Origin of the sequence: Streptomyces tanashiensis (genome assembly GCF_014648895.1) — a bacterium.
GTDB classification, from domain to species: domain Bacteria; phylum Actinomycetota; class Actinomycetes; order Streptomycetales; family Streptomycetaceae; genus Streptomyces; species Streptomyces tanashiensis.
In genome coordinates this window covers 398351-453441 of the sequence record NZ_BMRZ01000004.1, presented here as the reverse complement: position 1 = coordinate 453441, position 55091 = coordinate 398351, and the positions used below count along the sequence as shown (strand labels likewise).

Here is a 55091-nt window from a genome sequence, read left to right as displayed (position 1 = left end):
GTCGTACGGACCGCGGGCCACGTGCTGGGGGCCGAGGTGCTGGGCAGCGTCGAGTACGCCACGAGCGTGCTCGGCTGCCGGCTGGTCGTCGTCCTCGGCCACGACTCGTGCGGCGCCGTCGCGGCGGCCCGGGCCGCGGTGGAGAACGGTCTGCCCGCGGCCGGATTCGTCCGGGACGTGGTGGAGCGTGTGACGCCGAGCGTCCTGGCGGCCCGCGCCGCCGGCCTCACGGAGGACAGCGACATCATCGACGAGCACATAAGGCACACGGCGCAGTTGCTCATGGACCGTTCCCGCGTCCTGTCGGAGCAGGTGGAGACGGGCGAGGTGGCGGTCGTGGGGCTGGCCTACCAGCTCGCCGAGGGAAGCGCCCGGATGGTGACGTCGCACGGCGTCGAGAGCATGGAGGGAGCGACCCGATGAGCCCGCGCTTCGACTGCTCGGACCCGTCGGCCCGCGCGGCCGGCATCGACGCGGCGGTCACCGCTCTCGGGCAGGGCCGTCTCGTCGTGCTCCCGACGGACACCGTGTACGGGGTCGGCGCCGACGCCTTCGATCCGCGGGCCGTCGCCGGTCTCCTGGCCGCGAAGGGACGGGGCCGGCACAAGCCCTCCCCCGTGCTCGTCGGCTCGAAGGAGGCCCTCGACGACCTGGTCGCGGACCTGCCGGGGATCGCCGAGGACCTGATCGGGGCGTTCTGGCCGGGCGGTCTGACGCTGGTGCTGCGCCACCGGCCCTCGCTCGACTGGGACCTGGGCGAGACCGGCGGGACGGTGGCCGTGCGGATGCCCGACCACCCCCTCGCGCTCGACCTGCTGGCGGCGGCCGGCCCGATGGCCGTCTCCAGTGCGAACCTCACCGACCGGCCCTCGCCGGAGGACTGTGACGCGGCCTTCGGGATGCTGGGTGACTCCGTGGCGGTGTACCTCGACGGCGGCCGGACCGCCGGACCGGTGTCGTCGTCGATCGTCGACCTCACCGGCGACGCCCCGGTCCTCGTACGGGAGGGTGTCCTGTCCGCGGCGGAGCTGGCGGCGGTCGCACCCGGTCTGACCGTGCGCTGACCGCCACGCACCCGCCTTTCGGGGAGCGCCGCGCCTCCGGCCCGCCGGTCCTTCCGTCCGCCCGTCAGGGACGGACCCGCCTCCGGCCGCCGCGCAGCTCCAGGCGATCGCCGGGGAACCGCTCGCGGAAGCCGCGGTCGTGGGAGACCACGACCACGGCTCCCGGGTAGGCAGCGAGCGCCGTCTCCAGGTCCTCGACCAGGTCGAGCGCGATGTGGTTGGTCGGCTCGTCGAGGACGAGGAGGTCCGCGGGCCGGATCACCAGGCGGGCGATCTGCAGCCGCCGACGCTGCCCCGCGGACAGCTCCGCGACCGGCACCCGCAGGTCCTCCTCGCGGAACAGGCCCAGCGCCCGGAGCTCCTCGGCGTACTCCTCCGGCGGCCCGGGCCGGCCGGCGGCGAAGGCGGCGAGCAGGGGGAGCCGGGTGGAGCGCTCGGGCAGCTCCTGTGCGAGGTAGCCGATCCGCGCGGGCCGCCGCACCGTGCCGGCGTCCGGTTCGAGGTCGCCCGCCAGGACGCGCAGCAGGGTCGTCTTGCCCGCCCCGTTCTCTCCCGTGACCAGCAGACGCTGCCCGGGCGCGACGGCCAGCGGCCCGTCGAGTCGCAGCCGCTCGCCGACCTGGACGCCGTGGAGCTCGGCGAGGGGGCCGTCGTCGCGGGGCCCCTCCTCGGCCGTCGGCAGCGCCACGCGGAACCGCAGCGGTTCCGGCGGGGCCTTCACCGGGTTGCGCCGCAGATGGGACAGCCGCTCCCGGACCGCCCGCACCTGCCCTCCGAGCTTCGCCTCGTGGGAGCGGCGGTGCTTGCCGAAGCCCTGCCCCGGGTCCTTGCCGGTGCTCGCCAGCCGTCGCCCGGCGGCGTCGAGCAGTTCCTCGGCGCGGGCCGTCTCCTGGAGCCAGGCCGCGTGATCCTGCTCGGCGCGGCGGTGGGCGGCGGCCTTCGCGGTGCGGTGGCCGGCCCAGCCGTCGCCGTACCGGCGCACCGTCCGCTCGTCCCGGTCCACCTCGAGGATCGTGGTGGCGACGTGCTCCAGGAAGCCGCGGTCGTGGGTGACGGCGACGACGGTCCCGCGATGGGCGCGGAGCCGCTCCCCGAGCCAGTGCACGGCCGCCGCGTCGAGGTGGTTGGTCGGCTCGTCGAGGAGCAGCAGCTCGGGGTCGGCGGCCAGTACTCCGGCGAGCGCGAGCCGCGACCGCTCGCCGCCGGAGAGCGAGCCGAGCGCGCGGTCGCGGGTGATCCCGGCGAGCCCGAGGCCGTGGAAGGCGGCGTCGACGCGGGCGTCGGCCTCGTATCCGCCGCGTTCCTCGTAGGCGAGGAGCAGCTCGCCGTACGCGGTGAGTTCGTCCGGCGACGCCTGGCCGAGGTTCTGCTCGGCCGCGCGGAGCCGGCGTTCCATGTCCCGGATCTCGGCGAGGGCGAGGTCGACGGCGTCCCGCACCGTGCGGTCCGCGGCGAGGTCGAGGGTCTGGCCGAGGTGGCCGACGCCGCCGGGGAAGTCGACGGTGACCTCCCCGGCGTCGGGGGTCTCGGCCGCGGCGAGCAGCCGTACGAGGGTGGATTTGCCGGAGCCGTTCTCGCCGATGACGGCGGCCTTCTCGCCGGGGCGGACGGTGAAGGAGACCTGGTCGAGGACGGTCCGGAGGCCGTAGGACTTGGTGACGACCTTGACGGCGAGCTGTGCGCGTTCACGCATGGCGGCACTTTCCTGGGTGTGGGGTGTCGAGGGGCATCGGAAACGGCGACGACGGCCGTGCCCGGACTCAGAGGAAGTGGTGGAAGCGCATGCCTCCACGGTACAAGACGATACGTATCGTCTGCACCCGAATTTCGTACGGCGGCCGGTCCTCGTGGCGCGCACCTTCCCGGTGAGCGGGAATCGGGGCCTGCGCCGCGGCGGTCCTCCCTGACAGGCTCCGGTCCGCTGTGGTTCCACCGCCCGCGCCCCGCCCGGGGGGACGGGGCAGCAGGGAGGACGTGACAGATCATGAGGGGCGCGCAGACCATCGCCAGGCTCGCGGACTGGGCCGCGGAGCGGTACGGGGATGAGGAGGCCCTCGTCTTCGGCGAGGAGCGCTGGACGTTCGCGGAGCTGCGTGACCGGGTCGACCGGGTGGCGCGCGCGGTGATCGCGCAGGGGGTGCGCCCGGGCGACCCGGTCGCCGTGTGGGCGCCCAACAGCGCGCGCTGGGTGGTGGCCGCCCTCGGCGCCGTCGCGGCCGGCGGAGTGCTGGTCCCGGTGAACACCCGTTACAAGGCGGCCGAGGCCGCCGACATCCTGCGCCGCTCCCGTACCCGGCTGCTCTTCACCGAGCACGACTTCCTGGGGACGGACTACCGTGCGCTGCTCGCGGCCTCCGGGGAGGAACTCCCGCTCCTGGAGCGGACGGTGACCCTGCACTCCGCGGACTGGCCGCGCTTCCTGTCGAGTGCCGACCGGGTGACAAGGGAGGACCGGCTGGCCCGCTCCGCCGCCGTGCGCCCCGCCGACACCGCCGACATCCTCTTCACCTCCGGCACCACGGGCCGCCCCAAGGGCGTGCCCACCACCCACGGACAGAACCTGCGCGTGTACGACGCCTGGGCCCGTACGGTCACCCTCCGGCGCGGCGACCGCCACCTCCTCGTCAACCCTTTCTTCCACACCTTCGGGTACAAGGCCGGCATCCTCGCCTGCCTGCTGCACGGCGCCACGATCGTCCCGGAGCGGGTCTTCGACGCGGAGGCCGTCCTCGGCCGGATGGCGGACGAGCGCATCTCCGTGCTGACCGGCGCGCCGACGGTCTTCACCTCGCTCATCCGCCATCCCGACCGCGCGGCGTACGACCTGACGGCGATGCGGATGGCGGTCACGGGCGCGGCGAACATCCCCACCACGCTCATCGAGGAGATCAGGACGTCCCTCGGCGCGCGGAGCGTCAACACCGCGTACGGTCTCACCGAGTCCACGGGCGTGGTCGCGATCTGTCCGCCGCACGAGTCCCCGGAGACCCTGGCCCGCACCTCGGGAACCGCCCTGGAGGGCACCGAGCTGCGCATCGACGCCCCGCCCGGGGAGCCGGGCGAGATCCTCACCCGCGGCTACCACGTGATGCACGGCTACCTCGACGACCCCGAGGCCACCGCCCGGGCCGTCGACGCGGACGGCTGGCTGCACACCGGGGACGTCGGGGTGCTCGACGAGCGCGGCTTCCTGCGGATCACCGACCGGCTCAAGGACATGTTCGTGGTGGGCGGGTTCAACGTGTATCCGGCGGAGGTGGAGCAGGTGCTGCGCGGCCACCCGGCCGTCCTGGACGCGGCGGTCGTCGGCGCGCCGGACGCCCGGCTGGGGGAGGTCGGCGTCGCGTACTGCGTTCCGGTGGCCGGGGCTCCGCTCGACGCGGCCGAGCTGACCTCGTACACGCGTGAGCGGCTGGCCAACTTCAAGGTCCCGCGCGCCTTCCACGCCCTCCCGGCCCTCCCCCACAACGCGGCGGGCAAGGTCGACAAGAAGGCGCTGCGCCGGTCGGCGGGGACCACCACCACCCGATGAGGAGAGTACGAACGTGAACGACAGCACCACCGAGTACGTCGACGTCGTCGTCGTCGGAGCGGGTGTCACGGGGCTGTACGCCGTGCACAAGCTGCGCGGTCTCGGCCACAGTGTGCGCGGCTTCGAGCGCGGGGACGACGTGGGCGGCGTCTGGTACTGGAACCGCTACCCCGGCGCCCGCTGCGACGTGGAGTCCGTGGACTACTCCTACTCCTTCGACGAGGAGCTCCAGCAGGAGTGGGACTGGAGCGAGAAGTACGCCACGCAGCCCGAGATCGTCCGCTATCTGCACCACGTCGCCGACCGCTTCGACCTGCGCCGCAGCTACACCTTCGCGACCTCGGTGACCTCGGCCGAGCTCGACGAGGAGACGCTGCGCTGGACGGTCCGCACGGACGCCGGCGAGGTGGTGTCGGCCCGGTTCTGCGTGTTCGCCACCGGCTGCCTCTCCAGCGCCCACGTGCCGGACATCCCGGGGGCCGGGGAGTTCGCCGGCGCCACGTACCACACCGGCTCCTGGCCGCACGAGGGCGTCGACTTCGGCGGCCTGCGCGTCGGCGTGATCGGCACCGGCTCCTCCGGCATCCAGGCGGTCCCGCTGATCGCCGAGCAGGCGGCGCACCTCACCGTCTTCCAGCGCAGCGCCAACTTCAGCATCCCCGCGGGCAACAAGCCCCTGGACGACGAGACGCGCCGCCGGCAGAAGGCCGGCTACGCCGAGCGGCGGCGGCTCTCGCGCCTCAGCGGCGGCGGCTCGCCGCACGCGGCGCACCCGTCGGCGACGTTCGCCGTGTCCCCCGACGAGCGGCGGGCCGCGTTCGAGGAGCGCTGGGAGCTCGGCGGCGTCCTGTACTCGAAGACCTTCCCCGACCAGCTCACCGACCGCGCGGCGAACGACGAGGCGCGCGCGTTCTGGGAGGAGAAGGTCCGCGCGCTCGTCGAGGACCCGGCCGTCGCGGACCTGCTGGTGCCCACGGACCATCCGATCGGCACCAAGCGGATCGTCACCGACTCGCACTACTACGAGACGTTCAACCGCGCGGACGTGCGCCTCCTGAGCCTGCGGGAGAACGCGATCGAACGGATCGACGCCACCGGGATCGTGCTGGCCGACGGCACCCGGGTGGAGCTGGACGCGATCGTGTTCGCCACCGGTTTCGACGCCATGACCGGCGCGATCGACCGGGTCGACGTCCGCGGGCGGGGCGGCCGGCGTCTGAAGGACGCCTGGAGCGGGGGTCCGCGCACCTATCTGGGCCTGGGCGTCGACGGCTTCCCGAACCTGTTCAGCCTCACGGGCGCCGGCAGCCCGTCCGTCATGGCCAACGTCGTGCTCTGCGCCGAGCAGCACGGCGACTGGCTCGGCGACTGCCTGCGCCACCTGGACGAGCACGGCTACCGCGCGATCGAGGCGAGCGAGGAGGCCGTCGACCAGTGGGTGGCGCAGTGCCGCGACCGGGCCGCCGCCACGCTGTTCCCGGAGGCCGACTCCTGGTACCTGGGGGCCAACATCCCCGGGAAGCCACGGGTGTTCATGCCGTTCATCGGCGGCTTCGGCGTGTACGGGGAGATCATCGCGGACGTGGCGGCCTCGGGATACAAGGGGTTTGCCCTGATACGGGCAGATAAGGGCTGATGCGGGGCCGATACGGCCTGATGCGGGGCCGATCCGGGCCGACGCGTGAAAAGCGCCCCGCCCCCACCTCGTCGGGTGGGGGCGGGGCGCACGCGCGCGGGCACGCGGTCAGCGCCTGAGGGCCTCGCGGAGAGCGGCGAAGGCGGTCTCACGGGCCTCGGCCGCCGCGGGCAGGGCGCCCGCCATGGAGAGGAATCCGTGGAACATCCCGGGGTGGTGGCGGGCCTCCACGGGGACGCCCGCGGCGGCCAGGGCCTCCGCGTACGCCAGGCCGTCGTCCCGCAGGGGGTCGAAGCCGGCGGTGACCAGCTGGGCCGGCGGGAGTCCGGACAGGTCGGCCCCCGCCAGCGGGGCCGCGTAGGGGCTGGTGCGGTCCGCCGGGGAGGCCAGGTAGCCGTCCCAGTACCAGCGCAGGTGGTCGGCGGTGAGGAAGTAGCCCTGGGCGTTCTCCCGGTGCGACGGGCGGGAGCGGGTGGGGTCGAGCATCGGGTAGTAGAGCGCCTGGCAGGTGATCCCGGGTCCGCCCCGGTCGCGGGAGAGCAGGGTGAGGACCGTGGCGAGGTTGGCGCCCGCGCTGTCCCCCGCGACGGCGATCCGGCGGCCCGGGAAGGCCGCCGCCGCCCACAGCAGGGCCGTGTAGGCGTCCTCGGGAGCGGCGGGGAAGGGGTGCTCGGGGGCACGGCGGTAGTCGACGGAGACGACGATCGCCTCCGTGGCGAGGGCGAGGGAGCGGCAGAAGGGGTCGTGGCTGTCGAGGTCGCAGAGGACGAAGCCGCCCCCGTGACAGAACACGATCACGGGGGCGGTCTCGTGGAGACCCGGGTCGTAGACGCGGACGGGCACGCCGTCGGCGTCCTCGTCCGCGACGCGGGCTACGGGGGGCGGGGGGACGGCCGGCCGGGGGCGGGCGGCGAAGAAGGCGCGTACCTCGGTGATGTCCGTCATCTCCGTGGCCAGCGGGGGAAAGCCGGCGGTGGCGAGGTCGATGACCGCCTGGACCTCGGGGGCGGGTCGGTTCACGTGTCCGTTCCCTTCGGGGTGAGGAGGGGCATGCGGCCCGCCGACGCGCCGCCGTCCACGGCGAGTTCGGCGCCGGAGAGGTAGGAGGATTCGTCGGAGGCGAGGAAGGCGACGAGCCGGGCGACCTCCTCGGGTTCCCCCACGCGTCCCAGCGGTGTGCCGGGATGCTCCTTGGTGCCCAGATGGGCGGTCATCGCCGTGGCGATGGCCCCGGGATGGACGGAGTTGACCCGGATGCCGTCCGCTCCGAGTTCGAGCGCGGCCGTCCGGGTCAGACCGCGCAGCCCCCATTTCGCGGCCCCGTACGCGCCGTGCCCCCAGATGCCCTGGAGGCCGGCCTGCGAGGAGATGTTGACGATGGAACCGCCGCCGGTCTCCCTCATCGCGCCGGCGACGGCGCGGACGCCGAGGAACGGGCCGACGAGGTTGACGCGGAGGATGGCGTCCAGGCGGGCCGGGTCCTCCTCCGTGATGGGCGAGGTGGAGTAGATCGCGGCGTTGTTGACGAGGACGTCGAGCCTGCCGAAGGCGTCCAAGGCGGCGGCCACGGCTGCCGCCCAGGACTCCTCGTCGGTCACGTCGTGGCGTACGAACCGGGCGGCGGCGCCGAGGGAGGCGGCCGTCTCCTCCCCCTCCGCCTCCAGGACGTCGGTGAGGACGACCTTCGCGCCGAGCGCGGCGAACAGGCGGGCCTCGGCCTCGCCCATGCCGCGGGCCGCGCCGGTGACCAGCGCGACCTTTCCTGTCAGATCGACGGGCATCAGCGGTTCTCCTCGATCGCTCGGAGGGTCGGGCCGGTCGTCCAGCCGCCGTCGACGGCGAGCTCGGCGCCGGTGACGTACGAGGCGGCGTCCGAGAGCAGGAAGGCGACCGCCCGCGCGATCTCCCGGGGCTCGCCGACCCGGCCCATCGGTGTGTGCGGGTACTTGCCCTCGCCCCGCTCGATGCCCACATGGGCGGTCATCGGGGTGTGGATCATGCCGGGGTGTACGGAGTTGACGCGGATCCGGTCGGCTCCGAGCTCCACCGCGCCGAGCTTGGTGAGCCCGCGCACACCCCACTTGGCCGCGCCGTAGCCGGCGGTCCTCGCCAGGCCCATGAGGCCGGCCGCGGAGGAGATGTTGACGATGGAGCCGCCGCCGTTCCGCCTCATCGCCGGGATCACGGCCCGCATGCCGAGGAAGACCCCGGTGAGGTCGATGTCGAGGACCCGGCGGAACGCCTCGGCGGTCTGCTCCTCCAGGCGGTGGGAACCGCCGGAGATGCCCGCGTTGTTGACGAGGCCGTCCACCCGGCCGAAGGCGTCGACCGTGAAGTCGACGACCGCGCGCCATGCGTCCTCGGAGGTGACGTCGTGGCGGACGAACCGGGCGTGACCGCCGAGCCGTTCGGCCGCCGCTCGCCCCTCCTCCTCCCGTACGTCGGTGAGCACGACCCGCGCGCCGGACTCGACGGCCTCGCGGCCGGCCTCCGCGCCGATCCCCCGCGCCCCGCCGGTGATGATGACCGTCCTGCCCCGCAGATCCGTCATCGGGCCGCTCACCGCGCCTCGCTGGAGCGCGTACGGGCGATGTCGTCGACCGCGAGCCAGCTGAAGGTCATGGCGGGGCCGATGGTCGCGCCGGGGCCCGGGTAGGTCTCCCCCATGACGGCGGAGGAGACGTTGCCGGAGGCGTACAGGCCGTCGATGGCGCTGCCGTCCTCGCGCAGCACGCGGGCCGTGGCGTCGGTGACGAGACCGCCCTTGGTGCCGATGTCGCCCGGGTGGACGGGGACCGCGTAGTACGGGCCCTTCTCCAGCGGCGCCAGGTTGGGCCGGGGCAGCGTCGGGTCGCCGTAGTAGCGGTCGTAGACGCTCTCGCCGCGGTGGAAGTCCTCGTCGCGGCCGGCGCGGGCGAAGCCGTTGAAGCGGTCGACGGTGGCGCGCAGCCGCTCGGGGGCGGCGTCGATGCGCGCGGCCAGCTCCTCGACGGTCGCGGCCCTCTTCACGAAGCCGCTCTCCAGCCACGGCTTGGGGAACGCCTGGCCAGGGAAGAGGCCCATGAAGATGTAGCGGGCCTTGGCGGTGGCGTCGAGGATCAGCCAGGACGGCACGGTGCTCGCCCCGGGCCGGTCGTTCGCGTACATGGCGTCGACGAACTCGTGGTACGGGGCGGCTTCGTTGGCGTAGCGCTCCCCCGCCTGGTTCACGATCACCATGCCGGGGATGCCGCGGTCGGCGACGAGGAAGAACGGCTTCCCGTCCGGGGGCACGACCGAGGGCGCGCCCCAGACCCGGTCCATCAGGTCGGTCGCGGCGCCGAGGGCCACGGCCGGTTCCAGGGCGTCGCCGGTCTGTCCTTCGGCCGCGGAGCTCCACTCGGTGGAGGTGGGCGCCGGCAGGTGCTTCTCGCGGAGCCGCTGGTCGTGGGAGAAGCCTCCGGAGGCGAGCACGACACCGCCGTTCGCCCGGATCGTGAGCATCCGGCCGTCCCTGGTGACGCGGACGCCGGTGACCCTGCCGCCCTCCTCGACGAGTCCGGTCAGCGGGGCGGAGAGCCACAGTTCGCCGCCGAGGGTGTCGAGGGAGTGCCGCATGCGGGCGATCAGCGCCTCGCCGAGGGAGAGCGGCTCCTGGCCGGAGAGCCGGGCCTTGACCGCCTGGGCGCCGACCTTGACGGCGGTGCGGCGGCCGGCCCAGGTGCGTCCGACCATGTTCAGCTGCCGGAAGTCCTTGGAGGTGATGGTGAGGCCGTACGTGGGGAGCCCGGCGCGGCGCATGGTGGCGCGCTGCTCGGGGCCGAGCTTCCTGAAGTCGAAGACCTGCGGTTCGACGGAGCGGCCCTGCGGGTACCCGCCGAGCCGCTCGGGGTAGTAGTCGGAGTAGCCGGGGGTGTAGACGAACCGCACGTCGGTGCGGTCGTGGAGCTCGCGCACCATCCGCGGCCCGTGGGCGACGTAGGCGTCCTTGCGTGCGGCGGGGACCCGGTCGCCGACGGTGGCGTCCAGGTAGGCGCGGGCCTTCTCGGGGGTGTCGCCGAGACCGGCCTCGTCCAGGTGGAAGTTGTCCGGGACCCAGATCGCGCCGCCGGACAGGGCGGTCGAGCCGCCGTAGTACTCGGTCTTCTCCACCACCAGGGCGGTCAGGCCGCGCAGCCGGGCGGTGATGGCCGCGGCCATGCCGGCGGCGCCGGAGCCGACGACCACCACGTCGTACGTGTGGTCCCACGTGTCGTTCATCGCGTTCTCCCTGGTCGTGACGGGACCCGTCCGGCGGACGGGCCCCGGGTGGGTCGGCGGCCGGGGCGGGCCGTCCCCCGCCCCGGCCGCCGGGTCATCGCGCGGTGATCCGCGCGTCGGTGAGGACCGGCGCGTCCGCGCGGTCCGCGGCCGTGGCCGTCAGCCGGTGGCCGTCGGGGGTGTCCCAGACGCGCAACCGCAGGGTCTCGCCGGGGAGGAAGACCCCGGCGAAGCGGGTGCGGCAGGAGGCGACCGCGCTCGCGTCGCCGCCGAGCAGTCGGTCGGTGACGGCCTTGACCGCCATCCCGAAGGAGCAGAGCCCGTGCAGGATGGGCCGGTCGTGGCCCGCCGTGCGGGCGGTGGCCGGGTCGGCGTGCAGCGGGTTCCAGTCCCCGGTGAGCCGGTAGAGCAGGGCCTGCTGACGGAGCGTCGGGATCTCCATCACCAGATCGGGTTCCCGGTCGGGCGCGGGGAGGCGCTCGGAGGGACCGCGGTCGCCGCCGAAGCCGCCCTCCCCGTGGACGAAGATCTGGTTGCGCTGGGTGATCAGCGGCTCTCCGTCCTCGCCGAGGAGGGTGGACTCCTGGACGATGACGGCGGCCCTGCCCTTGTCGTGCACGGCCGCGGCCCGGGTGACCGCGGTCGCGCGGGCGGCGACGGGCAGCGGGCGGTGCACGGTGATCTCCTGGCCGCCGTGCAGCACGTCCGCCAGGTCGATGTCGACGCCCGGCAGGTCGAAGACCTGGAAGCCGACGCCGCCGGTGCCGCCCGCGACGACTCCGAAGGTGGGCAGGACCTGGAGGCCCCGCTCGTGTCCTTCGTACACGTAGCGCAGTTCGCGCGGATCGGTCTCGGGGACGCCCGCGCCGAGCGCCAGGTGATAGAGCCGTACGTCGCGCTCGTCCCAGGCGACCTCGGTGCGCACCGGCGGCGCGGAGAGCGCCTTCTCCACGTCGAGGGGCATCAGAACGCGCCCACGGCGTAGCGGCTGCGGAAGAACAGCAGCGGCCGGCCGTCCTCGCCCGCGTCGAGCGCCACCACCTGCGCGGTGACCAGATGGTGGTCGCCGGCCTCGTACACGGCGTCGAGCTCGCACTCCACGTGGGCGAGGGCTCCGTCGACGCGCACGGTGCCGCGCTCGCCGACGCTCCAGGGCACCCCGGCGAACTTGTCGGGGCCGCTGCGGCCCAGCGCGGCGCAGGTGGCCCGCTGGTCCTCGGCGAGGATGTTGACGCAGAAGCGGCCCGACCGCTCGATCCTCGGCCAGCTGGTGGAGTTCTTGCCGACGGCCAGCATGACCAGCGGAGGGTCGAGGGAGAGCGAGGCGAAGGACTGGCAGGCGAAGCCGACCGGCTCCGCGCTGTCGGCGTCGAGCGTCGCCACCACCGTGATGCCGCTGGCGAAGCGCCCGAGCACGTCCCGGAACTCGGAGGGCGGGATCAGCCGTTCCACTGGTGGCCCCAGAAGCTGTCGGCGGTGATCTCCTTCGCGACCCAGGTGGCGGGGTCGACGACGAGGCCGTCCCAGCCGTACTCGACCTGGAAACCGCCGGGGGCCTGGGCGTAGAAGGACACCATGCGGTCGTTGGTGTGGCGGCCGAGGCTGGACGCGATGGGGATGCCCGCGGCGTGCATGCGGTCGAGGCCCCGGCCCACGTCGTCGAGGGTCTCCAGCTCCACCATGAAGTGCACGATGCCGGGGGGCAGGGCGCCGGGGTAGAGGCCGAGGCTGTGGTGGCGGCGGTTGGGGCTGAGGAAGTGCATCCAGTGGAAGTCCCGCTGCTCGGTGGCGGTCGGGACGGCCTGCGGGGGCAGCTTCATGGAGTCGCGCAGCTGGAAGCCGAGCAGGTTCTCGTAGAAGTCGAGGGCGGCCTCGATGTCCGGCACGGGGAGGACGACGTGGCCGAGGCCCAGGTCGCCGGTGACGAAGCGGTTGCCGTACGGGGTGCCGAGCGCGGTGTGGTCCTGCGCCTGGCCCCAGTAGATCTCCAGGGGGTTGCCGCCCGGGTCCGTGACGTGGATCAGGCCCTGGACGCGGCGCTCGGCGAGCTCGGCGGGGTCGGCGGTCTTGACGGCGACGCCGGCCTCCTCCAGCTCCTCGGCGGCGCGGGCGAGCGCGGCGGCGTTCGCCACCTCCCAGCCGGCCGCGAGGAGCCGGTCGCTCTCTCCGGCCTGGATGACGAGGCGGTGGGCGCGGTCGTCGAGGCGGAGGCAGAGGGTGTCCTCGGTGGTGCCGGTCGCCTCCACCATGCCGAGGACGTCGAGGGCGTAGCGGCGCCACTCGTCCAGGGTGGTGGTCTCCAGGCGGAGGTAGCCGAGAGCACGGATGTCCATGGTGTGCACCTCTTCGGTGGAAGGTACGGATGGTTCGGAAGGTTCAGTGGGAGAAGAAGTCGACGGCGAGGCGGTTGAACTCGTCGGCCTGCTCGGTCTGGGCCCAGTGGCCGCAGTGCGGGAAGACGTGCAGACGCGCGTCGGGGATGGTCTTGAGGGCGACCAGCGCGCCGTCGAGGGGGTTGACGCGGTCCTCGCGGCCCCAGGTCAGCAGCACCGGCTGGGTGATCCGGTGCGCCTCGCGCCAGAGCATCGTGTCCTCGGCCCAGGCGGGGTTCGCGAAGGAGGCGCCCATCCGGGCGCTGCCGAGCCGGGTGTCGGGGTCGGTGGCCGAGGCGAAGCGTTCCTCCACGAGTGCGTCGGTGACGATCGACTGGTCGAAGGCCATGACGCCGAGGAAGGCGCGCATCTGCTCCCTGGTGGGCTCGGGCGAGGCGTTGAACTCGAAGAGCCGCTTGATGCCCTCGGTCGGGTCGGGGGCGAAGAGGTTGACGGAGACCCCGCCGGGTCCCATCAGGAGGAGCTTGCCGACCTTGTCCGGGTGGTTCAGGGCGATGCGGACGGCCGTGCCGCCGCCGAGGGAGTTGCCGATGAAGTGCGCCCGCTCGATGCCGAGTTCGTCCATGAGGGCGGCGACGGCGCCGGCGCTGAAGCTGAAGTAGTCCTTGTCGAGCACCGGCTTGTCGGAGCGGCCGAAGCAGGGCTGGTCGACGAGGAGCGTGCGGAAGTGCGCGGCGAACACGGGGAGGTTGCGGCCGAAGTTGCTCCAGGCGGAGGCTCCGGGGCCGCCGCCGTGGAGCATGATCACGACGGGGGCGTCCGCCCGGTCCGCGGGTGCGGCCTCGTGGTAGTGGAGGGTGAGCCCGGCCGCCTCGGCGGTGCGGGAGGTCGACGCGTGGGTGAGCTCTGCCATCGTCTCCGCCTCTCAGGCCATGGTGTCTTGGATGTCGATGCCGAGCGCGCTCTGCCCGTACATGACCAGGGCCCGCTCGGGGTCGTTGGCGGCGTGGCCGCGGCCGGTGTGGGCGTCGCGCCAGGCGCGCTGGACGAGGCCGGGGCCGGTCCGCATGGCGCTGCCGCCGGAGTTCTCCATCAGGAGGTCGACGGCCGCGACCGAGCGTTCCGTCGCGAGCACCTGGTCGCGACGGGTGCGGGTGCGCAGCTCCATCGGGATCTCCTCGCCGCGCTCGGCGAGGGCGTACATCTCGGCCATGTTGCGGGTCAGCTGGAGCCAGCTCGCGTCGATGTCGCTCGCGGCGCGGGCGATCCGGACCTGTGCGAAGGGGTCCTCCGCGACCTTCTGCCCGTACGAGACGCGGAACCGCTGCCGCGTGGCCTCGGCGTACGACGCGAAGGCGCCCTCGGCGATGCCGACGATCGGGGTGGAGATGGTGGTGGTGAACACGCCCGCGTAGGGCAGCCGGTAGAGCGGCTCGGGGTTGATCTCGTGGCCGGGCACCTTCAGGGCGGTGACCGGGCCGAAGCTCAGCGCGCGGTGCTCGGGGACGAGGACGTCCTCGACGACGACGTCGTTGCTGCCGGTGCCGCGCAGGCCGACGGTGTCCCACACGTCGTCGATCCGGTACTCGGACCTGGGGACGAGGAAGGTGCGCATGTCGACCGGGTTGCCCTCGCCGTCGGTGACGAGGCAGCCGAGGAGCGCCCAGCGGGCGTGGTCGCAGCCGGAGGAGAAGTGCCACCGGCCGGAGAGCCGGAAGCCGCCGTCGACGGCGGTGGCCTTGCCGGTGGGCGCGTACGAGGAGGCGATGCGGGTCTTGGGGTCCTGGCCCCACACCTCCTGCTGGGCTCGGGGGTCGAAGAGGGCGACGTGCCAGGGGTGGACGCCGACCACGGAGGCGACCCAGCCGGTCGATCCGCAGGCCTTGGCGATCTCCTTGACGGCCGTGTAGAAGGCCACCGGTTCGGCCGCGCGGCCGCCGAAGGCCTTCGGCTGGAGCAGCTGGAAGAAGCCGGTGTCCTCCAGTTCCTTGACGGAGGTGTCGGGCACGCGGCGCAGCGTCTCGGCCTCGGCCGCGCGGTCGCGCAGGGCGGGGGCGAGGTCACGGATCGCTGCCAGGACGTCATCGGCCATGGGGCATCCCCTTTCGGGTCGTGGTGGGGGAATGCCAGGACCGTACGGCGTGCCGTACGGCAGCGAAATGCGCTGCTCCCACTGAGCGGGAACCCGCCCGCGGGAGGGTCCGCGCGGTCAGAGCATGGGGTCGTGGACGTCCATGCCGAGGGCGTCCTGGGCGTAGAGCACCAGCGCCCGGTCCACGTCGTTGGCGGCCTGGCCGTGGCCGGTGTGCAGGTCGCGCCAGGCGCGCTGGAGGACGTCGTCGCCGACGCGCAGCGGTCCCCGGCCGGCGTTCTCCATGAGGAGGTCCACGGCGGTGATGGCGCGTTCGGTGGCGAGCGCCTGGTCCCGGCGGGTGCGGGCGCGCAGTTCCATGGGGATCGGGGCGCCGCCGCGGGCGAGCGCGTACAGGTCGGTCATGTTGCGGTGGAGCTGGAGCCGGGCGGCGTCGATCTCGCCGGCGGCGCGGGCGATGCGTACCTGGGCGAAGGGGTCCTCGGCGGTCCGCCGGCCGTGCGGGCCCTTCAGGCGCTCGCGGGCGGCGGTGATCTGGTCCTCGTGGGCGCCTTCGGCGATGCCGACCATCGCGGTGGAGACGGCGGTGGTGAAGACGGCGGCGTACGGCAGCCGGTACAGCGGGTCCGGGTGGATGTCCTGCCCGGGGCAGCGCAGCGCGGTCACGGGGCCGTAGCCGAGGGTCCGGTGGGCGGGGACGAAGGCGTCCTCGACGAGGATGTCGTTGCTGCCGCTGCCGCGCAGGCCGACGGTGTCCCACACGTCGTCGACGCGGTAGTCGGCGCGCGGCACCAGGAAGGTCAGCATGTCGACGGGGCGGCCGTCACGGTCGTCGACGACGCCGCCGAGCAGTGCCCAGTGGGCGTGGTCGCAGCCGGCGGAGAAGTGCCACCGGCCGGAGAGCCGGTAGCCGCCTTCGACGGGCACGACCTTCCCGGTGGGGGCGTGGGAGGAGCAGATCCGGGTGGGTCCGTCCGCGCCCCAGACCTCCTCCTGGGCCCGCGGCTCGAACTGGGCCACGTACCAGGGGTGGACACCGAGGACCGACGCCGCCCAGCCGGTCGAGCCGCATGCCTTGGCGATCTCGTGCACGGCGGCGTAGAAGACGGCCGGGTCGGCGGCGAGTCCGCCGTACGCGCGGGGCCGGAGCAGCCGGAAGAAGCCGGCGGCCTCCAGTTCCCCGACGGAGGCGTCGGGCACCCGGCGCTGCCTCTCCGCCTCGGCCGCGCGCTCGCGCAGGGCGGGGGCGAGGGCGCGGACCGCCGTGAGAACGTCGTCGTCGCGCATGGGGCGCCCCTCTCGGATTCCGGTCTCGTCCGCCGTGACGACAGGGAACCTACGCGTTACTGTTCCGAGACGGAACTCCCTCTTCCCAGCGCCTGTCATCCTCTGGCAATCTCCACGCAATACCGGAGATTACGGACCCGGCCAGGGGTCGATCGGCTGTGCTGTCCGTGTGGGAGGTGCCGATGACGACCAGTGCTGTCGAGGCTGTCGAGGCCGGGATGCCGCCTCTGTCCCTGCTGGAGAAGGCGGCGAAGGTGCTGAGCGCCTTCGAGAGCGCCGGGCCACGGCTCACCCTCACCGAGGTCGTGCAGCGCTCGGGCATCCGCCGGTCCTCCGCGCACCGCATTCTCGATCAGCTGGTCCAGCTGCGCTGGCTGGAGCGCGAGGGCCGCGACTACCGGCTGGGCATGGGCATGCTGGAGCTCGGCGCCATGGCCTCGCACCACAACCGGCTCCGCCGGGCGGCACTGCCCCATCTGCACGCGCTGCACGAGTCCACCGGCCATCTGGTGCACCTCACCGTGCTCGACGGCTCCGAGGTGGTCTATCTGGAGCGGATCGGCGGCTCGGACGACTCCGTCGTGCCCTCGCGCATGGGCGGGCGGCAGCCGGCGTACTGCACCGCCTCGGGCAAGGCGATCCTCGCCTTCGGCGACGGCACGGCGGTGGACCAGGTCATACGGGACGGGCTGCGGCCGCGCACCCCGCGCACCCTCACCCGCCCCGAGTCCTTCCGCCGCGAGCTGGCGATGACGCGCGAGCGCGGCGTGGCCTTCGACCACGAGGAGGGGTACCGCGGGGTCTTCTGCGTGGCCGCTCCGCTGCGCGGCGCGGGCCGGGCCATCGCCGCGATCTCGGTGAGCGGCCACGGCGTCCACCGGGAGATGGAGCGGCTCGCGCCGGCCGTGCGCGGCTGCGCGCGGTCGGTGTGGCAGTCGATGTTCGGGCCGGGGCGGCAGCCGGAGAAGCGGGCTCAGCCCGTCGGCGCGGGGGCCGCCGGGGGAATTCCGCAGCCCTCGATGGACAACATGATGGCCTGGCTGCGTTTCAGCGACTGGATGTGAACCGCGCCCGCAGGGCGGCGAGCCCGGTGGCGTAGGTGCCGTCCCCGAAGACCGCCTCCACCTGGGCGACGACGTCGTCGGCGCTCCGGTAGGCGGCGGACCACGTGACCTCGGCACCGTCGGGGTGCGGCCGTACGGCGAGGGTCGCGACGTAGTCGTGGACCGGGAGCACGACGGGGTCGAGGAGGGTGTAGCGGTACGAGCGGGCCTGCTCGTCGCGGTCGAGCAGACGCTCCCGGGCGACGGCCACGCCGTCGACCGCGAAGACCCGGACGGTGCCGGGGGCGGCGGGGTCACCGCCGTCCTCCGGCGTGGACGGCGGCACGTGGGGGTGCCAGTCGGCGAGAGCGCCGAAGTCTCCGACGACCGCCCACACGGCGTCGGGGGCGGCCGGGACGACGGCGGAGCGTTCGAGCGTACGGGGGTTCACGGGCGTCTCCTCGTGACGAGTGCGGGTACGGGTACGGGTACGGGTACGGGTATGCCTCCAGGGGCACCCGTGCGGGTGCCCCTGGAGGCCGGATCCGGTGCGCTCACCAGGTGCGGTCGCCGCGCAGGACCGCGTCGGCGCCCCCGTCGGCGAAGACGACCTGCCCGGTCACGAGGGCGTTCTCGGGCGAGGCCAGCCAGGCGATCAGCGGGGCGATCTGTTCGGGGCGGGCATGGCCGTGCAGGGGCATCGGCACACTCCGCTCGACGAGTCCCCGCATCTCCGGGTCGTCGAGCAGCGGCTGCGTCAGGGGTGTGACGACCACACCCGGCGCCACGGCGTTCAGCGGGACGCCCGCGCCCGCCCACGCGTCGGTGGGGGCGGCGCGGCGGACCCAGCGGGAGACCGACGCCTTGGACGAGGAGTAGACGAGGTGCCCCTCGCCGCGGTCGACGGCCGCGCGTGCGGCGGCCACCGCCGCGTCCTCGTCCCCGGCGAGGGCGGCGTCCACGATCGCGGGGTCGGTCGGGTGGACGGAGTCGACGGATCCGACGACCACGGCCCGCGGGTCGGTGCCGGCCGCGAGCAGCGGGCGCAGACCGTCGAGCGTGGCCACGGCACCGAAGTGGTTGACCCGGACGGTGACGGGGTCGAAGTGGGCGACGCCCGCGCAGGAGACGACGGCGTCGAGACGGCCGCCGGTCAGCTCGCGGGCCCGGGCGACGAGTTCGGCCCGGCCCCCGGCCGTGGACAGGTCGGCCCGGATGTCGCCCTCGTCGCGGTCGGCGCCGATGACGGTGTGGCCCCGCTTCCGCAGGAGGGCCGCGGTGGCCGCGCCGATGCCGGAGGCCGCTCCGGTGACGAGACAGGTTCGGGACATGACGGTCTCCTCCTCAGGAGTAGGTGATCTCGACCCGGTCGGTGAGCGGGAGGGCCTGGCAGGCCAGGACGTACCCCTCGGCGATGTCCTGGTCGTCCAGGACGTCGTTGCGGAGCATCGTGACCTCGCCCGCCACGACCCGGCAGGTGCAGGCGCTGCAGGCGCCCTCCCGGCAGGAGTACGGGGCGTCCACCCCGGCGGCCAGGAGCACGTCGAGCAGCGGGGCGGCCGACGGCCAGGCGACCGTGTGGGTCTCGCCGTCGAGCTCGACCTCGGCCGTGCCGCCGCCCCCGGCCGCCGCGCCCCGGGGCACCGCCGGAGCGTCGAAGACGTCCGCGCCGAGCGAGAAGAACCGCTCCCGGTGGATGCGGTCGCCGGGCGCGCCGAGCGTGCGAAGGGCCTGCTCGACGGCGTCCATGAGCGGCTGCGGGCCGCAGACGAAGGCCTCCCGGCCGGCGTACGGCGCGAGCGCGGCGGCCAGCCGGTCCACCGAGGGCAGGCCCTGGAGCGACTCCAGCCAGTGGACCACCAGCAGCCGGTGCGGATGGTCCTGGGCCAGCGCCCTCAGCTCGTCGCGGAAGACGACCGAGGACTCGTCGCGGTTGGCGTACAGCAGGGCCACCCGGCCCCGGCCCCCGGCCAGGGCCGACTTGGCGATCGACAGGACGGGGGTGATGCCGCTGCCTCCGGCGACGAGCAGCAGGTCGCCGTCGAGGGAGTCCGGGGTGAAGGTGCCGGCCGGCGGCAGCACCTCCAGCTCGTCCCCGGCCGCGAGGCGGTCGCAGACCCAGTTGGAGCCGTACCCGCCGGCGACCCGTTTGACGGTGATCTTCAGGGGCTCGCCGGTGTGGGGCGAGCTGGCGAGGGAGTAGCACCGGGCGGCGGGTCTCCCGTCCGCGCCGGGCAGTTTCAGGGTGAGGAACTGCCCGGGGCGGTACGTGAAGCGGTCGGCGCTCTCCGGGGGCGCCTGGAGCACCAGGGAGTGCGCGTCGGCCGTCTCGGCGATGACCTCGACGACGCGCAGCCGGTGGGTGCGGGACCCGGTCGTGGGCTCAGGCATCGACGGCCTCCCGCGTACCGCTGCCCGGGACTCCGGGCTCCAGGGCGCTCACGGTCAGGCTCCCGTCCTCGACCGCGCGGTCGATGCTCGCCCGCAGTGCCCCGCAGGTCCGCACCCGGGCGGTGGTCCCGCCCGGCCCCACCCGGTCGCGGAACTCCGCGCAGACGACAGCCGCGTCGGCCGTCCACTGCACGGAGGTGTGGGCGACGCTGAACTTCTCGCACAGGACCTGGTTGCCGCAGGCCGCGCACTCCACCGCTCGCATGTCAGGCTCCGGTTCCGGTCTCCGCCGCGCGGCGCGCCAGGTTCTCCTCGACCTCTGCGCGCCATGCCGTGTTGGCGCGCTGGGTGTCGATCTCGAACTCGAAGCGGCGGGTCATCTCGTCCTTGACGTCGGCGACGTCGACGTAGAACTGCTCGTACCAGCGGCGCAGCTGGTAGACCGGGCCGTCCTCCTCGGTGAGCAGGGGGTTGTCGATCCGGGTCTTGTTCTGCCAGATCTCCACGTCCTGCTCGAAGCCGACGGTGGCTCCCTCGGCGGTGAGCCGTGCGGCCTCGGCGGCCTGCTCGTCCGTCATCCCGGGCAGCCGCCGCACGATCGCCCCGTACTGGAGCAGGAAGCTGTCGGCGTCGATCGGGTAGTGGCAGTTGATCAGGACGATCTCCATCTCCGCGCCGCCGCCGACGTCGCTGTAGAGGTGGTCGATCATGTACGAGGGGCCGAAGTAGGAGGCGTCGGAGCGCAGGCGGCCGGAGCTGAGGGTGCCCAGTTCCATGTCTCCGCGGGGGCTGCTCTCCATGTACTGGGTGGCGACGTGGCCGTCGAAGACGTTCTTGAAGTACTCGGGGAACGCGTAGTGGACGTAGTAGAAGTGCGCCATGTCGACGACGTTGTCCACGATCTCGCGGCAGTTGGCGCCCTCGACCCGGAGGGTCTTCCAGGTCCAGTCGCTCCACTGGTCGGCGTCCGGGCCGTGGATGCCCGCGATCTCGGGGACGGTCACCTCGGGGGGCGGCGGGTTGCCCTCCGGGTCGTTCCAGACGAAGAGCTGCCTGTTCCGCTCCAGGGAGATCCAGGCACGGGTCCTGGCGCGCGGCGGGACGCGGCGGGCGTACGGGATCCCGGCGCAGCGGCCGTCGCCCGACCAGCGCCAGTCGTGGAAGGGGCAGGCGACGGCGTCGCCCTTGACGGTGCCCTGGGCGAGGTTGCCGCCCATGTGCGGACAGTAGGCGTTGAGGACGTGCAGCTGCCCGTCGTCCTCGCCCCGGAAGACCACCAGCTTGGTGCCGAAGGCCTCGATCTCGTGCGGCCGGCCGTCCTTGAAGTCCTCGGCGAGGCCGAGGCAGTGCCAGCCCCGGGCGAAGCGCGTCGGCGGCCTGCCCGTCTCGATGATCCTGACCTCGTCGTCGAGAGCGGTCATCTCGTCCCTCCTGGTTTCCGTCGGTTCAGTGCTGTGCGGCGAGTTCCACGGCGATGTCGATGAGCTGGTCCTCCTGGCCGCCGACCAGCCGGCGTTCGCCCGCGCGCAGGAGGATCTCGGCGCCGGAGACGCCGTAGCGCTCGGCCTGCCGGTAGGCGTGCTTGAGGAAGCTGGAGTAGACGCCGGCGTGGCCCATCAGCAGGGCGAGCCGGTCGAGCCGGCACTCGTCGTCCATGACCGGGCGGACCACGTCCTCGGCCGCGTCGATGATCTTCAGTACGTCGATGCCGGTGCGGATGCCCATCTTGGCGCAGACGGCGACCAGGGCCTCGACGGCCGTGTTGCCCGCGCCGGCGCCGAGCCGGCGGGTGGAGCCGTCGATCTGCAGGGCTCCGGCCTTGATCGCGGCGATGGAGTTGCCGGTGCCGAGGGCCAGGTTCTCGTGTCCGTGGAAGCCGACCTGGGCGTCGTCGCCGAGCTCGGAGACCAGGGCCTCCACCCGGGCGGTCACGTCGTCCATGACCATGGCGCCGGCCGAGTCGACCACGTACACGCACTGGCAGCCCGCGTCGGCCATGATGCGGCCCTGTCGGGCGAGTTCACCGGGGGTCGTGGAGTGGGCCATCATCAGGAAGCCCACGGTCTCCAGGCCCCTCTCCCGGGCGAGTCCGAAGTGCTGTTCCGCGATGTCGGCCTCGGTGCAGTGGGTGGCGATGCGGCAGATGCCGGCGCCGTTGCCGTGGGCGGCGCGGATGTCGTCCTTGACGCCGAGTCCGGGGAGCATCAGGAAGGCGATCCTGGCCCGCCGCGCGGTGTCGGCCGCGACCTTGATCAGTTCCTGTTCGGGGGTCCTGGAGAAGCCGTAGTTGAAGGAGGATCCGCCGAGCCCGTCGCCGTGCGTCACCTCGATCACGGGGACGCCGGCGTCGTCGAGGGCGGCGACGACGGACCGTACGTCCTCGGCGGTGAACCGGTGCCGCTTGGCGTGCGAGCCGTCGCGCAGCGAGGAGTCGGTGATCCTGATGTCGAGGGTGTCCGAGTAGGGCATGCGAGGTGCTCCTTATGCGCCGGGAGCGAGGATCGCCTGGGCGAACTCCTCGCCGACCTTGGTGGCGGCGGCGGTCATGATGTCGAGGTTTCCGGCGTAGGGCGGCAGGTAGTCGCCCGCGCCCTCCACCTCCAGGAAGATCGCGACGCGGGCCATCCCGCCGTTCTCCGGGCTGGGATCGTCGAACTGCGGTTCCGCGCGCAGCCGGTAGCCGGGCACGTAGGCGGCGACCTGGTCGGCGATCTCCTTGACGGAGAGGGCGATGGCGGCCCGGTCCGCGTCCTCGGGGACGGCGCAGAAGACGGTGTCGCGCATCATGACGGGCGGCTCGGCCGGGTTGAGGATGATGATGGCCTTGCCGCGTTCGGCACCGCCGATGCTCTCGATGCCGCGCGAGGTGGTACGGGTGAACTCGTCGATGTTCGCGCGGGTTCCGGGGCCGGCGGAGACGGAGGCGACCGAGGCGACGATCTCCGCGTACGCCACCGGGACGACGCGGGAGACCGCGTACACCATGGGGATGGTGGCCTGTCCGCCGCAGGTGATCATGTTGACGTTGGGCCGGTCGAGGTGCTCGCGGAGATTGGCGGGCGGCACGACGGCGGGGCCGACGGCCGCCGGGGTGAGATCGACGGCCTTGATGCCGAGTTCGGCGTAGTGGGGGGCGTTGGCCCGGTGGACGGAGGCGCTGGTGGCCTCGAAGACGATGTCGGGCTTCTCGTCCTGGGCGAGGAGCCGTTCGACGCCCTCGTGGCTGGCCTCCAGGCCTGCCCGGGCGGCGCGGGCGAGGCCCTCGCTCGCCGGGTCGACGCCGATCATCCAGCGGGGTTCGACGTGCTCGGAGCGCAGGAGCTTGTACAGCAGGTCGGTGCCGATGTTGCCGGATCCGACGATGGCGGCGGTCGCCTTTGTCTTGATGGTCATGATCACCTCAGATGAACGAGAGGGAGACGGAGCCGAGGCCGGTGAACTCGGCCGTGAAGACGGCCCCGGGCGCCACGTCGACGGCCCGGGTGCACGAACCGGGCAGCACCACGTGCCCCTTCCTCAAGGGCACGCCGAAGCGGGCGACGGTACGGGCGAGCCAGGCGACGGAGAGGGCCGGGTCACCGAGCACGGCGTCGCTGCGGCCCTCGGCGAGGAGCTCACCGCCGCTGCTCAGCCGGGCGTCGATCGCCTTGAGGTCGAGCTCGCGGGGGTCCCGGCCCTCCCCGATCACGTATCCGGCGGAGGAGGCGTTGTCCGCGATGGTGTCGGCGATGGTGATCCGCCAGTCGCGGATCCTGCTGTCGATCAGCTCCAGCGCGGGCACGACGCGCTCGGTGGCCGCGAGGACGTCCGCCGGGGTGCAGCCCTCGCCCGGCAGGTCGTCGCCGAGGACGAAGCCGACCTCGACCTCGACGCGCGGAGAGCAGTAGCGGGCGGCGGTGACGGGGACGTCGGACCGCAGCTCCATGTCGTGGAGCAGATGGCCGTAGTCCGGTTCGTCGACGCCCATCATCCGCTGCATGACCGGGGAGGACAGGCCGACCTTGTGGCCGCGCACCTCCGCCCCGGCCGCGAGGCGGTGCCGGATGTTGACGAGCTGGATCTCGTACGCGTCCTCGGTGTCGATGCCGGGGTACGCCTCGGTCAGCGGGGCGATCGGCGTGACACCGTGTTCGGCGGAGCGCAGCAGCTCGGCCGCCTCGTGTCTCTGGCGGTCCGTGAGCATGGCGGGTCCCTCCTGCGGGCGGTTGGGGCTGTCCGGCGAGGCTAGGCCGGTGCCGCGGCCCGCCGGGAGCGCCCGTTCCCGGTGAGCGGGAAACCCTCACGGGGCCAGTTGTCGGAGCCCGGGTCACGCGCCGGGCCCGCCTGTTGCGCGCCGCGCCCGCCCGTTGTGGGCATTCGTTCCGCTGGGGCGGAACGGGTGGGCACAACGGACGGCGCCCTGCCGGCGCCAGAGGCTCCCGCGCCCTGACCCACACCACGGGTGCAGCACGCTGGTGGTGCGGGTCCAGGCGCGGAACGCGGGGGCGCCGCTGAAGGGCGCCGTCCCGTGTGCCCACCCGTCCCTCCCCCAAGGACTTCGTCCAGGGGGGACCCCCATGCGGGACGATTGCCCACACGGCGCGGGGCGTGGGCCCACTCAGGGACGCGGCCGTGGGCCCGCGCGGGGGCCGGGTGCGGGCGCCGTGCGCCGGCAGGACGCGTCGGGTCAGTGCGTGCCGTACACCGGGTGCGGGGGCTCCGCGGCCGCCAGGAGTTTCAGGGTCGTCTCGCCCGCCTCCGTCGGCGTCCAGCGCGCGCCCTTGTCGGCCGTCGGGCCGGGACGCCAGCCCTCCATGACCGTGATCCGGCCCGCCTCGGCCTCGAAGACCCGCCCGGTGACGCAGGCCGAGGCCGCGGAGCCCAGCCAGACGACGAGCGGGGAGACGTTCTCCGGGGCCATCGCGTCGAAACCGCCCCCCGAGGGCGCGGCCATCGTCTCCGCGAAGGTCTGCTCGGTCATCCGGGTGCGCGCGGCGGGGGCGATCGCGTTGACCTGGACCCCGTACCGGCCCATCTCGGCGGACGCGACCAGGGTCAGGCCGACGATCCCGGCCTTGGCGGCGGCGTAGTTGCCCTGGCCGACGCTGCCGAGCAGGCCCGCGCCGGAGCTGGTGTTGATCACGCGGGCGACGGGCTCGCGTCCGGCCTTGGCCTCCGCCCGCCAGTACGCGGCGGCGTGCCGGAGCGGCAGGAAGTGGCCCTTGAGGTGGACGCGCATGACGGCGTCCCAGTCGTCCTCGCCGAGGTTGACCAGCATGCGGTCGCGCAGGAAGCCGGCGTTGTTGACGAGGGTGTCGAGGCGGCCGAAGGCGTCGAGGGCGGTGGCGACGAGCGAGGCCGCGCCGTCGGCGGTGGCGATGTCGCCGCCGTGGGCGACCGCCTCGCCGCCCGAGGCGGTGATCTCGTCGACGACCTGCTGGGCGGGCCCGGCTCCCGCTCCGGTGCCGTCGAGGCCGACGCCGAGGTCGTTGACGACGACCTTGGCGCCCTCGGCGGCGAAGGCGAGCGCGTGCGCGCGGCCGAGCCCGCGGCCGGCGCCGGTGACGACGACGACGCGTCCGTTGCACAGTCCAGTCATGGTGGGTGCCTTTCGGTGAGTGGTTTCAGTGGTTGGCCGTGGCCGCGTCCAGGAAGGCCGGACGTTCCCCGCCTCCGTGCACGAGCAGGCTGGCGCCGCTGATGTACGCGGCCCGTTCGGAGGCGAGGAAGACGCAGGCGTCGCCGATGTCGGAGGGCTCGGCGAGCCGGCCGAGCGGTACGGTGCGGCCGACGGAGGCGATGCCGTCCTCGTCCCCGTAGTGCAGGTGGGAGAGTTCGGTGCGCACCATGCCGGGGACGAGCGTGTTGACCCGTACCAGGGGCGCCCATTCGACCGCCATGGACCTGGCGAGGTTGTCCAGGCCCGCCTTGGCGGCTCCGTAGGCGGCGCTGCCCGGCGAGGGGCGGGTGGCGCTGACGCTGCCGATCATGATGATGGAGCCGCCGACAGCCTGACGGCGCATCACCTCGTACGCGGCGAGGGAGGCGGTCAGGGGGGCGACGAGGTTCAGTTCGACGACCCGGGCCTGCTGTTCGGCCGCACCGTCGCCGAGCATCCGGAAGGGCGTCCCCCCGGCGTTGTTGACCAGGACGTCCAGCCGTCCGTGGTCGTCGCGCACCCGGTCGAAGAAGTCCGCGACGGCGGCCGGGTCGCGCAGGTCGACGGGGAGGAAGCGGGCCGTGCGCCCGGCTGCCTCGACGGGCTTGTCGGGGGCCCTTCGCGCGCAGGTCACGACCTCCGCGCCGGCTTCGAGCAGGGTTCTGGTGATCCCCGCGCCGACGCCCCTCGTGCCGCCGGTGACGACGGCGACGGATCCCGACAGATCGATGGTGACTGGCAATGGACACCTCCCGCAGCGCGCGAACCGCTGCTATCTTCCACCTAACAAACGTTTGGTGGAAAGGTAGCTGATCTGCTCATGGGTGTCTCCACCTCCGCCCCCGACAAGGGCATCGCCGTCGTCACCGTCGACTTCCCCCCGGTCAACGCCCTCCCCGTAAAGGGCTGGTACGACCTCGCCGCCGCGGTACGGGCCGCCGGTGCCGATCCCGAGGTGCGCTGCGTCGTGCTCACCGCGGAGGGCCGCGGCTTCAACGCGGGCGTCGACATCAAGGAGATCCAGCGCACGCCCGGGCACGACGCCCTCCTGGGCGCCAACCGCGGCTGCTACGAGGCCTTCGCCGCCGTCTACGACTGCGAGGTGCCGGTGGTCGCCGCCGTGCACGGCTTCTGCCTCGGCGGCGGCATCGGCCTGGTCGGCAACGCCGACGCGATCGTCGCCTCCGAGGACGCGACCTTCGGCCTGCCCGAGCTGGACCGGGGCGCGCTCGGCGCCGCCACGCACCTGGCCCGGCTCGTCCCGCAGCAGCTGATGCGGGCCCTCTACTACACCTCGCGCACGGTCACCGCCGAGGAGCTGCACCGGCACGGCTCGGTCTGGCGGGTCGTGCCCCGCGAGCGGCTGCTCGACGCGGCGCTCGAACTCGCCCGGGAGATCGCCGCCAAGGACGGGCAACTGATCCGGCTCGCCAAGGCCGCGATCAACGGCATCGACCCGGTGGACGTCCACCGCAGCTACCGCTTCGAACAGGGCTTCACCTTCGAGGCCAACCTCAGCGGCGTCGCCGACCGGGTGCGCGACACGTTCGGCAGGGCCGGCCAGGACTCGGCCATCGACACGGACAAGGAGCAGCAGTCGTGAGCAGGGACAAGACGATGACCCCCGAGGAGGTCGTGGGCCGCCTCGGGAGCGGGATGACGATCGGCATCGGCGGCTGGGGCTCGCGGCGCAAGCCGATGGCCCTGGTACGCGCGCTGCTGCGCTCCGACCTCACCGATCTGACCGTCGTCTCGTACGGCGGCCCGGACGTCGGCCTCCTCGCCGCGGCCGGGAAGATCCGCAAGCTGGTCACGGCCTTCACCACGCTCGACTCCATCCCCCTGGAGCCGCACTTCGTCGCGGCCCGGCAGCGCGGCGCCTTCGAGCTGGTGGAGCTGGACGAGGCCATGGTCATGTGGGGCCTGACCGCCGCCGTGCACCGGCTGCCCTTCATGCCCATCCGGGCCGGGCTCGCCTCGGACGTGATGACCGTCAACCCCTCGCTGCGGACGATCACGTCCCCGTACGCCGACCGCGAGGAGCTCGTCGCCGTGCCGGCGCTCCGCCTGGACGCCGCGCTCGTCCACCTCAACCGCGCCGACACGCACGGCAACGGCCAGTACCTCGGCCCCGACCCGTACTTCGACGACCTGTTCTGCGAGGCCGCCGACGCGGCGTACGTCTCCTGCGAGCGGATCGTGGAGACCCCGGAGCTGCTCAAGGACACGGGACCGCAGTCGCTGCTGCTCAAGCGCGCCTTCGTCGACGGTGTCGTCGAGACCCCGAACGGCGCGCACTTCACCTCCTGCGCCCCCGACTACGACCGGGACGAGGCCTTCCAGCGCGCCTACGTCAAGGCGGCCCGGGACCCGGAGGCCTGGCGGGAGTTCACCGCCCGCTTCCTGTCCGGCGACGAGGACGCCTACCAGGCCGCGGTCGCGGCGTTCCACGAGGAGGAAGCATGAGCGGCACCGACACCACCACCACGGCCGGGACGGCCACGCGGGCCGAGTACTGCGTCCTCGCCTGCGCCGAGGCATGGCGGGACGCCGGCGAGATCCTGGCCTCCCCCATGGGCACCGTCCCGATGATCGGCGCCCGCCTCGCGAAGCTCACCTTCTCCCCCGACCTGCTGCTGACCGACGGGGAGGCGCGGCTCATCGCCGACGTTCCGGCGATCGGCGCCGCGCCCCGGGTGGTGGAGGGCTGGCTGCCGTACCGTCAGCACCTGGCCCTGGTCACCACCGGGCGCCGGCACGTGATGATGGGCGCGAGCCAGATCGACCGGTACGGCAACCAGAACATCAGCTGCATCGGCGACTGGGCGCAGCCGAAGCGCCAGCTCCTCGGAGTCCGCGGCGCCCCGGTCAACACCCTCAACAACCCGACCAGTTACTGGATCCCCAAGCACTCGACGCGCGTCTTCGTCGAGCGGGTCGACATGGTCTGCGGCGTCGGCCACGACCGTGCCGCCGCGGCGGGACCCTCCGCGAGCCGCTACCACCGCCTGTCGGACGTCATCAGCGATCTGGGCGTCTTCGACTTCGAGACGCCGGAGCGCACCATGCGGCTGCGCTCGCTGCACCCGGGCGTCACCGTCGAGGAGGTCGTGGCGGCCACCGGCTTCGCGCTGACCGTCCCCGACGACGTGCCGTACACCCGTGAGCCCACCGCCGAGGAACTGCGGCTGATCCGCGAGGAGATCGACCCGAAGGGGCTGCGCGACCGGGAGGTCCCCTCATGAGAGACGCCGTGATCGCCACCCGGTTCACCGAGCTCGTCGGGGTGCGCCACCCCGTCGTGCAGACCGGCATGGGGTGGGTGGCCGGTCCCCGCCTGGTCTCGGCCACCGCCGAGGCCGGCGCGCTCGGGATCCTGGCCTCGGCGACCATGACCGTCGACCAGCTCCGCTCCGCGGTGCGCGAGGTGAAGTCCCGCACGGACGCGCCCTTCGGCGTGAACCTGCGCGCGGACGCCGGGGACGCGGCCGAGCGCGTCCGGATCATCATCGACGAGGGCGTGCGGGTCGCCTCGTTCGCACTCGCGCCGTCCCGCGAGCTGATCGCGCGGCTCAAGGACGCGGGCGTCGTCGTCATCCCCTCCATCGGGGCCAGGCGGCACGCCGAGAAGGTCGCGGCGTGGGGAGCCGACGCGGTGATCGTGCAGGGCGGGGAGGGCGGGGGCCACACCGGCAGCGTCGCCACCACCGTCCTGCTCCCGCAGGTCGTGGACGCCGTCGACATACCGGTGGTCGCCGCCGGCGGCTTCCACGACGGGCGCGGCCTGGTCGCGGCCCTCGCCTACGGCGCGGCCGGGATCGCCATGGGCACGCGCTTCCTGCTCACCTCCGACAGCACGGTCCCCGACGCGGTGAAGGCCCGCTACCTCGCCGCGGCGGTCACGGACGTCACCGTCACCACCAAGGTGGACGGACTGCCGCACCGGATGCTCCGGACCGAACTGGTCGACGCGCTGGAGCGCTCCGGCCGGGCCGCCTCGCTGCTGCGGGCGGTCCGGCACGCCGCGGCCTTCCGGCGCGAGTCCCGCATGAGCTGGGCGCAGATGGTCCGGGACGGCCTGGCGATGAAGCACGGCAAGGACCTGACGTGGAGCCAGATCCTGCTGGCCGCCAACACGCCCATGCTGCTCAAGGCGTCCATGGTCGACGGCCGCACCGATCTGGGCGTGATGGCCTCCGGGCAGGTCGCGGGTCTGATCGACGACCTGCCGTCCTGCGCCGAGCTCGTCGACCGCCTCATGGCCGAGGCACGGGCCGCGCTCCACACCCTGCCCGGCACGGACTGACCCCCGCCCTGCGCAGATGTCCGCCGGGGTACCGTCACCCCGGCGGACACGCGTCTCGACCCCTTGTCTCCCCGCACCGACCCCGAACGGAACCGCCATGCCGATCCAGCGGCTGAACCACGCCGTCCTCTTCGTCTCCGACCTGGAGCGCAGCCTCGCCTTCTACCGCGACGTCCTCGAATTCCGGCCGCTGCCGCAGGCGTTCCCCGGGGCGGCGTTCCTCCAGGCGGCGGGCTCCGCCAACGACCACGACCTCGGCCTGTTCCAGTCCCCCGAACGGGGCTCCGCGCGGGCCACCGGGCGGGTCGGCCTGTACCACCTGGCCTGGGAGGTGGACACCCTCGCCGAGCTGCGGCGCATGCGCACCCGGCTGGCCGGGGCCGGGGCCCTCACCGGGGCGAGCAACCACGCCTCCACCAAGGCCCTCTACGCCCGGGACCCGGACGGCATCGAGTTCGAGGTGTGCTGGCTGGTCCCCGACCACGCGGTGGTCGGGGAGCTGACGGCGATGACCTCCCCCACCCTCCCGCTGGACATCGAGGCGGAGATCGAGGTGTACGGCGCGGAGACCCCCGGCGGTCCCCGCACCGATCACGCCGTGTGGCAGAGGCTCTTCGGCGACCCGGGAAGCGTCACAGACGCTCGATGACCGTCAGAGGCGCTCGATGATCGTCACGTTCGCCTGACCACCGCCCTCGCACATCGTCTGGAGGCCGTAGCGGCCTCCGGTGCGCTCCAGTTCGTGCAGCAGGGTGGTGGTCAGCTTCGTGCCGGTCGCGCCGAGCGGGTGGCCGAGGGCGATGGCGCCGCCGTTGACGTTGACCTTCTCGGGGTCGGCGCCGGTCTCCTTCAGCCAGGCGAGGACGACCGAGGCGAAGGCCTCGTTGATCTCCACCAGGTCGATGTCGTCGAGCGTCATCCCGGCCTTCTTCAGCGCGTACGCCGTCGCCGGGATCGGGGCGGACAGCATGCGGATCGGGTCCTCGCCCCGCACCGACAGGTGGTGGACGCGGGCGCGCGGCGTCAGGCCGTGCTCGCGCACGGCGCGCTCCGAGGCGATCAGCATCGCCGAGGCCCCGTCGGAGACCTGCGAGGAGACCGCGGCGGTCAGCCGGCCGCCCTCGACCAGCGGCTTGAGTCCGGCCATCTTCTCCAGGGTGGTGTCGCGGCGCGGGCCCTCGTCGGCGGTGACGTCCCCGAAGGCGACGATCTCGCGGTCGAAGCGGCCCTCGTCGATGGCGCGGGCGGCCCGCCGGTGCGAGCGCAGGGCGAACTCCTCCATGTCCTGGCGGGAGATGCCCCACTTGGCGGCGATGAGCTCGGCACCGTGGAACTGGTTGACCGGCTGGTCGCCGTAGCGGGCGCGCCAGCCCTCGGAGCCGGCGTACGGGCCCTCGGTCAGGCCGAGCGGGTCGGCGGCCTGGCGGCTGGCGAAGGCGATGGGGATCATCGACATGTTCTGCACGCCGCCGGCGACGACCAGGTCCTGGGTCCCGGACAGGACGCCCTGTGCGGCGAAGTGCAGGGCCTGCTGGGAGGAGCCGCACTGCCGGTCGACGGTCGTGCCGGGCACCTCCTCGGGCAGTCCGGCGGCCAGCCAGCTGGTGCGGGCTATGTCGCCGGCCTGCGGGCCGACGGTGTCCAGGCAGCCGAAGACGACGTCCTCGACGGCGGCCGGGTCGGCGCCCGAGCGCTCCATGAGGGCCTTGAGCACATGGGCTCCGAGGTCGGCCGGGTGGACGGCGGAAAGGCCGCCGTTCCTCCTGCCGACCGGGGTGCGTACCGCTTCGACGATGTAGGCCTCGGCCATGGTCACTCCTTAGTCGTACGTCCGGTGTCCGTCACGGAGGGCGACGCCCTCCAGCACCATCGACAGGTACTGGCGGGCGATCTCCTCCGGGCTGTGCTGTCCGCCCGGCCGGTACCAGGACGCGGCGACCCAGACGGTGTCGCGCACGAAGCGGTAGGTGAGCCGGACGTCGAGGTCGGTGCGGAAGACCCCGGCGGCCACGCCGCGCTCCAGGGTCCTGAGCCAGGCCTGCTCGAACCTCCGCTGCGAGCCGGCGAGATAGCCGAAGCGCGGCTGCTCGCGCAGGTGCCTGGACTCCTTCTGGTAGATGGCGACGGCGGCGCGGTGCCGGTCGATCTCCCGGAACGATTCGGTGACGAGGGCCTCCAGGGTCTCCCGGGGGCCGAGCACCGCGGCGAGCACGGCGTCGTACCGGGCCCACAGCTCGTCCAGGAAGGCGCGGAGGATCTCGTCGAGCATCGACTCCTTGGAGTCGAAGTGGTAGTAGAGGCTGCCCGCGAGCAGGCCGGCGGCGTCGGCGATGCGGCGGACGGTGGTGGCGTCGTACCCCTGGGCGGCGAACACCTCGGCGGCCGTGTCCAGGATCTCGCGGCGCCGCTCCGGCGCCGGTCTCACGGGTGCTGGCTGCTGACGGAGAGGACCTCGCCCGTCAGGTACGAGGAGTAGCCGCTGGCCAGGAAGACGATCACGTTGGCCACCTCCCAGGGCTCCGCGTAGCGCCCGAAGGCCTCGCGGGAGGTCAGCTCCTCCAGGAGTTCGGGGGTGGTGACCTTCACCAGGTGGGGGTGCATGGCGAGGCTCGGGGAGACGGCGTTGACCCGCACTCCGTACGCGGCGGCCTCCAGGGCGGCGCAGCGGGTGAGGGCCATCACGCCGGCCTTGGCGGCGGCGTAGTGGGCCTGACCCTTCTGGGCCCGCCAGCCGACCACCGAGGCGTTGTTGACGACGACGCCCCCGGCGCCCGCGGCCTTCATCCGGCGCAGTGCGGCGCGGGTGCAGCGGAAGGTGCCGTTCAGGGTGACGTCGAGGACCTTGTCCCACTGTTCGTCCGCCATGTCGACCAGGTCGGCGGTGCCGCCGAGGCCGGCGTTGTTGACGACGATGTCGAGGCGTCCGTGGCGCTCCACGGCGAGGTCGAACAGCGCGGCGACCTGGGTCTCGTCGGTGACGTCGCAGGGCAGGGCGGCGACGCGGTCCGCGCCGAACTCGGCGGCCAGCTCGGCCTCGGACTCCTTGAGTCTGCGGGCGTGGGCGTCGGAGACGACGACCCGCGCGCCCTCCTCCAGGAGCCGCCGGGCGGTCGCTCCCCCGATTCCGGCGCCCGCGGCGGCGGTGACGACGGCGGCGCGGCCGGCGAGCAGGCCGTGGCCCGGCACGTAGGGGGGTGGGGTGCCGGTCATGGGCGGACCTCCTTGGGCAGGCCGAGGACGCGCTCGGCGATGATGTTCCGCTGGATCTCGTTGGAGCCGGCGTAGATGGTGTCGGAGCGGGAGAAGAGGTAGAGCCGCTGCCAGTCGGTGAGGTCGTACGGTGCGCCGTCGGCCAGCATCCCCTCGGCCCCGCAGACGTCCATGGCGAGTTCGCCCAGCTCCCGGTGCCAGGTGGCCCAGAAGATCTTCCCGATGGAGGCCTCGGGGCCGGGGGCTCCGGCGGCGACGCCGTCGAGCATGCGCAGGGCGTTGAACCGGATGGTCTCCAGGCCGATCCAGGCGCGGGCGAGGCGGTCGCGGATCAGGGGGTCGCCGGCCGCGCCGTTGTGCCTGGCCAGGTCGACGAGGGCTTCCAGCTCGCGGCGGAAGCCGACCTGCTGGCCGAGGGTGGACACGCCCCGCTCGAAGCCGAGGGTGGCCATGGCCACCTTCCAGCCGTCGCCGGGGGCGCCGACGACGTGGGAGGCGTGGGTGCGGGCCCCGTCGAAGAAGACCTCGTTGAACTCCGAGGTCCCGGTGAGCTGGACGATCGGCCTGATCTCCACTCCGGGCTGGTCCAGGGGGACGAGCAGGTAGGACAGGCCGTGGTGGCGGGTCGATCCGGGTTCGGTGCGGGCGACGACGAAGCACCAGTCGGCCTCGTGCGCGAGTGAGGTCCACACCTTCTGTCCGGTGACGACCCAGTCGTCGCCGTCGCGTTCGGCGCGGGTCCGTACGTTGGCCAGGTCGGAGCCGGCGTCCGGCTCCGAGTAGCCCTGGCACCACTGCTCCTCGACGGTGACGATCCTCGGCAGGAAGCGCTCGCGCTGTTCGGGGGTGCCGAAGGCGATGAGGGTGGGTCCCAGGAGCTGTTCGCCGATGTGGCTGACGCGGGCGGGGGCGTCGGCGAGGGCGTACTCCTCGTGGAAGGCGACCTGCTGCCGCAGGGTCGCGCCCCGTCCGCCGTACTCCTTGGGCCAGCCGACGCAGGTCCACCCGGCGGCGGCCATGTGCCTTTCCCAGGCAAGGCGTTCGGCGTGTGCCTCGTGTTCCCGTCCGGGGCCGCCGCGCCCGCGCAGGGCGGCGAACTCGCCCGTGAGGTTGGCGCGCAGCCAGCCGCGGACCTCTCTGCGGAACTCCTCGACGTCGCTCATGGCCGTACGTTAACCTACCAAACACTTGTTAGGGAAGGAGGGCGGATGTCCGCTGCCCGCACCACATCCACGGCACCGGTCCGCTACGAACGCCTCGGCCCGGTGGCCGTGGTCACGATGGACCGGCCCGACTACCGCAACGCCCAGAACTCCGCGATGACCTACGCCCTCGACCGCGCCTTCTACCGCGCGGCCGACGACGACGAGGTCAAGGTCGTCGTGCTCGCCGGAGCGGGGAAGCACTTCTCCGCCGGCCACGACATCGGCACCCCCGAGCGGGACGCCCACCTGCCCTTCGAACGGAAGGCGGGACTCTGGTGGGACCACTCGGACAAGCGGGGAGCGGAGAGCCGCTTCGCCCGCGAGTCCGAGGTCTACCTGGGCATGTGCCGACGCTGGCGCGAACTGCCCAAGCCCATGGTCGCGTCGGTGCAGGGCGCCTGCGTCGCGGGCGGCCTGATGCTCGCCTGGGTGTGCGACCTCATCGTCGCCGCCGAGGACGCGTTCTTCGCCGACCCGGTGGTGCGCATGGGCATCCCCGGCGTCGAGTACTTCGCCCACCCGTGGGTGATGCCGCCGCGGATCGCCAAGGAGTTCCTCTTCACCGGCGACCGGATGGACGCGCGGCGCGCCTACGAGGTCGGCATGGTCAACCGGGTCGTCCCGACCGGGGAACTCGCCGGACGCACCATGGAACTGGCCTCCAGGATCGCCGAGATGCCCCGTATGGGCCTGGCCCTGACCAAGCGCGCCGTCAACCAGGCCGAGGACCTCCAGGGCCTGCACACCGGCATGGACTCGGTCTTCGGCCTGCACCACCTCGCGCACGCGCACAACGCCGAGACCGCCCCCGACGCGCTGGGCGGCATGGACATAGCCTCGATGCGGCGACATTCCGGGGGACGACCCCCCTACCCCCGGGAGGCGGGAGCCTGATGGACCTCGACTTCTCCACGGCGGAGGACGCCTTCCGGGCCGAGGCCCGCGCCTGGCTCACCGCCCACGTGCCCGACACCCCCCTGCCCTCCCTGGAGACGGAGGAGGGCTTCGCGGCCCACCGGCTCTGGGAGCGGACCCTCTCCGACGACCGCTGGTCGGTGGTCTCCTGGCCCGAGGAGTACGGCGGCCGGGGCGCCTCGATCCTCCGGTGGCTGATCTTCGAGGAGGAGTACTACGCGGCCGGCGCCCCCGGCCGGGTCAGCCAGAACGGCATCAGCCTCCTCGCCCCCACCCTCTTCGAGCACGGCACCGACGAGCAGCGCGCCCGCATCCTGCCCTCCATGGCGAGCGGCGAGGTCATCTGGGCCCAGGCCTGGTCGGAGCCGGAGTCCGGCTCCGACCTCGCCTCGCTGCGCTCCACGGCCGAACGGACCGAGGGCGGCTGGCTGCTGCGCGGCCAGAAGACCTGGTCGTCCCGGGCGGCCTTCGCCGACCGCGCCTTCGGCCTGTTCCGCAGCGACCCCGACACCCCGAAGCCGCACCAGGGCCTGACGTACCTGATGTTCCCGCTGGACGCCGACGGGGTGACCGTACGCCCCATCGGGCGCCTCGACGGCAAGCCCGCCTTCGCCGAACTCTTCCTCGACGACGTGTTCGTCCCCGACGAGGACGTCATCGGCGCGCCCGGGCAGGGCTGGCGGGTCGCGATGAGCACCGCGGGCAACGAGCGCGGCCTCACCCTGCGCAGCCCCGGCCGGTTCACGGCCGCCGCCGAGCGGCTCACGGACCTGTGGCGGGAGACCGCCGATCCCTCCGACACCGCCCTGCGCGACCGGGTCGCCGACGCCGTCATCGGAGCCCGCGCCTACCGGTTGTTCGCGTACGCGGGCGCCTCCCGCATCGCCGCCGGGGGCTCGATCGGCGCCGAGTCCAGCCTCAACAAGGTCTTCTGGTCCGAACTCGACATCGCGCTCCACGAGACCGCCCTCGATCTGCTCGGCCCGTACGGCGAACTGTCCGACGGAGCCGCGGACGCGCCCGCGCACGGCGGCTGGGCCGAGGGCCACACCTTCTCCCTCGCCGGCCCCATCTACGCCGGCACCAACGAGATCCAGCGCGACATCATCGCCGAGCGCCTGCTCGGCCTCCCGAAGGGACGCCGGTGATGCGGTTCCTCCTCGACGACGAGCAGCGGGAGTTCGCCCGCTCCCTCGACGCCATGCTCACCGCGGCCGACGCCCCCGCGGTCGCACGGGCCTGGGCCGCCGGGGACACCGCGCCCGGCCGCGCGCTCTGGTCACGGCTCGCGGAGGCGGGCGTCTTCGCCCTCGCCGTCCCCGAGCGGCACGAAGGGCTCGGCCCGCTGCCCCTCGAACTGGCCGTCGCCTTCAGCGAGCTGGGCCGCCACGCCGTGCCCGGACCGGTGGTGGAGACGGTCGCCGCGGCGGCGCTCCTGGACCGGCTCGGCGACGACGCCTCCGCCGCCCTGCTGCCGCAGATCGCCTCGGGGAAGACGGTCGTCACCCTGTGCGTGCCGGCCGCCGGCAGCCCCTACGCCCTGGACGCGGACGCCGCCGACGCCGTGCTCGTCGTCGAGGGCGACACCGTGCGCCTGGCGGAGACGGCCGGTCCCGTCCAGCCCTCGGCCGACCCCGCGCGCCGGCTGGCCCGCCCCCTCGGCGGAACCGTCCTGGCGCGGGGCCCGGCGGTGGCCACCGCCGCCGCGCACGCCGCCGAGGTCGCCGCCCTGGCCACCGCCGCCCAGTCCCTGGGCCTCGGGCGGGCCCTTCTCGACCGGACCGTGGAGTACGTACGGCAGCGCACCCAGTTCGGGGTCGCCATCGGCTCCTTCCAGTCGGTGAAGCACCGCCTCGCCGACACGCTCATCGCCCTGGAGTTCGCCCGGCCCCTGCTCCACTCGGCCGCCCTGGCCCTCGCGGAGGGAGCGGACCACCGCTCCGCCGAGGTGGCCGCCGCGAAGGTCACGGCCGGCGAGGCCGCGTACGCCGCCGCCCGCACCGCCCTCCAGCTCCACGGGGCCGTCGGCTACACGGAGGAGCTGGACCTCGCGCTGTGGATCCGCAAGGCCCGGCCCCTCCGCGACGCCTGGGGCACCCCCGCGGCCTGCCGCGCCCGCGTCCTCGCGCCCGCCCCGGCCGCACAGCAGCCCCGTACCCGTGCGGCATCGAGAGGAGCGGAGGCATGAGGCTGACGGAGGAGCAGGAAGAACTGCGATCCGCTGTACGGGCCGCGCTCGGACGTCACGCGGGGGAGGCGGCCTGGCGGCCGCTGACCGAGCAGATCGGCGTCGCGGGGCTCGCCGTCCCCGAGGAGTACGGCGGCGCCGGGTACGGGGCCCGGGAGGTCCATGTGGTGATGGAGGAGCTGGGACGGGAGCTGAGCCCCGTCCCGTACCTCGGCTCCGCCGTACTGGTGGTACGGGCGCTGCTCGCCTCGGGCGACGGGGAGGCCTGCGCGCGGCTGCTGCCGGACCTGGCGTCGGGTGCCGTCGTGGGGGCTCTGGCCTGGGCCGAGCGCGGTTCCTGGGACCCGTCGGCGGTACGGGCCGAGGCGACGCGCGGGCCCGGCGGGACGTGGCGGATCACCGGGACCAAGGAGCACGTCCTCGACGGTGCGGGAGCCGGGGTCCTGCTCGTGGCGGCCCGTTCGGAAGCGGGGGTCTCGCTCTTCGAGGTGCCCGCGGACGGCGCGGGCGTCTCGCGCGAGGCGACCGTGACGATGGACTCCACCCGGGCGCAGGCGCGGGTGGTGCTCACGGAGGCGGAGGGCCGGCTCGTCGGGGCGGAGGGCTCGGGCGCCCGGGTGCTGGCTCACGTGCTCGACCTGGCCTGCGCGGCGCTCGCCGCCGAACAGGTCGGCGCCGCCTCGCGCTGCCTCGAACTCACGCTGGCCTACGCCCGGGAGCGGGTCCAGTTCGGCCGGGCCATCGGTTCCTTCCAGGCGGTCAAGCACCGCCTCGCCGACGCGTACGTCCTGGTGGAGTCGGCGCGCTCGGCCGCGCTCGGCGCCTCCTTCGCCGCGGACGACGGCACCCCGGAGCTGCCCCGCCTGGCGGCCGCCGCCAAGTCCGCCTGTTCGGAGGCGTTCTCGGCGGTGGCGGGCGAGATGATCCAGCTGCACGGCGGCATCGGCATCACCTGGGAGCACGACGCCCACCGCTACTTCAAGCGGGCGCACGGTTCCGCCCAGCTGTTCGGGCCCCCGGCCTGGCACCGGGTGCGCCTGGCGGCCGCACTGGGCCTGACGGCGGCGTGACCAGGGGGTGAGGGGGGGCGGGGGCGCCGGGATGCTCACGGCGCCCCGGCTTCCCACCCACGAGCGCTTGACCTCGACCAAACTTCAGGTTTTACGGTGATCTCACTGGCCACCACCCCCAGGGAGCACCGGACATGACCACCCCGCACCTCTCCGACGCCCAGCTCGCCACCCAGCCGGCCGCGTACTGGACCGGGCTCGCCTACGAGTCCCTCATCGCCTTCACGAGGGCACGGCAGGCCGAACACGGCTTCACCCAGCCTCAGTTCTGGCTGCTGCGCAACCTGTCCGCGAACGACATCTCGGCCGACGGGCACGGCATGACCGTCCCCGAGCTGCGCGAGGCGATGCGCTCCTACCTGCGGCCGGAGGACGACCTGACGACCGAGTCGCGGGCCCTCGTCGAGCGCGCATGGCTCCGCCTCGACGACGAGGGGCGGCTGTGGATCACCGAGGCCGGAGAGGCGGCTCGTGTCGACTTCAAGCGGCACGCCCCGGCGATCCGCGCGCGCATCCACGAGGGCATCGACGACGCCGACTACGTCACGGCCCTGAAGGTGCTCCGGCAGATGCTCCGGAACACCGGCCACCCCGTCGACTAGGGCCTGTCCAGCGCGTCGATGTGGGCGAGCACCCGGGCGGCGCCGTCCTCCGCGGCGATCCCGCGGGCGAGCTCGGCGGCGCGGCGGCGGAGGGCGGGCTCCGACACGCAGGCCGTGATCGCGTCGCCCAGGGCTTCGGCGGTCAGGTCCCGGAACGGCAGAGGACGGGGCGCCACCCCCAGCCCGTGCAGCCGGGCCGCCCAGAACGGCTGGTCGGCCATGACGGGGACGGGCACGGCGGGCACGCCCGCCCGCAGGCCGGCGCCGGTGGTGCCCGCCCCGGCGTGGTGGACGACGGCGGCGGTGCGCGGGAACAGCCAGTCGTGCGGCACGTCACCGATGGCCAGGACGTCGGAGCCCCGCCCGCTCAACCCGGCCCAGCCCGCCTGCACCACCGCCCGTACGCCCGCCCGCTTCACCGCCCCGGTCACCAGCTCGCCGAGCCGCTCCCCCTCCCCCGGCGCCATGCTGCCGAAGCCGAGGAACACCGGTGGCGGACCGGCCTGGAGGAAGTCGGCCAGAGCGGGTGGGGGTTGCCAGCCGTCCGGCCGCGCGGGCCACCAGTACCCCGCGACCCCGACCCCGGACGGCCAGTCCTCGGGGCGGGGCAGCACCAGGGGGCTGTAGCCGTGGAAGGCCGGCCGGATGTCCTCCGCGGCCGAGGGCGTGCCGGCGGGCAGCCCGAGGCGCTCGCGCAGCCGGGTCACGCCGCCCGCGAGGACCCCTTCGGCGCGCCTCAGTACGTCCTGGCCCGCGGCGAGGTTCCCCTCCGGGCCGGTGTCGTCGGTGCTCCGAGCGTTGGGCAGCGGGAACCGCCGGGTCGCGAAGGACGGCACGAGATAGGTGCCGACGACGGGAATGCCGGCCGCCTCGCCGGCCGTCCGGCTCAGCGGGGCGGGACCGTGGGCGGTGAGCAGCAGGTCGGCTCCGCCCGCCACCGCCTCGGCCACCCCATCGGCGAGCCCGTCCACGTACACCCTCGTCAGCGCCTGGGCCTCCTCCCGCGAACCCGCGCGGGCCCAGTCGCGGATCAGCTCCTGCGGGTCTCCGGGCACGGGCAGGTGCTCGAGACCGCACCCGCCGACGAGCGCGGCGAAGGAGGGGTGGGCGGCCACGGCCACCTGATGGCCCGCGTCGCGGAGGCGCCGCCCCAGTCCGGTGAAGGGCGCGACGTCGCCCCGGGATCCGGCGGTGATGATCACAATGCGCATGACGCGATTCTGCACCCGGACGGCACCGGCACGCCGGTGATCACCCCACCTGACCGAACGTCAGGACCGCCTTGCCGTGCAGGTCTCCGGCGGTCAGGGCGGCGACCGCGTCCGCCGCGTCCTCCCAGCCGCCGCGCCAGGTGATGCCCGGGTCCAGGGCCCCCTCGGCGACACGGCGGGCGAGCCAGCCGAGGTCGCGGTCGAGGCCGGCGCAGCCGAGCAGGAAGAAGGTCACGACGGACCGGTCGTGGCGGCCCTGGTCACCGAAGAGCGCCCCGAACGGGAAGTCCTCACCGGTACCCGCGGAGTGCCCGAGGGCGACCAGGGTGCCGCCTTCGCCGAGGGTGCCGTACGCATCCACCAGCAGCGGTCCGCCGACCAGGTCGACGACTCCGTCCACCGGCCGGGAGACCTCCTTCGGCGTCCCGACCACCTCGTGCGCCCCGAGGCTGCGGAGGAGTTCACCGTTGACGGCCGGGGAGCTCGTCGAGGCCACGACACGGGCGCCCGCGGCGCGGGCGAGCTGGACGGCGTACCGTCCGACACCGCCGGTGGCGCCGGTGATCAGGACGTCGCGGCCGAGGAGCGGGCCGAGGCGGTGCAGGGCGCGCAGGGCGCTCGCGCCGGCGACGGGGACGGTCGCGAGGGCGGCCGGGTCGGCCCCGGCGGGGGCGGCGCCCATCAGGGCGGTGTCGACCGCGCGGAGTTCGGCCCAGGCGCCGTCGGGCATCAGGGTCACCACGGGAGTGCCGACGGCGGGGCCGGATCCGTCCGCGGCGGCCCGTTCGACGACTCCGGCGGCGTCCCAGCCGAGGACCGAGCCCGTCGGTGCGGCACCGAGACCGAAGGTGATCTCACCGTGGTTGAGCGAGGTCGCCGTCACCCGGACCAGGGCCTGGTGGGGCGCGGGCCGGGGGTCGGGGGCGGTGCCGAGCCGGAGGCCGCCGGGGGCGGAGGGGTCGACGAGAAGGGCGCGCATGAGGAACCTCCAAGAATCTGCCACTCAGTGGCACAAGCCTATAGGTGGCGTTCGCCGCTCCGATACAGTGTGGACGATGAAGGCCGAAACCTCCCCCACGCTCCCGCTGCGCGAGCGCAAGAAGCTGCGCACCCGGCAGGCGCTGATCGACACCGCGCTGGAGCTGTTCGGCACTCAAGGCTTCGACGGAGTGACGCTGGACGCGCTCTGCGACGCGGCCGAGGTGTCGAAGCGGACCTTCTTCCGCTACTTCGACAGCAAGGAGGACGTCGCCATGGCTCCCGCACAGGACGTGTGGGTGGCCTTTCTGGACGTCCTGGAGACCTGCCCGGCCGACGGGCGGCCGCTCCTCACCCTGTTCGAGGACGCCCTCGCGGAGGCGATCGGCCGGATGCCGGCCGACGGATGGGCCGGGCTGGTCCTGGCCGGCCGGCGGCTCGCGGCCCTCACGCCCTCGATGGACGCGCACTGCCTCGCGTTCTGCGACCGCACCACGCGTACCGCGCTGGCCCTGGTCGACCGGCGCCTGGCCCTCCCGGGCCCCGACGGGCAACTGCGGGCCCGCCTGGCGCTCGACCTGCTGGTCGTGCTGTTCCACCGGGCCCTTGACTCCTGGGTGGCCCAGCCGTCCGGGCACACTCCCCAGGACCTCGTGCGCCGGCTCCGTGCCACGGCCGCCGAGCTGCCGTCGGTTCTCACCGCGCGGGCCGAGCCGCACGCCTGAGAGGACGTGCGGCTCGGCCGGGGCCTCACGAGGCGGCGGCCGCCCGTCGGAGGAGCCCGAGGTCCACGTCAGGGAGGCCCTGGACGACGGTCCTGCGCGGTGCCGGTGGGATGACGGCGTACGAGGGGACGGCCACGACCGCGCAGCCGGCCGCCTCCGCGGACGCGACGCCGGTCGGGGTGTCCTCGACCGCGACGCAACGGGCCGGATCGGCACCGAGGATGGTCAGGGCCGCCCGGTACGGGTCCGGGAACGGCTTGGTGCGCGGGGTCTCCCCCTCGGCGACGGACGTGGCGAAGCGGTGCCGCCCGAGGACGTCCAGGACGGTGTCCACGACCGGTCGCGGCGAGGCCGAGACCAGCGCCGTCGGCACCCCCGCGGCATGGAGCGCCGCGAGGAGTTCCACGGCGCCCGGCAGGGGGTCGACCCGCTCCCGGACCAGTTCCGTGAAGCGCCGTTCGAGGGACGGGCCGAGGCGCGACGGCTCGGCGCGGCCGGCCGCGCGGGCGGCGAGGTGTTCCGCGCAGTCCTCGACGGCCCGGCCCAGGACGGACGCGAGGTCCGCGTCGGTCAGGACGAGGCCGAGGCCGAGGGCCTCCTCCTCGACCGTCCGGAGCCAGAGCCGCTCGGTGTCGACGAGGGTGCCGTCCATGTCGAAAAGGACCGCTTGGAGTTCGGTGGGCACGGGAGCCTCCCCGGTGGTCGGGACGAAGGGGCGTCGGCTCACTCCTCGGTGGCTCCGAGGTCGGGCCTGTCGCGGAGGTGGACTCGGCGGGTCGTGGCGGCGTGGAGTTCGAGGACGGTGATCTCGTCGGTTCCGGCCCTGAGGACGGGGGCGGGGACGTACAGGCCGGCCTGGGGCCCCCGGGACCAGTAGCGGCCCAGCGGGAAGCCGTTGATCCAGGCCAGGCCCTTCGTCCAGCCGTCGAGGTGGAACTCGCCGCGGCGCGGGGCGTGCAGGTTCCACGGGGTGGGGCGGCCGGCCGCGGTCGGGCGGAGTGGTGCGTCCGCCGAGCGCGCGGGTCAGGCGAGCGGTCGGCACAGCAGGGCGTCGGGGACGCCGCCGTGGTTCCACTTCCAGGTGTAGGCGACGCCGGCGAGGTACTCACCGTCGGTGCACTGGCCCTTGTAGTTGCCGGGGGCCCAGTCGCTGGCGGTCGAGCCGCCGGTCGCCGGCCGGTTGTCGCCGCGGTCGAACCAGAGGACGCGGCCGGTGGTCGGCAGGGAGGCGGTGGCGGGAGCGCAGAGGAGGGCCGCCATGGCGTTGCCGCTGACGCTGTAGCCGACGGCGAAGGTGCGGTCGGGGCACTGGAGCTTGTTGTAGCCGCTCGCCCAGTCGCCGCCGGTCACGTACCGCTCGTCGGTGACGACGGTCCAGGCGCCGCTTCCCCGCGCCGGCTGTCCGGCGTCGGTACACAGGCCCCGGCCGCCGCTCCGGGCGAGGCCGGTCACGCGCTGGCCGTCCGGGCAGTTGCCCTTGCGGTTGCCCGGGGACCAGTCCGGCTTGGCGAGCATGGTGGTGGAGACGTTGTAGTCGGAGTGGTCGAGGTTGAGCATGTTCCAGCGGGTGGCCGGGGCGATGCGGCCGGTGCGGCCGGGGGCGTTGACGAGCTTGTTCCAGTCGGTGGCACGCCAGTCGCCCGCGTCCATGACACCGAGCCGTGCGCCGTTCGCGCTGTAGTTGACCATGGCCCAGTTGTCCTGGGGCGTGCCGTTCGCGTCCGTCCAGCCGACCAGGGGCCAGATGGCGAAGTCGGTGTCGTTCCTCACCAGGATGTCGGTGAAGTTCGTGAACCAGGCGCGTTCCCTGGCGTCGATGTCACCACGGCCGGCGGCACCGAACTCGCTGATCCACACGGGCGCGGTGAAGTGCTGGCCGGAGCGGGTGACGAACAGCGCCTGGTCGTCGACGACCTGGGCGAGCTGTGCGGGGGTGAACTCCTCGTACCGCGGGTCGTGGGTCTCGCCCGTGCCGGTGGCTCCGGTGTGGTTCGGGCCCGTGTAGCCGTAGAAGTGGGCGGCGTAGACGAGCTTGTCGGAGCGGATGAGGGTGTTGGAGAGGGTGGCGACGGGGGTGAGTGTCGGCCGGCCGTGCGGGGTGATGTCGGTGGGTATGCCCTGCCAGTTGATGCCCTCCATGATGACGAGCATGTCCGGGTTGGCCTGGAGGATCTTGTTCCCGGCCTCTTCCAGGGCCTTGTTGAGGTCGTGGTCGTTGCCCCAGCCCCAGTTGGGGTCGTTCCAGGTGTCGCGGCGGACCTCGTTGCGCAGGTCGGCTCCGACGACCCGCTTGTCGGCCTGGTAGCGCTTCGCCAGGAAGACCCAGTCGTCGATCCACTGCTGGGTCGACTGCCCGCTGTTCCAGCGCTCGTTGCCGTCGAGGCCGCAGCAGAAGCGGTAGCTGGTGGTGTGGTTGTTGAGGATGACGGCGAAGCCGTCCGCGGTGAGGGCCGCGACGACGGCGTCGAGCACCTGCAGCGGGGTCTTGCCCTTGAGCTGCGGGTTGGCGGTGACGGCCGAGTCCGGGACGACGCTCGTGTCGTGGACGAGGGCGTTGGCGAACGGCAGCCGGATGCTGTTCAGGCCCAGGGCGTGGAAGTCGGCCAGGATCTGGGCGATCGGCTTCCTGTCCAGGCCGAGCGGGATGTTGTGCGACATCTGCCTGGCCTGGTGGTTGGCGACGTCGCCGACGTCACCGCTGCCCTGCCAGGTGCCCTGCGCGCCGGCCCAGTTCCCGGACTTGAGCTTGAACCGGTCGCCGGCGGCGTCGACGACGTACCGGTCGCGGGTCGACAGCGGGGCGGTCCAGGAGGCGGCGAGCTGCGCACCGGTGAGCGCCGGGGGCGGTGCCGTCCCGGTGTCCGCCGCGGCGGTGTTCGGGGTGAGGGTGCCGAGGAGGAGGGCGGTCGAGGTGGCGAGTACGGCGGTCGCGCGTCGGAGCAGGGTGAAGCGGGGTGTCACGAGGGCTCCTTACGGGTGGGGGTGGGGGTGGGGGTGGGGGTGGGGGTGGGGGTGGGACGCCGAAACACGGGAGCAACATAGAGCAAATAAATAACTTCTTCCAGTATTGATTTGGGAGTTGGGGCCGCCCTACGCTCGGGCCCGCCTCCACGCCTTCCGGGACCTCTCGAACGCGACTCCGCCGCCGTCGTGTTGCGTCGTCCCGTCGTCAGGTGGCCCTGGATCCCTCCCAGTTCCTCACCACACCCCAGGGGTTCCTCCCGGACGCGGTCTCCCCCGCGGCGGCCCCTGAACCTTCCCTTCCGCGCCCACACACGACTCCCCTGGAACAGCCCATGGACGACAACGCCCGCGTACTCGTGATCGGCATCGACGGCGTACGCCTCGACCTGCTCCCCGAACTGGACACCCCCCACCTCGACGGGATCGCCCGCGCGGGCTTCCTGGCCCCCGTCGAGGTGGACTCCGTGACGCCCACGATGTCGGGCCCCTGCTGGACCACCATCGTCACCGGCGTCGGTGTCTCCAAGCACGGGGTCTGGGGCAACCGCCTCGACGGCAACCGCCTCGACGTCTTCCCCGACTTCACGACCCGCCTCGCGAACGACTGCGGACGCCGGACCTTCGCCGTCGGAGGCTGGGCACCGCTCTTCCTCGCCCAGCAGGGCGGCCCCCTGTTCGTCGCCCCGACCCGGCTCCGTTACATCGCTCCGCGCGAGGACACGCCCGACGCGTGGGAGGAGGTGGACGACCGGGTGACCGACGACGCGGAGCACCTCCTCGGCCTGGACGAGGACCTCCACGCCGGCTTCGTCTACCTCGGCGCCGTCGACGAGACGGCCCATTTCCTCGGCTGCGGCAAGGAGTACCGCCAGGCGATCGAGGCCGCGGACCGGCGCCTCGGCCGGCTCCTCACCGCCGTACGCGACCGCCCCGGGCACGGGGCGGAGCGGTGGACGGTCATCGTGGTCACGGACCACGGCCACCGCGACGAAGGGGGCCACGGGGGACGGAGCCCGGAGGAGCGCACCGCCTGGATCGCCGCGTGCGGCCCCGGCCTGGCCGCCGGCAGGGCCCCGTCCTCCCTCCACCACGCCGATGTCGCCGCGCACGTGTTCACGGCCCTCGGCATCGCCCCCGACCCCCACTGGACCCTGGACGGCACCCCCTTCACCGCCTGATCCTCCTGCGTGGCCCCCTGGGCACGCCCCTCGAAGCACCGGAACCGGGCCGCCCCTCGTGGGCGGTCCGGTTCGGCTTCTCGGTGTCCCGTGCTCAGCCGGGTCGCTTCGCCATGACGACCACGCCCGGGCCCGAGAACTCGTCCGCGGGGAGGCGGAGTTCGGCGACCGGCTGCAGACCCGCCTCCTCGATCAGGGCGACGAGTCGCTCCGGGCGCCACTGGTGGGTCGTCCAGCGGACGGGTACCCCTCCGTAGGCCTCGGTGCGCCGTACCTCCTCGTCGCCGACGTGGGTCGCGGTGATCAGGTGTCCGCCCGGCTTCAGGGCGCGCGCGAACATGGCGAGGACCTGCGGGAGGACCTCGCGCGGGAGGTTGAACAGCGACCACCAGCCGAGCACCCCGCCGAGGGACGCGTCGGCGAGGTCGAGCTCCGTGGCGGAGGCGACGCCGAAGCGGCATTCCGGGTGGAGCCGGCGTGCGTTCTCGATCATGCGGGGGGAGAGGTCGACCCCGGAGACGTCGAGTCCGCGCTCGGCGAGGTACGCGGTCACCGTCCCGGGCCCGCAGCCGACGTCGAGGACCGGCCCCGACGAGCCCACGGTGTCGGCGAAGGCGTCGATCGACGCCTTGAGCCAGGGATGGCGACGGATGTCGCCCATCCCCGTCGTGATCACCATGTCTGCGTACGTGTCGGCCACGTGGTCGTACGAGGCGCGGACCACGTCGAGATCCGCCGGTCGGTCAATACGGTGAGCGCTCATCGGCCCATCCTAGGAGCGCCCGGCCGACCCCCGGGGAGCCCTTCTCCCCGGGTGCGGATACGGCCAAGGGGAAGGACACGCTCCCTTAGCGCGGACGCAGGTCCCCGAAAGGCGTGCGGGGCCTGTCCCGGAGCGGGATCCGGCGGGGTCCGCGAGTCCGCTGTCGCGCAAGGATCGTCCCGCCGTCATCGTGCGGTCACACTGTCATCGTCGCCCCATCAAACTCGGGCGTTGCACGATGGCCGGAAACCATAGGAATCAACGCCCGTCTCCCCCACCTGCGTTGATCACTTCTTTCGCTCCTCACATACTGCGCTGACCGGTCGACGGGCGCCTTCGGGGCCCTGGCCGGAATCGACCATTCGACCTCATCCCAAGCTCCTGGGGGAGACTTGCGCGCACACGTGCAGAGAGCACGCGCCTTCACCGTCGCAGCGGCCACATCGGTGGCCCTCGTCGCAGGCATGACCGGCCCCGCGACGGCGATCGCCGCGAACGCGGCGGCCACACCCGGCACCACCGCACGCTCCGGCGGCACCCAGCGGATCCCGCTCGTCACGGGCGACCGCGTCGTGGTGGACGCCAAGGGCCGGATGGTGGGCTTCGAGTCCGCCAAGGGCCGCGAGCACATACCCGTACAGGTGCAGCGCACCGGAGACCACACGCTCGTGGTCCCCGCCGACGCGCGTGCCCTGATCTCCTCGGGCCGCCTCGACCAGCGGCTCTTCGACCTCGACGTGCTCACCGATCCGCGGCTCCGCAGGAGCCACCGTGACGGTCTCAAGCTGATCGTGCGGTACGCGGGGGGTGCCGGCGCCGCCCGCGCCGAGGTACGCGCCGCCGGCGACACCCAGCTCCGGAGGACGTTCCCGACGCTCGGCGCCGACGCCATCCGTACGTCCCAGGAGGACGTGGCCCGGGTCTGGGAGGCGCTGACCAACCCGCAGAGCAGCGGCCTGCGCGCCACCGCCTCCGGCATCGACAAGGTGTGGCTGGACGGGGTGCGCGGCGCGAGCCTCGACCGCAGTGTCCCGCAGATCGGCGCCGACAAGGCGTGGGAGTCCGGCTACGACGGCTCGGGCGTGAAGATCGCCGTCCTCGACACCGGCGTCGACAGGACCCACGACGACCTGAAGACCCAGGTCGTGGGTGAGAAGAACTTCTCCGCCTCCGCCGACGCCGTGGACCGCGTCGGGCACGGCACGCACGTCGCGTCGATCGCCGTCGGCACCGGCGCCAAGTCCGGCGGCCGGTACAAGGGCGTCGCCCCCGGCGCCAAGGTGATCAGCGGAAAGGTCCTCGACGACGAGGGATTCGGCGACGACTCCGCCGTCATCGCGGGCATGGAGTGGGCCGCCGCCGAAGGCGCGGACGTCGTCAACCTCAGCCTCGGCGGCCCCGACAGCCCCGGCGTCGACCCGCTGGAGGCGACGGTCGACAGGCTGACCGCCGAGAAGGGCATCCTGTTCGCCATCGCGGCGGGCAACGAGGGCGAGACCGGCCCGTCGTCCGTGGGTTCCCCGGGCAGCGCGGACTCCGCGCTGACCGTCGGTGCCGTCGACCGGAACGACCGGCTGGCCCCCTTCTCCAGCACCGGTCCGCGCGCCGGCGACGGCGCCGTCAAGCCGGACGTGACCGCACCGGGCGTCGCCATCACCGCGGCCGCCGCGGCCGGCAGCGCGATCGACACGCGCCCCGGCACGCCGCACCCCGCGCCGGGCTACCTCGCGATCGACGGCACCTCGATGGCGACCCCGCACGTCGCGGGCGCCGCCGCGATCCTGAAGCAGCGCCACCCCGAGTGGAAGTCCGCCGAGCTCAAGGGCGCGCTGACCGGCTCCGCCAAGGGCGGCGCCTACACCGCCTTCCAGCAGGGGTCGGGCCGCATCCAGGTCGACAAGGCGCTCACCCAGAGCGTCGTCGCCGAGCCGGTGTCGCTGAACTACGGCACGGCGCTCTGGCCGCACACCGACGACAAGCCCGTCACCAAGAAGCTCTCCTACCGCAACCTCGGGACCACTGACGTCACCCTCGACCTCTCGGTGTCCACCGTGGATGCGGAGGGCAAGCCGGCCCCGGCCGGGTTCTTCGCGCTCGGCGCCTCGAAGGTGACCGTGCCCGCGGGCGGGACGGCCGAGGTCGACCTGATCGCCGACACGAGCGTCGGTGACGCCGACGGCACCTACTCGGGCTACGTCACCGCCACCGGCGCGGGCCAGTCCGTCCGTACGGCCGCGGTGGCCGTCCGGGAGGCGGAGTCGTACGACCTCACCGTCCGCACCCTCGGCCGTGACGGCGCCGACGCCCAGAACTACGCCACCACCCTGACCGGCGTCGGCGGACCCGCGGCGAACTTCCAGGCCCGTGTCGACAACGAGCCGGGCGCCCGGACGATCCGGGTGCCCAAGGGCTCGTACACCCTGAACACGGCCGTCTACCAGGACCCGTCGGACTACACGGCGGGCACCGACTGGATCGCCCAGCCGAAGCTGGAGATCACCGGCGACACCACGGTCGTCTCCGACGCGCGCACCACCAAGCCGGTGGACCTGACCGTGCCCGGCATCGACAAGGCCGACTACGCGGGCACGTACTACGAGGTCGCGACGACCGGCATCGGCCGCGTCGGCAACGGCTGGGTCCTGCGGGGCTTCACCGGCTTCCGCACCGCGCACATGGGGCCGGCCGTCACCGACGGCTCCCTCCTGCAGACCTGGGACGCGCACTTCGTGAAGGACGCCACCAGCCAGTACTCGGTGGCCTTCGGCGGAAAGACGAACACGGTCGCGACCGGCTACACCAAGCACGTGAAGGCGACCGAACTGGCGACCCTCAAGGTCGGTCTGGGCGCCTCCGCGCCCGGCAAGACGGCGCTCGCCTCCCCGTACGCCCACCTGCCGGGCGCGCCGGAGGGCAACGGCTTCTCCGCGCCGCAGCCGGCGCCGGGCACGCGCACCTTCTACGTCTCCACCGGAGACGGCGCCACGTGGCTCACCCGGTACAACCAGCTGGGCGACAAGGACCAGTGGGGCTACCCGGCCTTCGAGGGCGCCTGGGAGATGGTCAAGCCGAAGCGCTACGAGGCCGGCCGGACGTACCGCGAGACCTTCGGCACGGGCGTCATGGGCCCGCTCCTCGGTGAGGGCATGGGCGTCTTGCGTACGGTCGACCCGGTGACGGGCCTGCAGCAGATCGTCGGCGCCGTACCGCTCGCCTCCGACGGCGAGGGTCACGCCGGGACCGTCCCGTACTCCTCGTCCACCTCGACGCTGTACCGCGACGGGGTGAAGGTCGCCGAGAGCACCGACCCGCTGAGCGGATACGAGCCGTTCGCGGTCGACGCCGCCGACGCCGAGTACCGGCTGACGGCCTCCGTGGAGCGTCCGTCGCAGGCCTCCTCGGTCTCCACGCGGATCGAGGCCGGCTTCACGTTCCGTTCGAAGCAGGTCGCGGCCACCACGGCGCTGCCGGTGTCCACGGTCCGCTTCGCGGCCCCCGTCGACCTCTCGTCGCGCGTCCCGGAGCGCGCGCAGGTCCTCGTCCCGGTGACCGTGCAGGGCGCGGCGGCCGGTACGAACCTGAAGTCGCTCGCCGTGTCGGTGAGCTACGACGGCGGCGCGACCTGGCAGTCCGTGAAGGTCGTGGGCGGCCTCATCTCCGTGAAGAGCCCGGCGAAGGACAGCGGCATCTCCTTCTCGGCCAAGGTCACGGACAAGCAGGGCAACACGTCGACGCTGACCATCCACAACGCGTGGCTCGGCAAGTGACGCCACCCCGTTGACCGATCATGCCTGACGCGGCGTCACCACCTCCGGTGGTGGCGCCGCTCAGTCGTGGGAGGGCCGGCCGGCCGGGTCGCCGAGGACCCGGACGGCTTCCACGATCAGGTCCCAGAATCCGTCCGCATCGACCTCCATGCCGACCTCGGTGTCGGCGGGGCGGCCGGTCACCCCGTGCAGGTCCACCAGCGTCGCGCCGCGGGTGTGCGTGCCGTCGAGCTCCACCGTCACGGCCGCCCGTACCAGGCTGACCAGTGCCGGGTTGATCAGGTGGGCGACGGTGAGCGGGTCGTGCAGCGGGGGCGCCTCGAAGCCGTACACCTCGCGGTACGTGGACGCGAAGTAGGTGAGGAGGTCGACGCAGAGCCCGCTGAGCGGGGTGCCGAGCGCGGCGATCCGGGCGACGACCTCGGCGGTGGCCCGCACCTGGTGGGTGGCGTTGAGGCCGAACATCGTCACCGGCAGACCGCTGCGGAAGACGATGTCCGCCGCCTCCGGATCGCAGAGGATGTTGAACTCGGCCGCGGGCGTGGTGTTGCCGCGCTCCGTCGAGCCGCCCATGAGCACGATCCGCTCGATCCGCCCGGCGAGCTCGGGGTGGGCGAGCAGGAGGACCGCGATGTTGGTGAGCGGACCGGTCGGGACGAGCGTGACCGGTGCCGGGTGGGCGAGCAGGGTGTCCCTGATGAGGGTGAGGGCGTCGCGCGGGTCCTGCGGCACGTCCGGCTCGCCCTCACCGAAGCCGGGCCCGTCGAGGCCGGAGTCGCCGTGGATGTTCTCGGCGATCCGGCGCGGCCCGTGCAGCGGGCGGTCACGGCCCGCCGCGACCGGGACGCCCTTGATGCCGGCCACCGAGCAGACCCGGCGGGCGTTGAGCGTGGTCTTCTCCAGCGTCTGGTTGCCGGCGACGGTGGTGATCGCGAGCAGTTCGATCGCCGGGTGCGCGGCGGCCAACAGGATGTTGAAGGCGTCGTCGTGACCGGGATCGCAGTCGAGAATCACGGGAACCGGCATGCTCTCACCGTCCCACATCCGGCCCGGGGAACGAAGGACCCGCGAGCGAAGAGCCCGCGGACGCACGCGACGGGCCGCGGCGGAACGGGCGGGGACGGCTGCCCGAGGCACGTGGGTACGCCTCTCAACTCCCTTGGGCCACAGCCCTCTTGGACGGAACCCGCCCGTCCGGGCGCACGGGCGTTCTAGCGTGCTCGGCATGACCTCGCTCAGGTACTGGCGAGCACCGTCGCTCGCCCTCGCGGCCCTGCTGCTGCTCCTCCCCCGATCCGCCGAGGCACAGGCCCCCGTGGAGTCCGCCGCCTCCGCGTCGGCCGCGACACCGGACCGCCCCTCCTACGACGTGTCGCTGCGCGCCGACGCCGACGGCTCGCACTGGACCGGCCGTCAGACGGTCTCGTTCCGCAACGCCTCCCGCACTCCCCTGCGGTCGGTGGACGTACGGCTCTGGGGCAACGGCACGGACGGCTGCGGAGCCCCGGGCGAGCCGTCCCCGGTCCGGGTGAGCGGGGTCGCCGGAGGCGCGCCTCGACCGCTCGCCGTCGGCTGCTCCGCGCTGACGATCGACCTGCCCGCGCCGCTGCCGTACCAGGCGCGTGCGAGCGTCTCCTTCGACCTGGCGATCACCGTGCCGGACCGGGTCCACCGCTTCGGCCGGGACGGCGCGTACCGCTATCTCGGCAACGCGCTGCCGCTGCTGTCCGTACGCGACGCGCGGGGCCGGCACCTCGACCCGGACGTGGGCTTCGGCGAGAGCTTCTACACCCTGGCGGGTGACTTCCGGGTCGTGCTCGACCACCCGGACACGCTGGTCGTCCCGGCGACGGGCACCACGACCCGGCACGCGGGCGCGCCCGGGCGCACGGTCAGCAGCAGTGTCGCGCACGGGGTGCGGGACTTCGCCTGGGCGGCGGGGCCCTTCCGGTCGAGGACGGTGACCACGCCCGGCGGAGTACGGCTGAACGCGTACTGGACGGCCACGACCTCTCCCGAGGGCGTCGCCGTCGACCTGAAGGACGCCGTCGGCTCGGTCGACGCGTTCGGGAGGCGGTTCGGGCGCTACCCGTACGGCGAACTCGACCTCGTCATGAGTGACGCCCTCGACGACTTCGGCAGCATGGAGTTCCCCGGCCTCGTCCTGCTGTGGACCGAGCCCGAGGGGTCGGCGGTCGTGCACGAGATCGCCCACCAGTGGTTCTACGGCATCGTCGGCAACGACCAGTTCTCGGCGCCCTGGCTGGACGAGTCCTTCGCCCAGTACGCCAACCAGTCGTACTACCGGGACGACGCCGCCGGCTGCTGGGAGGACCAGGGCGAGTGGCCCAGCGACACGGCCGCCCTCACCCGGGACATGGGCTACTACGCGGACGGTCGCCGTTCGGAGTACGTCCGCGTCGTCTACATGCGCGGCGCCTGCGCCCTGCACGACCTGGAGCGCGTCCTGGGCGGCCCGGCCATGGCGGCCGTGCTGCGCGGCCATGTGCGGGACCACTGGCTCGGGGTCGCCAGCACCGCGGACTTCAAGCGCGCGGCCCAGGCGGCGACGGCGAAGGACCTCGGCCCGTTCTGGACGGAGCACAGGATCTTCTGACGACGCGCTCGACGCCGGATCCTCCGACGACGCGACGGACGCCGGGCCTTCCGACGACGCGACGGACGCCGGGCCTTCGGGGGGAGCGGCCGGCGCCGGGCGACCGCACGAGCGGCCTCGCCCGGCGCCGGTTCCCTGTCAGGCGTCCCAGGTGACCGGGAGGCTCTTCACCCCGTAGATGTCCGCGGTCTCCGGTCGCAGGGCGACCTCCTCGGCCGGGACGGCCAGGCGCAGCGTGGGGAAGCGCCTGAACAGCGCCGCGAACGCGACCCGCATCTCGACGCGGGCCAGTTGCGCCCCCAGGCACAGGTGGATGCCGTGGCCGAAGGCCAGGTGACCGCCCGCGTCCCGCCGGAGGTCCAGCTCGTGCGGGTCGGCGAAGCGCTCGGGGTCGCGGTTGGCGGTGTTGTACGACAGGACGACCGTCGTGCCGGCCTCGATGGTCTGGCCACCGACCTCGACGTCCTCCAGCGCCGTCCGCATGAAGGACTTGGCGACGCTCAGGTACCGCAGCAGCTCCTCCACGGCGCGGTCGGTGAGCGCGGGATCGGCGCGCAGCGCGTCGAGCTGCTCCGGGTTCCGCAGGAGGGCGAAGACGCCGAGCGACAGCATGTTGGCGGTGGTGTCGAACCCGGCGGCCAGCAGGATCAGGCTGATCCCCCTCAGCTCCTCGTCGGTCAGATCACTGTCCGTGAGTTCGCTGAGCACGTCGTCGGTGGGGTTCGCGCGCTTGGCGGCCACGAGCCGGGCGAGGTACTCCTGGGTGGCGGTGTAGGCCGCGATCAGGTCCTCGTCGCTCGTCTCCCCGCCCATGAACGTGTCGATCTGCTCCTGGAAGGAGTCCCGGTCCTCGTACGGCACCCCGAGGATCTCGCAGATGATGATGGTGGGGATGGGCTTGGCGAACGCGGTCACCAGGTCCGCCGACGGCCCGGCCTCCTCCATGGCGTCCAGACAGTCGGCGGTGATCTGCTCGACGCGCTCGGCGAGCAGCCGCATCCGCCGTGCGGTGAACTTGCCGACGAGCGGCTTCCGGTAGCGCCCGTGGTCCGGTTCGTCCATGAGGAGGAACTCGCCGGGCGGGGCCGGCGGCAGCTCGAAGTCGACCACGTTCATGAGGTCCTTGCGCGAGCTGAACCGCGGGTCGGCCAGGACCGACCTGACCAGGTCGTACCCGGTGATGAGCCAGCCCGGCTTCCCGCCGGGGTGGGTGTAACGGCTGATCGGGCCGTGCTCACGGGCCTCGATCAGCTCCGCCGGCGGGTCGAAGGGGCATCCGGACGGACGCTCGGTCGGCAGGGTGGTGACGGTGTGGACGGACTCGCTCATGGCCATTCCCTCGTTCTCGCGGCAGCAGGTGTTCGACGCATCCCGAAAGCTACGTTGCGTTCAGGGTTCCGTCAATGATCAAAAAGCCATATCCCCAGCTAGTAGCCGATAAATTGATGCAATGACCCTGCGCCTTAACGCAACATCCCGTTGCAATGGATCTCTGTGGACGCTCCCGTCGGGAGCCATCCGACCGTCTGATGCTCCACCGCAGGGGCTCTTGACCTCGGTGAGGGCAGGCGACTAATTTGCAGCCTCGACCCATGACGACCGAGAGGAGGCGACCGGCGGATGAACACCAGCTCCGACCTGAGTCGCCTCGCCCACACCACGGTCTGGGTTCCGGGTCGTATCGCCCACGGCTGCTGACGACGCCGTTCTCCTGTGCCCGTCCGCGGCACATCGCGGGTCTCCCTTCACCACGTCCCGGCACGCCGCTGTCGCGTGCCGTTCCGCGCCCCCGTTCTCTCACCTGGCGCGTCTGAACACAGAAAGCTGCCCGACATTGGCGAACATGAGGAATCGACCCATCGCGCACCGAATCGAGGGCCCGTCATGGTAGCGGCGCGTATCACCGTCAACGGAGAAGAAGCACCCCTCTCACCGGCCGCTCCCCACACCACGGTCCTGGACTTCCTGCGCGAGCGGGGGCTCACCGGCACCAAGGAGGGCTGCGCCGAGGGCGAGTGCGGCGCCTGCTCGGTCCTGGTGGCCCGCCCCGGGGTGAACAAGCCCACCGACTGGGTGGCGGTCAACGCCTGCCTGGTGCCGGTCGCGGCGCTCGACGGTCAGGAGATCGTCACCTCCG

Annotated in this window: 53 protein-coding genes (2 of these 53 running past the window's edge); 20 read left to right on the top strand and 33 right to left on the bottom strand. The window is 73.3% G+C overall.

Features of this window, described 5'->3' with window-relative positions:
- Both IE237_RS17725 and IE237_RS17720 read left to right on the top strand, forming a co-directional pair.
- A protein-coding gene (locus tag IE237_RS17725) for a carbonic anhydrase (RefSeq protein ID WP_189802935.1) crosses the window boundary here: on the top strand, positions 1-423 show its 3' portion. Its footprint begins 210 nt before the window's first position; 423 of the gene's 633 nt are visible here — the last part of the coding sequence; its start codon lies off the left edge, out of view; it ends in the stop codon at positions 421-423.
- Positions 420-1064: an L-threonylcarbamoyladenylate synthase gene (locus tag IE237_RS17720; RefSeq protein ID WP_189802934.1), complete on the top strand. Its 645-nt coding sequence runs from the start codon at positions 420-422 to the stop codon at positions 1062-1064. The genes IE237_RS17725 and IE237_RS17720 overlap by 4 nt, the downstream gene beginning before the upstream one ends.
- A 64-nt stretch (positions 1065-1128) precedes the next feature.
- Here the strand turns inward: IE237_RS17720 and IE237_RS17715 are convergent, their stop codons facing one another.
- A complete protein-coding gene (locus IE237_RS17715; protein ID WP_189802933.1) occupies positions 1129-2757 on the bottom strand; it encodes an ABC-F family ATP-binding cassette domain-containing protein in 1629 nt (542 codons plus the stop codon).
- Positions 2758-3048: 291 nt separating this feature from the next.
- Here IE237_RS17715 and IE237_RS17710 point away from each other — a divergent pair, with 291 nt between their 5' ends.
- Both IE237_RS17710 and IE237_RS17705 read left to right on the top strand, forming a co-directional pair.
- Positions 3049-4596, top strand: a complete 1548-nt coding sequence (locus IE237_RS17710; protein ID WP_189802932.1) for a FadD3 family acyl-CoA ligase — start codon at positions 3049-3051, stop codon at positions 4594-4596.
- 13 nt (positions 4597-4609) lie between these two features.
- Positions 4610-6232: a flavin-containing monooxygenase gene (locus tag IE237_RS17705; protein ID WP_189802931.1), complete on the top strand. Its 1623-nt coding sequence runs from the start codon at positions 4610-4612 to the stop codon at positions 6230-6232.
- Positions 6233-6340: 108 nt separating this feature from the next.
- Here IE237_RS17705 and IE237_RS17700 read toward each other — a convergent pair whose 3' ends face one another.
- The 10 genes from IE237_RS17700 to hsaA (IE237_RS17655) form a co-directional block, all read right to left on the bottom strand.
- Positions 6341-7252, bottom strand: a complete 912-nt coding sequence (locus IE237_RS17700) for an alpha/beta hydrolase (RefSeq protein WP_229842730.1) — start codon at positions 7250-7252, stop codon at positions 6341-6343.
- Positions 7249-8013 carry a glucose 1-dehydrogenase gene (locus tag IE237_RS17695; RefSeq protein WP_189802930.1) on the bottom strand — a complete coding sequence of 255 codons (765 nt, stop codon included), beginning with the start codon at positions 8011-8013 and terminating at the stop codon, positions 7249-7251. The genes IE237_RS17700 and IE237_RS17695 overlap by 4 nt, the downstream gene beginning before the upstream one ends.
- Positions 8013-8783, bottom strand: a complete 771-nt coding sequence (locus IE237_RS17690) for a glucose 1-dehydrogenase (RefSeq protein WP_189802929.1) — start codon at positions 8781-8783, stop codon at positions 8013-8015. Before IE237_RS17690 ends, IE237_RS17695 begins: the two co-directional genes overlap by 1 nt.
- Positions 8784-8791: 8 nt before the next feature.
- Entirely contained in the window at positions 8792-10471 is a 1680-nt protein-coding gene (locus tag IE237_RS17685; RefSeq protein WP_189802928.1) for an FAD-dependent oxidoreductase, read from the bottom strand.
- Between the two features lie 94 nt (positions 10472-10565).
- Positions 10566-11435 carry a MaoC/PaaZ C-terminal domain-containing protein gene (locus IE237_RS17680; protein WP_189802927.1) on the bottom strand — a complete coding sequence of 290 codons (870 nt, stop codon included), beginning with the start codon at positions 11433-11435 and terminating at the stop codon, positions 10566-10568.
- The gene (locus tag IE237_RS17675) at positions 11435-11923 is read right to left on the bottom strand and encodes a flavin reductase family protein (RefSeq protein WP_189802926.1); all 489 of its coding nucleotides are present in this window, start codon (positions 11921-11923) and stop codon (positions 11435-11437) included. Before IE237_RS17675 ends, IE237_RS17680 begins: the two co-directional genes overlap by 1 nt.
- Positions 11911-12804, bottom strand: coding sequence for a VOC family protein (locus IE237_RS17670; protein WP_189802925.1), 894 nt, complete (start codon positions 12802-12804; stop codon positions 11911-11913). Before IE237_RS17670 ends, IE237_RS17675 begins: the two co-directional genes overlap by 13 nt.
- 43 nt (positions 12805-12847) lie before the next feature.
- The gene (hsaD, locus tag IE237_RS17665) at positions 12848-13717 is read right to left on the bottom strand and encodes a 4,5:9,10-diseco-3-hydroxy-5,9,17-trioxoandrosta-1(10),2-diene-4-oate hydrolase (RefSeq protein WP_189802924.1); all 870 of its coding nucleotides are present in this window, start codon (positions 13715-13717) and stop codon (positions 12848-12850) included.
- A 12-nt stretch (positions 13718-13729) separates the two neighbouring features.
- Positions 13730-14896 carry a 3-hydroxy-9,10-secoandrosta-1,3,5(10)-triene-9,17-dione monooxygenase oxygenase subunit gene (hsaA, locus tag IE237_RS17660; RefSeq protein ID WP_189802923.1) on the bottom strand — a complete coding sequence of 389 codons (1167 nt, stop codon included), beginning with the start codon at positions 14894-14896 and terminating at the stop codon, positions 13730-13732.
- Between the two features lie 117 nt (positions 14897-15013).
- The gene (hsaA, locus tag IE237_RS17655; protein WP_189802922.1) at positions 15014-16183 is read right to left on the bottom strand and encodes a 3-hydroxy-9,10-secoandrosta-1,3,5(10)-triene-9,17-dione monooxygenase oxygenase subunit; all 1170 of its coding nucleotides are present in this window, start codon (positions 16181-16183) and stop codon (positions 15014-15016) included.
- 182 nt (positions 16184-16365) lie between these two features.
- Here hsaA (IE237_RS17655) and IE237_RS17650 point away from each other — a divergent pair, with 182 nt between their 5' ends.
- Positions 16366-17247, top strand: coding sequence for an IclR family transcriptional regulator (locus IE237_RS17650; RefSeq protein WP_229842729.1), 882 nt, complete (start codon positions 16366-16368; stop codon positions 17245-17247).
- On the opposite strand, the gene IE237_RS17645 is transcribed toward IE237_RS17650, so the two are convergent.
- From IE237_RS17645 to IE237_RS17600, 10 genes are all read right to left on the bottom strand, one after another.
- On the bottom strand, positions 17231-17677 hold the full coding sequence (locus tag IE237_RS17645) for an SRPBCC family protein (RefSeq protein ID WP_189802920.1): 447 nt from the start codon (positions 17675-17677) through the stop codon (positions 17231-17233). The genes IE237_RS17650 and IE237_RS17645 overlap by 17 nt on opposite strands.
- 103 nt (positions 17678-17780) lie before the next feature.
- Positions 17781-18557: an SDR family oxidoreductase gene (locus tag IE237_RS17640; RefSeq protein WP_189802919.1), complete on the bottom strand. Its 777-nt coding sequence runs from the start codon at positions 18555-18557 to the stop codon at positions 17781-17783.
- A 13-nt stretch (positions 18558-18570) separates the two neighbouring features.
- A complete protein-coding gene (locus IE237_RS17635) occupies positions 18571-19617 on the bottom strand; it encodes a ferredoxin--NADP reductase (protein WP_189802918.1) in 1047 nt (348 codons plus the stop codon).
- The gene (locus IE237_RS17630) at positions 19610-19882 is read right to left on the bottom strand and encodes a hypothetical protein (protein ID WP_189802917.1); all 273 of its coding nucleotides are present in this window, start codon (positions 19880-19882) and stop codon (positions 19610-19612) included. Before IE237_RS17630 ends, IE237_RS17635 begins: the two co-directional genes overlap by 8 nt.
- 1 nt (position 19883) lies before the next feature.
- Complete coding sequence (locus tag IE237_RS17625; protein ID WP_189802916.1) at positions 19884-21038, bottom strand: 3-ketosteroid-9-alpha-monooxygenase, oxygenase component; 1155 nt, start codon at positions 21036-21038, stop codon at positions 19884-19886.
- 25 nt (positions 21039-21063) lie between these two features.
- Complete coding sequence (gene dmpG, locus IE237_RS17620) at positions 21064-22086, bottom strand: 4-hydroxy-2-oxovalerate aldolase (RefSeq protein ID WP_189802915.1); 1023 nt, start codon at positions 22084-22086, stop codon at positions 21064-21066.
- Positions 22087-22098: 12 nt separating this feature from the next.
- Entirely contained in the window at positions 22099-23010 is a 912-nt protein-coding gene (locus tag IE237_RS17615) for an acetaldehyde dehydrogenase (acetylating) (RefSeq protein WP_229842728.1), read from the bottom strand.
- Between the two features lie 7 nt (positions 23011-23017).
- Positions 23018-23800: a 2-keto-4-pentenoate hydratase gene (locus tag IE237_RS17610; protein ID WP_189802914.1), complete on the bottom strand. Its 783-nt coding sequence runs from the start codon at positions 23798-23800 to the stop codon at positions 23018-23020.
- A 483-nt stretch (positions 23801-24283) separates the two neighbouring features.
- Positions 24284-25195: an SDR family oxidoreductase gene (locus tag IE237_RS17605; RefSeq protein ID WP_189802913.1), complete on the bottom strand. Its 912-nt coding sequence runs from the start codon at positions 25193-25195 to the stop codon at positions 24284-24286.
- Between the two features lie 25 nt (positions 25196-25220).
- Complete coding sequence (locus tag IE237_RS17600) at positions 25221-25997, bottom strand: SDR family oxidoreductase (RefSeq protein WP_189802912.1); 777 nt, start codon at positions 25995-25997, stop codon at positions 25221-25223.
- Between the two features lie 78 nt (positions 25998-26075).
- Between IE237_RS17600 and IE237_RS17595 the strand changes: the two genes are divergently transcribed.
- From IE237_RS17595 to IE237_RS17575, 5 genes are all read left to right on the top strand, one after another.
- A complete protein-coding gene (locus IE237_RS17595; protein WP_189802911.1) occupies positions 26076-26858 on the top strand; it encodes an enoyl-CoA hydratase family protein in 783 nt (260 codons plus the stop codon).
- A 14-nt stretch (positions 26859-26872) separates the two neighbouring features.
- Positions 26873-27721 (top strand): CoA transferase subunit A, encoded by an 849-nt coding sequence (locus tag IE237_RS17590; RefSeq protein WP_189802990.1) that lies wholly within the window; start codon positions 26873-26875, stop codon positions 27719-27721.
- The gene (locus IE237_RS17585; protein ID WP_189802910.1) at positions 27718-28500 is read left to right on the top strand and encodes a CoA-transferase subunit beta; all 783 of its coding nucleotides are present in this window, start codon (positions 27718-27720) and stop codon (positions 28498-28500) included. Before IE237_RS17590 ends, IE237_RS17585 begins: the two co-directional genes overlap by 4 nt.
- Entirely contained in the window at positions 28497-29561 is a 1065-nt protein-coding gene (locus IE237_RS17580; protein WP_189802909.1) for an NAD(P)H-dependent flavin oxidoreductase, read from the top strand. The genes IE237_RS17585 and IE237_RS17580 overlap by 4 nt, the downstream gene beginning before the upstream one ends.
- Before the next feature lie 97 nt (positions 29562-29658).
- The gene (locus tag IE237_RS17575) at positions 29659-30210 is read left to right on the top strand and encodes a VOC family protein (RefSeq protein ID WP_189802908.1); all 552 of its coding nucleotides are present in this window, start codon (positions 29659-29661) and stop codon (positions 30208-30210) included.
- Between the two features lie 3 nt (positions 30211-30213).
- On the opposite strand, the gene IE237_RS17570 is transcribed toward IE237_RS17575, so the two are convergent.
- The 4 genes from IE237_RS17570 to IE237_RS17555 are packed head-to-tail and all read right to left on the bottom strand — an operon-like array spanning position 30214 to position 33934.
- Positions 30214-31371: an acetyl-CoA C-acetyltransferase gene (locus tag IE237_RS17570; RefSeq protein ID WP_189802907.1), complete on the bottom strand. Its 1158-nt coding sequence runs from the start codon at positions 31369-31371 to the stop codon at positions 30214-30216.
- 9 nt (positions 31372-31380) lie between these two features.
- The gene (locus tag IE237_RS17565) at positions 31381-31986 is read right to left on the bottom strand and encodes a TetR/AcrR family transcriptional regulator (protein ID WP_189802906.1); all 606 of its coding nucleotides are present in this window, start codon (positions 31984-31986) and stop codon (positions 31381-31383) included.
- Entirely contained in the window at positions 31983-32771 is a 789-nt protein-coding gene (locus tag IE237_RS17560; RefSeq protein WP_189802905.1) for an SDR family oxidoreductase, read from the bottom strand. Before IE237_RS17560 ends, IE237_RS17565 begins: the two co-directional genes overlap by 4 nt.
- Positions 32768-33934 (bottom strand): acyl-CoA dehydrogenase family protein, encoded by a 1167-nt coding sequence (locus tag IE237_RS17555; protein ID WP_189802904.1) that lies wholly within the window; start codon positions 33932-33934, stop codon positions 32768-32770. The genes IE237_RS17560 and IE237_RS17555 overlap by 4 nt, the downstream gene beginning before the upstream one ends.
- 45 nt (positions 33935-33979) lie before the next feature.
- Between IE237_RS17555 and IE237_RS17550 the strand changes: the two genes are divergently transcribed.
- The 5 genes from IE237_RS17550 to IE237_RS17530 all read left to right on the top strand — a co-directional run bounded on the left by IE237_RS17550 (position 33980) and on the right by IE237_RS17530 (position 38751).
- Entirely contained in the window at positions 33980-34870 is an 891-nt protein-coding gene (locus IE237_RS17550; RefSeq protein ID WP_189802903.1) for an enoyl-CoA hydratase, read from the top strand.
- A complete protein-coding gene (locus IE237_RS17545) occupies positions 34870-36039 on the top strand; it encodes an acyl-CoA dehydrogenase family protein (protein ID WP_189802902.1) in 1170 nt (389 codons plus the stop codon). The genes IE237_RS17550 and IE237_RS17545 overlap by 1 nt, the downstream gene beginning before the upstream one ends.
- Positions 36039-37079, top strand: a complete 1041-nt coding sequence (locus IE237_RS17540) for an acyl-CoA dehydrogenase family protein (protein WP_189802989.1) — start codon at positions 36039-36041, stop codon at positions 37077-37079. The genes IE237_RS17545 and IE237_RS17540 overlap by 1 nt, the downstream gene beginning before the upstream one ends.
- Positions 37076-38149, top strand: a complete 1074-nt coding sequence (locus IE237_RS17535) for an acyl-CoA dehydrogenase family protein (RefSeq protein WP_189802901.1) — start codon at positions 37076-37078, stop codon at positions 38147-38149. The genes IE237_RS17540 and IE237_RS17535 overlap by 4 nt, the downstream gene beginning before the upstream one ends.
- 134 nt (positions 38150-38283) lie before the next feature.
- Positions 38284-38751 carry a winged helix DNA-binding protein gene (locus IE237_RS17530; protein WP_189802900.1) on the top strand — a complete coding sequence of 156 codons (468 nt, stop codon included), beginning with the start codon at positions 38284-38286 and terminating at the stop codon, positions 38749-38751.
- Here the strand turns inward: IE237_RS17530 and IE237_RS17525 are convergent.
- Complete coding sequence (locus tag IE237_RS17525) at positions 38748-39962, bottom strand: glycosyltransferase (protein WP_189802899.1); 1215 nt, start codon at positions 39960-39962, stop codon at positions 38748-38750. The genes IE237_RS17530 and IE237_RS17525 overlap by 4 nt on opposite strands.
- A gap of 40 nt (positions 39963-40002) precedes the next feature.
- Complete coding sequence (locus IE237_RS17520) at positions 40003-40941, bottom strand: zinc-binding dehydrogenase (RefSeq protein WP_189802898.1); 939 nt, start codon at positions 40939-40941, stop codon at positions 40003-40005.
- A gap of 76 nt (positions 40942-41017) precedes the next feature.
- Here IE237_RS17520 and IE237_RS41355 point away from each other — a divergent pair, with 76 nt between their 5' ends.
- Positions 41018-41665, top strand: coding sequence for a TetR/AcrR family transcriptional regulator (locus IE237_RS41355; RefSeq protein WP_189802897.1), 648 nt, complete (start codon positions 41018-41020; stop codon positions 41663-41665).
- Positions 41666-41690: 25 nt separating this feature from the next.
- Here the strand turns inward: IE237_RS41355 and IE237_RS17510 are convergent, their stop codons facing one another.
- The 3 genes from IE237_RS17510 to IE237_RS17505 form a co-directional block, all read right to left on the bottom strand.
- The gene (locus IE237_RS17510; RefSeq protein ID WP_229842727.1) at positions 41691-42350 is read right to left on the bottom strand and encodes an HAD family hydrolase; all 660 of its coding nucleotides are present in this window, start codon (positions 42348-42350) and stop codon (positions 41691-41693) included.
- Positions 42351-42388: 38 nt separating this feature from the next.
- Positions 42389-42625 carry a hypothetical protein gene (locus tag IE237_RS40790; RefSeq protein ID WP_370468198.1) on the bottom strand — a complete coding sequence of 79 codons (237 nt, stop codon included), beginning with the start codon at positions 42623-42625 and terminating at the stop codon, positions 42389-42391.
- 63 nt (positions 42626-42688) lie between these two features.
- Entirely contained in the window at positions 42689-44626 is a 1938-nt protein-coding gene (locus IE237_RS17505) for a glycoside hydrolase family 5 protein (protein WP_268253701.1), read from the bottom strand.
- Positions 44627-44961: 335 nt separating this feature from the next.
- On the opposite strand from IE237_RS17505, the gene IE237_RS17500 reads away from it, so the two are divergent.
- Complete coding sequence (locus IE237_RS17500) at positions 44962-45807, top strand: alkaline phosphatase family protein (RefSeq protein ID WP_189802896.1); 846 nt, start codon at positions 44962-44964, stop codon at positions 45805-45807.
- Positions 45808-45901: 94 nt separating this feature from the next.
- Here IE237_RS17500 and IE237_RS17495 read toward each other — a convergent pair whose 3' ends face one another.
- On the bottom strand, positions 45902-46570 hold the full coding sequence (locus tag IE237_RS17495; RefSeq protein WP_189802895.1) for a class I SAM-dependent DNA methyltransferase: 669 nt from the start codon (positions 46568-46570) through the stop codon (positions 45902-45904).
- Between the two features lie 404 nt (positions 46571-46974).
- Between IE237_RS17495 and IE237_RS17490 the strand changes: the two genes are divergently transcribed.
- A complete protein-coding gene (locus IE237_RS17490) occupies positions 46975-50337 on the top strand; it encodes a S8 family peptidase (RefSeq protein ID WP_189802894.1) in 3363 nt (1120 codons plus the stop codon).
- 60 nt (positions 50338-50397) lie between these two features.
- Here the strand turns inward: IE237_RS17490 and IE237_RS17485 are convergent, their stop codons facing one another.
- Positions 50398-51363, bottom strand: a complete 966-nt coding sequence (locus IE237_RS17485) for a nucleoside hydrolase (protein WP_189802893.1) — start codon at positions 51361-51363, stop codon at positions 50398-50400.
- Between the two features lie 199 nt (positions 51364-51562).
- On the opposite strand from IE237_RS17485, the gene IE237_RS17480 reads away from it, so the two are divergent.
- Positions 51563-52954 (top strand): M1 family metallopeptidase, encoded by a 1392-nt coding sequence (locus IE237_RS17480; RefSeq protein WP_189802892.1) that lies wholly within the window; start codon positions 51563-51565, stop codon positions 52952-52954.
- 138 nt (positions 52955-53092) lie between these two features.
- Here the strand turns inward: IE237_RS17480 and IE237_RS17475 are convergent, their stop codons facing one another.
- Positions 53093-54283 (bottom strand): cytochrome P450, encoded by a 1191-nt coding sequence (locus IE237_RS17475; RefSeq protein WP_189802891.1) that lies wholly within the window; start codon positions 54281-54283, stop codon positions 53093-53095.
- Between the two features lie 555 nt (positions 54284-54838).
- On the opposite strand from IE237_RS17475, the gene IE237_RS17470 reads away from it, so the two are divergent.
- Positions 54839-55091: the 5' portion of a xanthine dehydrogenase small subunit gene (locus IE237_RS17470; protein ID WP_189802890.1), read on the top strand. Its footprint extends 1211 nt past the window's final position; the window shows 253 of its 1464 coding nt (coding positions 1-253); it begins with the start codon at positions 54839-54841; its stop codon lies off the right edge, out of view.

What these genes read in the sequence shown, in the direction of transcription:
- IE237_RS17720 (WP_189802934.1), top strand. Translation starts at nt 420, where the DNA reads ATGAGCCCGCGCTTCGACTGCTCGGACCCGTCGGCCCGCGCGGCCGGC.
- IE237_RS17715 (WP_189802933.1), bottom strand. Translation starts at nt 2,757, where the DNA reads ATGCGTGAACGCGCACAGCTCGCCGTCAAGGTCGTCACCAAGTCCTAC.
- IE237_RS17710 (WP_189802932.1), top strand. Translation starts at nt 3,049, where the DNA reads ATGAGGGGCGCGCAGACCATCGCCAGGCTCGCGGACTGGGCCGCGGAG.
- IE237_RS17695 (WP_189802930.1), bottom strand. Translation starts at nt 8,013, where the DNA reads ATGCCCGTCGATCTGACAGGAAAGGTCGCGCTGGTCACCGGCGCGGCC.
- IE237_RS17690 (WP_189802929.1), bottom strand. Translation starts at nt 8,783, where the DNA reads ATGACGGATCTGCGGGGCAGGACGGTCATCATCACCGGCGGGGCGCGG.
- IE237_RS17685 (WP_189802928.1), bottom strand. Translation starts at nt 10,471, where the DNA reads ATGAACGACACGTGGGACCACACGTACGACGTGGTGGTCGTCGGCTCC.
- IE237_RS17680 (WP_189802927.1), bottom strand. Translation starts at nt 11,435, where the DNA reads ATGCCCCTCGACGTGGAGAAGGCGCTCTCCGCGCCGCCGGTGCGCACC.
- IE237_RS17670 (WP_189802925.1), bottom strand. Translation starts at nt 12,804, where the DNA reads ATGGACATCCGTGCTCTCGGCTACCTCCGCCTGGAGACCACCACCCTG.
- hsaD (WP_189802924.1), bottom strand. Translation starts at nt 13,717, where the DNA reads ATGGCAGAGCTCACCCACGCGTCGACCTCCCGCACCGCCGAGGCGGCC.
- hsaA (WP_189802923.1), bottom strand. Translation starts at nt 14,896, where the DNA reads ATGGCCGATGACGTCCTGGCAGCGATCCGTGACCTCGCCCCCGCCCTG.
- hsaA (WP_189802922.1), bottom strand. Translation starts at nt 16,183, where the DNA reads ATGCGCGACGACGACGTTCTCACGGCGGTCCGCGCCCTCGCCCCCGCC.
- IE237_RS17650 (WP_229842729.1), top strand. Translation starts at nt 16,366, where the DNA reads ATGACGACCAGTGCTGTCGAGGCTGTCGAGGCCGGGATGCCGCCTCTG.
- IE237_RS17640 (WP_189802919.1), bottom strand. Translation starts at nt 18,557, where the DNA reads ATGTCCCGAACCTGTCTCGTCACCGGAGCGGCCTCCGGCATCGGCGCG.
- IE237_RS17635 (WP_189802918.1), bottom strand. Translation starts at nt 19,617, where the DNA reads ATGCCTGAGCCCACGACCGGGTCCCGCACCCACCGGCTGCGCGTCGTC.
- IE237_RS17630 (WP_189802917.1), bottom strand. Translation starts at nt 19,882, where the DNA reads ATGCGAGCGGTGGAGTGCGCGGCCTGCGGCAACCAGGTCCTGTGCGAG.
- IE237_RS17625 (WP_189802916.1), bottom strand. Translation starts at nt 21,038, where the DNA reads ATGACCGCTCTCGACGACGAGGTCAGGATCATCGAGACGGGCAGGCCG.
- dmpG (WP_189802915.1), bottom strand. Translation starts at nt 22,086, where the DNA reads ATGCCCTACTCGGACACCCTCGACATCAGGATCACCGACTCCTCGCTG.
- IE237_RS17615 (WP_229842728.1), bottom strand. Translation starts at nt 23,010, where the DNA reads ATGACCATCAAGACAAAGGCGACCGCCGCCATCGTCGGATCCGGCAAC.
- IE237_RS17610 (WP_189802914.1), bottom strand. Translation starts at nt 23,800, where the DNA reads ATGCTCACGGACCGCCAGAGACACGAGGCGGCCGAGCTGCTGCGCTCC.
- IE237_RS17605 (WP_189802913.1), bottom strand. Translation starts at nt 25,195, where the DNA reads ATGACTGGACTGTGCAACGGACGCGTCGTCGTCGTCACCGGCGCCGGC.
- IE237_RS17595 (WP_189802911.1), top strand. Translation starts at nt 26,076, where the DNA reads ATGGGTGTCTCCACCTCCGCCCCCGACAAGGGCATCGCCGTCGTCACC.
- IE237_RS17590 (WP_189802990.1), top strand. Translation starts at nt 26,873, where the DNA reads ATGACCCCCGAGGAGGTCGTGGGCCGCCTCGGGAGCGGGATGACGATC.
- IE237_RS17585 (WP_189802910.1), top strand. Translation starts at nt 27,718, where the DNA reads ATGAGCGGCACCGACACCACCACCACGGCCGGGACGGCCACGCGGGCC.
- IE237_RS17580 (WP_189802909.1), top strand. Translation starts at nt 28,497, where the DNA reads ATGAGAGACGCCGTGATCGCCACCCGGTTCACCGAGCTCGTCGGGGTG.
- IE237_RS17575 (WP_189802908.1), top strand. Translation starts at nt 29,659, where the DNA reads ATGCCGATCCAGCGGCTGAACCACGCCGTCCTCTTCGTCTCCGACCTG.
- IE237_RS17570 (WP_189802907.1), bottom strand. Translation starts at nt 31,371, where the DNA reads ATGGCCGAGGCCTACATCGTCGAAGCGGTACGCACCCCGGTCGGCAGG.
- IE237_RS17560 (WP_189802905.1), bottom strand. Translation starts at nt 32,771, where the DNA reads ATGACCGGCACCCCACCCCCCTACGTGCCGGGCCACGGCCTGCTCGCC.
- IE237_RS17555 (WP_189802904.1), bottom strand. Translation starts at nt 33,934, where the DNA reads ATGAGCGACGTCGAGGAGTTCCGCAGAGAGGTCCGCGGCTGGCTGCGC.
- IE237_RS17550 (WP_189802903.1), top strand. Translation starts at nt 33,980, where the DNA reads ATGTCCGCTGCCCGCACCACATCCACGGCACCGGTCCGCTACGAACGC.
- IE237_RS17545 (WP_189802902.1), top strand. Translation starts at nt 34,870, where the DNA reads ATGGACCTCGACTTCTCCACGGCGGAGGACGCCTTCCGGGCCGAGGCC.
- IE237_RS17540 (WP_189802989.1), top strand. Translation starts at nt 36,039, where the DNA reads ATGCGGTTCCTCCTCGACGACGAGCAGCGGGAGTTCGCCCGCTCCCTC.
- IE237_RS17535 (WP_189802901.1), top strand. Translation starts at nt 37,076, where the DNA reads ATGAGGCTGACGGAGGAGCAGGAAGAACTGCGATCCGCTGTACGGGCC.
- IE237_RS17530 (WP_189802900.1), top strand. Translation starts at nt 38,284, where the DNA reads ATGACCACCCCGCACCTCTCCGACGCCCAGCTCGCCACCCAGCCGGCC.
- IE237_RS17525 (WP_189802899.1), bottom strand. Translation starts at nt 39,962, where the DNA reads ATGCGCATTGTGATCATCACCGCCGGATCCCGGGGCGACGTCGCGCCC.
- IE237_RS17520 (WP_189802898.1), bottom strand. Translation starts at nt 40,941, where the DNA reads ATGCGCGCCCTTCTCGTCGACCCCTCCGCCCCCGGCGGCCTCCGGCTC.
- IE237_RS41355 (WP_189802897.1), top strand. Translation starts at nt 41,018, where the DNA reads ATGAAGGCCGAAACCTCCCCCACGCTCCCGCTGCGCGAGCGCAAGAAG.
- IE237_RS17500 (WP_189802896.1), top strand. Translation starts at nt 44,962, where the DNA reads ATGGACGACAACGCCCGCGTACTCGTGATCGGCATCGACGGCGTACGC.
- IE237_RS17495 (WP_189802895.1), bottom strand. Translation starts at nt 46,570, where the DNA reads ATGAGCGCTCACCGTATTGACCGACCGGCGGATCTCGACGTGGTCCGC.
- IE237_RS17485 (WP_189802893.1), bottom strand. Translation starts at nt 51,363, where the DNA reads ATGCCGGTTCCCGTGATTCTCGACTGCGATCCCGGTCACGACGACGCC.
- IE237_RS17480 (WP_189802892.1), top strand. Translation starts at nt 51,563, where the DNA reads ATGACCTCGCTCAGGTACTGGCGAGCACCGTCGCTCGCCCTCGCGGCC.
- IE237_RS17475 (WP_189802891.1), bottom strand. Translation starts at nt 54,283, where the DNA reads ATGAGCGAGTCCGTCCACACCGTCACCACCCTGCCGACCGAGCGTCCG.